Source organism: Lysobacter sp. A421 (genome assembly GCF_054052145.1).
This window is the reverse complement of sequence record NZ_JBSVRL010000001.1, coordinates 1090811-1147731: the sequence shown is the minus strand read 5'-3', so window position 1 is coordinate 1147731 and position 56921 is coordinate 1090811. Positions and strand designations below refer to the sequence as shown.

At 66.6% G+C, this 56921-nt stretch carries 51 protein-coding genes, 2 tRNA genes and 2 pseudogenes (1 of these 55 cut by a window edge); 21 read left to right on the top strand and 34 right to left on the bottom strand.

Features of this window, described 5'->3' with window-relative positions; genetic code table 11:
• Positions 1-395, top strand: the 3' portion of a protein-coding gene (locus ACW7G6_RS05190) for an LTA synthase family protein (protein ID WP_456979779.1). 1543 nt of this gene lie to the left of the window's left edge; only the last 395 of its 1938 coding nucleotides appear in the window; its start codon lies beyond the left edge, outside the window; it ends in the stop codon at positions 393-395.
• 48 nt (positions 396-443) lie between these two features.
• Here ACW7G6_RS05190 and parC read toward each other — a convergent pair whose 3' ends face one another.
• Positions 444-2687 carry a DNA topoisomerase IV subunit A gene (gene parC, locus ACW7G6_RS05185; RefSeq protein WP_456997674.1) on the bottom strand — a complete coding sequence of 748 codons (2244 nt, stop codon included), beginning with the start codon at positions 2685-2687 and terminating at the stop codon, positions 444-446.
• A 14-nt stretch (positions 2688-2701) separates the two neighbouring features.
• Positions 2702-3118: a nucleoside diphosphate kinase regulator gene (gene rnk, locus ACW7G6_RS05180; protein ID WP_456961888.1), complete on the bottom strand. Its 417-nt coding sequence runs from the start codon at positions 3116-3118 to the stop codon at positions 2702-2704.
• A gap of 250 nt (positions 3119-3368) precedes the next feature.
• On the opposite strand from rnk, the gene ACW7G6_RS05175 reads away from it, so the two are divergent.
• From ACW7G6_RS05175 to sugE, 5 genes are all read left to right on the top strand, one after another.
• Positions 3369-3455, top strand: a tRNA-Leu gene (locus tag ACW7G6_RS05175).
• A gap of 150 nt (positions 3456-3605) precedes the next feature.
• The gene (gene rnr, locus ACW7G6_RS05170; protein ID WP_456979777.1) at positions 3606-6059 is read left to right on the top strand and encodes a ribonuclease R; all 2454 of its coding nucleotides are present in this window, start codon (positions 3606-3608) and stop codon (positions 6057-6059) included.
• 196 nt (positions 6060-6255) lie between these two features.
• Positions 6256-7056 carry a hypothetical protein gene (locus tag ACW7G6_RS05165; protein ID WP_456979776.1) on the top strand — a complete coding sequence of 267 codons (801 nt, stop codon included), beginning with the start codon at positions 6256-6258 and terminating at the stop codon, positions 7054-7056.
• A 61-nt stretch (positions 7057-7117) separates the two neighbouring features.
• Positions 7118-7870, top strand: coding sequence for a 23S rRNA (guanosine(2251)-2'-O)-methyltransferase RlmB (gene rlmB, locus ACW7G6_RS05160; RefSeq protein WP_456979775.1), 753 nt, complete (start codon positions 7118-7120; stop codon positions 7868-7870).
• 72 nt (positions 7871-7942) lie between these two features.
• A complete protein-coding gene (gene sugE / locus ACW7G6_RS05155; protein ID WP_456979774.1) occupies positions 7943-8260 on the top strand; it encodes a quaternary ammonium compound efflux SMR transporter SugE in 318 nt (105 codons plus the stop codon).
• A 22-nt stretch (positions 8261-8282) separates the two neighbouring features.
• On the opposite strand, the gene rnt is transcribed toward sugE, so the two are convergent.
• The 24 genes and pseudogenes from rnt to ACW7G6_RS05035 form a co-directional block, all read right to left on the bottom strand.
• Positions 8283-8969 carry a ribonuclease T gene (gene rnt / locus ACW7G6_RS05150; protein ID WP_456979773.1) on the bottom strand — a complete coding sequence of 229 codons (687 nt, stop codon included), beginning with the start codon at positions 8967-8969 and terminating at the stop codon, positions 8283-8285.
• A 94-nt stretch (positions 8970-9063) separates the two neighbouring features.
• Positions 9064-9945 carry an HvfC family RiPP maturation protein gene (locus ACW7G6_RS05145; protein WP_456979772.1) on the bottom strand — a complete coding sequence of 294 codons (882 nt, stop codon included), beginning with the start codon at positions 9943-9945 and terminating at the stop codon, positions 9064-9066.
• On the bottom strand, positions 9920-10804 hold the full coding sequence (locus ACW7G6_RS05140) for an HvfB family MNIO-type RiPP peptide maturase (protein WP_456997673.1): 885 nt from the start codon (positions 10802-10804) through the stop codon (positions 9920-9922). Before ACW7G6_RS05140 ends, ACW7G6_RS05145 begins: the two co-directional genes overlap by 26 nt.
• Before the next feature lie 25 nt (positions 10805-10829).
• The gene (locus ACW7G6_RS05135) at positions 10830-11333 is read right to left on the bottom strand and encodes an HvfA family oxazolone/thioamide-modified RiPP metallophore (protein ID WP_456979770.1); all 504 of its coding nucleotides are present in this window, start codon (positions 11331-11333) and stop codon (positions 10830-10832) included.
• 70 nt (positions 11334-11403) lie between these two features.
• Positions 11404-12135 carry a phosphate signaling complex protein PhoU gene (gene phoU, locus ACW7G6_RS05130; RefSeq protein ID WP_456979769.1) on the bottom strand — a complete coding sequence of 244 codons (732 nt, stop codon included), beginning with the start codon at positions 12133-12135 and terminating at the stop codon, positions 11404-11406.
• A 10-nt stretch (positions 12136-12145) separates the two neighbouring features.
• Complete coding sequence (gene pstB / locus ACW7G6_RS05125) at positions 12146-12937, bottom strand: phosphate ABC transporter ATP-binding protein PstB (RefSeq protein ID WP_456979768.1); 792 nt, start codon at positions 12935-12937, stop codon at positions 12146-12148.
• A gap of 46 nt (positions 12938-12983) precedes the next feature.
• Complete coding sequence (gene pstA, locus ACW7G6_RS05120) at positions 12984-13877, bottom strand: phosphate ABC transporter permease PstA (protein ID WP_456997672.1); 894 nt, start codon at positions 13875-13877, stop codon at positions 12984-12986.
• Positions 13877-14836 carry a phosphate ABC transporter permease subunit PstC gene (gene pstC, locus ACW7G6_RS05115; RefSeq protein WP_456997671.1) on the bottom strand — a complete coding sequence of 320 codons (960 nt, stop codon included), beginning with the start codon at positions 14834-14836 and terminating at the stop codon, positions 13877-13879. The genes pstA and pstC overlap by 1 nt, the downstream gene beginning before the upstream one ends.
• A 112-nt stretch (positions 14837-14948) precedes the next feature.
• Positions 14949-16061 carry a phosphate ABC transporter substrate-binding protein PstS gene (pstS, locus tag ACW7G6_RS05110; RefSeq protein ID WP_456979765.1) on the bottom strand — a complete coding sequence of 371 codons (1113 nt, stop codon included), beginning with the start codon at positions 16059-16061 and terminating at the stop codon, positions 14949-14951.
• 105 nt (positions 16062-16166) lie between these two features.
• Complete coding sequence (locus tag ACW7G6_RS05105) at positions 16167-17318, bottom strand: OprO/OprP family phosphate-selective porin (RefSeq protein ID WP_456979764.1); 1152 nt, start codon at positions 17316-17318, stop codon at positions 16167-16169.
• A 144-nt stretch (positions 17319-17462) separates the two neighbouring features.
• Positions 17463-18179 (bottom strand): type II secretion system protein N, encoded by a 717-nt coding sequence (gene gspN, locus ACW7G6_RS05100; RefSeq protein WP_456979763.1) that lies wholly within the window; start codon positions 18177-18179, stop codon positions 17463-17465.
• The gene (gene gspM, locus ACW7G6_RS05095; protein ID WP_456979762.1) at positions 18176-18664 is read right to left on the bottom strand and encodes a type II secretion system protein GspM; all 489 of its coding nucleotides are present in this window, start codon (positions 18662-18664) and stop codon (positions 18176-18178) included. Before gspM ends, gspN begins: the two co-directional genes overlap by 4 nt.
• The gene (gene gspL / locus ACW7G6_RS05090) at positions 18661-19824 is read right to left on the bottom strand and encodes a type II secretion system protein GspL (RefSeq protein WP_456979761.1); all 1164 of its coding nucleotides are present in this window, start codon (positions 19822-19824) and stop codon (positions 18661-18663) included. The genes gspM and gspL overlap by 4 nt, the downstream gene beginning before the upstream one ends.
• A 1-nt stretch (position 19825) precedes the next feature.
• Positions 19826-20797, bottom strand: a complete 972-nt coding sequence (gene gspK / locus ACW7G6_RS05085) for a type II secretion system minor pseudopilin GspK (protein WP_456979760.1) — start codon at positions 20795-20797, stop codon at positions 19826-19828.
• Positions 20794-21372, bottom strand: a complete 579-nt coding sequence (gspJ, locus tag ACW7G6_RS05080) for a type II secretion system minor pseudopilin GspJ (RefSeq protein ID WP_456979907.1) — start codon at positions 21370-21372, stop codon at positions 20794-20796. Before gspJ ends, gspK begins: the two co-directional genes overlap by 4 nt.
• A gap of 98 nt (positions 21373-21470) precedes the next feature.
• On the bottom strand, positions 21471-21845 hold the full coding sequence (gene gspI / locus ACW7G6_RS05075; RefSeq protein WP_456979759.1) for a type II secretion system minor pseudopilin GspI: 375 nt from the start codon (positions 21843-21845) through the stop codon (positions 21471-21473).
• Complete coding sequence (locus ACW7G6_RS05070) at positions 21832-22311, bottom strand: GspH/FimT family pseudopilin (RefSeq protein WP_456979758.1); 480 nt, start codon at positions 22309-22311, stop codon at positions 21832-21834. The genes gspI and ACW7G6_RS05070 overlap by 14 nt, the downstream gene beginning before the upstream one ends.
• A 3-nt stretch (positions 22312-22314) precedes the next feature.
• Positions 22315-22761, bottom strand: coding sequence for a type II secretion system major pseudopilin GspG (gspG, locus tag ACW7G6_RS05065; RefSeq protein WP_456979757.1), 447 nt, complete (start codon positions 22759-22761; stop codon positions 22315-22317).
• Positions 22762-22770: 9 nt separating this feature from the next.
• Positions 22771-23991, bottom strand: coding sequence for a type II secretion system inner membrane protein GspF (gene gspF / locus ACW7G6_RS05060; protein ID WP_456979756.1), 1221 nt, complete (start codon positions 23989-23991; stop codon positions 22771-22773).
• Positions 23978-25501, bottom strand: a complete 1524-nt coding sequence (gene gspE / locus ACW7G6_RS05055) for a type II secretion system ATPase GspE (RefSeq protein ID WP_456979755.1) — start codon at positions 25499-25501, stop codon at positions 23978-23980. The genes gspF and gspE overlap by 14 nt, the downstream gene beginning before the upstream one ends.
• 174 nt (positions 25502-25675) lie before the next feature.
• Positions 25676-27685: pseudogene (gene gspD, locus ACW7G6_RS05050) on the bottom strand (type II secretion system secretin GspD); the annotation flags it as partial.
• 50 nt (positions 27686-27735) lie between these two features.
• Positions 27736-28569 carry a type II secretion system protein N gene (locus ACW7G6_RS05045; protein ID WP_456979754.1) on the bottom strand — a complete coding sequence of 278 codons (834 nt, stop codon included), beginning with the start codon at positions 28567-28569 and terminating at the stop codon, positions 27736-27738.
• A gap of 207 nt (positions 28570-28776) precedes the next feature.
• Positions 28777-31473: a TonB-dependent receptor domain-containing protein gene (locus ACW7G6_RS05040; protein ID WP_456997670.1), complete on the bottom strand. Its 2697-nt coding sequence runs from the start codon at positions 31471-31473 to the stop codon at positions 28777-28779.
• A 146-nt stretch (positions 31474-31619) separates the two neighbouring features.
• On the bottom strand, positions 31620-33098 hold the full coding sequence (locus ACW7G6_RS05035; RefSeq protein ID WP_456979752.1) for a hypothetical protein: 1479 nt from the start codon (positions 33096-33098) through the stop codon (positions 31620-31622).
• Between the two features lie 216 nt (positions 33099-33314).
• On the opposite strand from ACW7G6_RS05035, the gene ACW7G6_RS05030 reads away from it, so the two are divergent.
• On the top strand, positions 33315-34163 hold the full coding sequence (locus tag ACW7G6_RS05030) for a 2OG-Fe(II) oxygenase (protein ID WP_456997669.1): 849 nt from the start codon (positions 33315-33317) through the stop codon (positions 34161-34163).
• 4 nt (positions 34164-34167) lie between these two features.
• Here the strand turns inward: ACW7G6_RS05030 and nth are convergent, their stop codons facing one another.
• From nth to ACW7G6_RS05015, 3 genes are all read right to left on the bottom strand, one after another.
• Entirely contained in the window at positions 34168-34872 is a 705-nt protein-coding gene (gene nth / locus ACW7G6_RS05025) for an endonuclease III (protein WP_456997668.1), read from the bottom strand.
• Complete coding sequence (locus ACW7G6_RS05020; RefSeq protein WP_456997718.1) at positions 34869-35228, bottom strand: hypothetical protein; 360 nt, start codon at positions 35226-35228, stop codon at positions 34869-34871. The genes nth and ACW7G6_RS05020 overlap by 4 nt, the downstream gene beginning before the upstream one ends.
• 78 nt (positions 35229-35306) lie before the next feature.
• On the bottom strand, positions 35307-36104 hold the full coding sequence (locus ACW7G6_RS05015; protein WP_456979749.1) for an enoyl-CoA hydratase/isomerase family protein: 798 nt from the start codon (positions 36102-36104) through the stop codon (positions 35307-35309).
• A 197-nt stretch (positions 36105-36301) separates the two neighbouring features.
• Here ACW7G6_RS05015 and ACW7G6_RS05010 point away from each other — a divergent pair, with 197 nt between their 5' ends.
• From ACW7G6_RS05010 to ACW7G6_RS05000, 3 genes and pseudogenes are all read left to right on the top strand, one after another.
• A complete protein-coding gene (locus ACW7G6_RS05010; protein WP_456979748.1) occupies positions 36302-37009 on the top strand; it encodes an FKBP-type peptidyl-prolyl cis-trans isomerase N-terminal domain-containing protein in 708 nt (235 codons plus the stop codon).
• Between the two features lie 96 nt (positions 37010-37105).
• A pseudogene (locus ACW7G6_RS05005) lies at positions 37106-37920 on the top strand (NUDIX hydrolase).
• Positions 37920-38801: a sulfurtransferase gene (locus ACW7G6_RS05000; RefSeq protein ID WP_456997667.1), complete on the top strand. Its 882-nt coding sequence runs from the start codon at positions 37920-37922 to the stop codon at positions 38799-38801. The pseudogene ACW7G6_RS05005 and the gene ACW7G6_RS05000 overlap by 1 nt, the downstream one beginning before the upstream one ends.
• A gap of 232 nt (positions 38802-39033) precedes the next feature.
• On the opposite strand, the gene ACW7G6_RS04995 is transcribed toward ACW7G6_RS05000, so the two are convergent.
• Both ACW7G6_RS04995 and ACW7G6_RS04990 read right to left on the bottom strand, forming a co-directional pair.
• The gene (locus ACW7G6_RS04995; protein ID WP_456997666.1) at positions 39034-39831 is read right to left on the bottom strand and encodes an enoyl-CoA hydratase/isomerase family protein; all 798 of its coding nucleotides are present in this window, start codon (positions 39829-39831) and stop codon (positions 39034-39036) included.
• Positions 39807-41366 (bottom strand): DUF4139 domain-containing protein, encoded by a 1560-nt coding sequence (locus ACW7G6_RS04990; protein WP_456997665.1) that lies wholly within the window; start codon positions 41364-41366, stop codon positions 39807-39809. The genes ACW7G6_RS04995 and ACW7G6_RS04990 overlap by 25 nt, the downstream gene beginning before the upstream one ends.
• A gap of 38 nt (positions 41367-41404) precedes the next feature.
• Here ACW7G6_RS04990 and ACW7G6_RS04985 point away from each other — a divergent pair, with 38 nt between their 5' ends.
• Entirely contained in the window at positions 41405-41848 is a 444-nt protein-coding gene (locus ACW7G6_RS04985) for a copper chaperone PCu(A)C (protein ID WP_456997664.1), read from the top strand.
• Positions 41849-41906: 58 nt separating this feature from the next.
• On the opposite strand, the gene ACW7G6_RS04980 is transcribed toward ACW7G6_RS04985, so the two are convergent.
• Both ACW7G6_RS04980 and uvrA read right to left on the bottom strand, forming a co-directional pair.
• Positions 41907-42284, bottom strand: a complete 378-nt coding sequence (locus tag ACW7G6_RS04980) for an acyl-CoA thioesterase (RefSeq protein WP_456979905.1) — start codon at positions 42282-42284, stop codon at positions 41907-41909.
• Positions 42285-42580: 296 nt separating this feature from the next.
• Entirely contained in the window at positions 42581-45562 is a 2982-nt protein-coding gene (gene uvrA / locus ACW7G6_RS04975) for an excinuclease ABC subunit UvrA (RefSeq protein ID WP_456997663.1), read from the bottom strand.
• A 245-nt stretch (positions 45563-45807) separates the two neighbouring features.
• Between uvrA and rplU the strand changes: the two genes are divergently transcribed.
• The 3 genes from rplU (at position 45808) to cgtA (ending at position 47613) form a co-directional block, all read left to right on the top strand.
• On the top strand, positions 45808-46131 hold the full coding sequence (gene rplU, locus ACW7G6_RS04970; RefSeq protein WP_456997662.1) for a 50S ribosomal protein L21: 324 nt from the start codon (positions 45808-45810) through the stop codon (positions 46129-46131).
• Between the two features lie 12 nt (positions 46132-46143).
• Positions 46144-46401, top strand: coding sequence for a 50S ribosomal protein L27 (rpmA, locus tag ACW7G6_RS04965; protein ID WP_456961848.1), 258 nt, complete (start codon positions 46144-46146; stop codon positions 46399-46401).
• Between the two features lie 120 nt (positions 46402-46521).
• Positions 46522-47613: an Obg family GTPase CgtA gene (cgtA, locus tag ACW7G6_RS04960; RefSeq protein WP_456997661.1), complete on the top strand. Its 1092-nt coding sequence runs from the start codon at positions 46522-46524 to the stop codon at positions 47611-47613.
• A gap of 127 nt (positions 47614-47740) precedes the next feature.
• Here the strand turns inward: cgtA and rpsT are convergent, their stop codons facing one another.
• Positions 47741-48013, bottom strand: coding sequence for a 30S ribosomal protein S20 (rpsT, locus tag ACW7G6_RS04955; RefSeq protein WP_456997660.1), 273 nt, complete (start codon positions 48011-48013; stop codon positions 47741-47743).
• 119 nt (positions 48014-48132) lie between these two features.
• Between rpsT and murJ the strand changes: the two genes are divergently transcribed.
• The 7 genes from murJ (at position 48133) to tviB (ending at position 56878) form a co-directional block, all read left to right on the top strand.
• Positions 48133-49713, top strand: coding sequence for a murein biosynthesis integral membrane protein MurJ (murJ, locus tag ACW7G6_RS04950; protein WP_456997717.1), 1581 nt, complete (start codon positions 48133-48135; stop codon positions 49711-49713).
• Positions 49714-49749: 36 nt separating this feature from the next.
• Entirely contained in the window at positions 49750-50715 is a 966-nt protein-coding gene (locus tag ACW7G6_RS04945) for a bifunctional riboflavin kinase/FAD synthetase (protein WP_456997659.1), read from the top strand.
• A 62-nt stretch (positions 50716-50777) separates the two neighbouring features.
• Positions 50778-53591: an isoleucine--tRNA ligase gene (ileS, locus tag ACW7G6_RS04940; RefSeq protein ID WP_456997716.1), complete on the top strand. Its 2814-nt coding sequence runs from the start codon at positions 50778-50780 to the stop codon at positions 53589-53591.
• Positions 53592-53597: 6 nt separating this feature from the next.
• Positions 53598-54110: a signal peptidase II gene (lspA, locus tag ACW7G6_RS04935; protein ID WP_456979738.1), complete on the top strand. Its 513-nt coding sequence runs from the start codon at positions 53598-53600 to the stop codon at positions 54108-54110.
• Between the two features lie 126 nt (positions 54111-54236).
• A complete protein-coding gene (ispH, locus tag ACW7G6_RS04930) occupies positions 54237-55187 on the top strand; it encodes a 4-hydroxy-3-methylbut-2-enyl diphosphate reductase (RefSeq protein ID WP_456979737.1) in 951 nt (316 codons plus the stop codon).
• Positions 55188-55223: 36 nt separating this feature from the next.
• Positions 55224-55299, top strand: a tRNA-Thr gene (locus tag ACW7G6_RS04925).
• A 292-nt stretch (positions 55300-55591) separates the two neighbouring features.
• Positions 55592-56878, top strand: a complete 1287-nt coding sequence (gene tviB, locus ACW7G6_RS04920) for a Vi polysaccharide biosynthesis UDP-N-acetylglucosamine C-6 dehydrogenase TviB (protein ID WP_456979720.1) — start codon at positions 55592-55594, stop codon at positions 56876-56878.
• The last annotated feature ends 43 nt before the right edge of the window (positions 56879-56921 follow it).

The following is a 56921-nucleotide window of genomic DNA, read 5'->3' as shown; positions in this document are numbered from 1 at the left end:
ATTTCCACATCCCCGCGTTGATCCTGGGCGCGGGCATCGCCCCGCGACGCGATGACCGGATTGCCAGCCAGATCGATCTGGGGCCAACCTTGCTGTCACTCATCGGTATCGGTGATGCCACGCCAATGAATGGCCGCGATCTGAGCGACACGGCGCTGCAAGGGCCGGGTCGCGCGCTGATGCAGTACGACGGCAACTTCGCATGGATGCAGGGCGAGAATGTGGTGGTGCTGCAGCCGCAAAAGCCACCGCAGCAGTATCGCTATGACGTGGCGTCAAAACGACTGCGGGCTACACCACTGGACCCGGCGCTGGCCAAAACCGCGCACGCGCAGGCGCTGTGGGGCTCGCTGGCTTACGCCAAGCATTGGTACCGATCTCCTGCAGATAGATGACTGGCGGCTTGATTCCTGCGAGCTGACGTTGCCTGGATCATGGACGCTCTATTCGACCGACAGCCCTTCAACCTTCTGCCACCCACGCGGCAACAACCCGCCGCGCGTCGCGCGTCCACCGAGGTAGGCCTCCAGATCCTTCCAGGTCACCGTCATCGTGCGCGCACCGGACTTCACGCTGAGCGATGCCCCCGGTGCGACCACGGCCACCGCGACCACGTGCTCGGTGCCCAGCTTGGCGCGGGGGATATCAATCAGCTTGTTGCCCTTGCCCTTGTCGAGCTCAGGCAACTCCGAGGCCGGGAAGGCCAGCAGGTGGCCGGCGCTGGTTGCCACGACCACGCGGTCCTGCGCCAGGTCGCTCACCGCGGCCGGTTGCAGCACGTTGGCGTTGGGCGTGAGCGACAGCATCGCCTTGCCGGCCTTGTTGCGGCTGGTGAGGTTCTCGAAGCGGGTCACGAAGCCATAGCCGTGCGAGCTGGCGAGTACGAAACGCTGATCGTTGTCGCCACTGGCGACAGCCTGGAATGACGTCTTCGCGGCGGGGGAGAAACGCGCGGTCAGTGGTTCGCCGTTGCCGCGCGCGGAGGGCAGGCCATGGACCACGGTCGAATAACTGCGGCCGGCGGAATCCAGGAACGCGACTTGCTGGTTGCTGCGGGTGCGGGTGGATGCCAGCAACTGGTCGCCGTCGCGGTAATTCATCGTTGCCGCGTCGACGTCGTGCCCTTTCGCCGCACGCACCCAGCCCTTTTCGCTGAGCACCACGGTCATGGGCTCACTGGGCGCCAGGTCGGTTTCCGACAGCGCCTGTGCGGCACCGCGTGCGACCAGCGGCGAGCGCCGGGCGTCACCAAATTTTTTCGCATCGGCCAGCAATTCATCCTTGACCAGCTTTTTCAGCTTGCGGTTGCTGCCCAGGATCGCCATCAACTGCTCGCGCTCGCGGGCAAGCTCGTCCTGCTCGCCGCGGATCTTCATCTCTTCCAGTCGCGCCAGTTGGCGCAGGCGGGTTTCCAGTATGTAGTCGGTCTGTTCCTCGCTGAGCGAGAAGCGCTGCATCAGCGCCGGCTTGGGCTCGTCCTCGCTGCGGATGATGCGGATCACTTCATCCAGGTTGAGGAACGCGACCAGCAGCCCTTCCAGCAGGTGCAGACGCTGTTCGACCTTCGCCAGCCGGTGGTTGAGCCGGCGGGTCACCGTGTCGGTGCGGAACGTCAGCCATTCGGTCAGGAACGCCTTGAGTCCCTTGACCTGTGGGCGGCCGTCCAGGCCGATCACGTTCATGTTGACCCGGAAGCTTTTCTCCAGATCGGTGGTCGCGAACAGGTGCCCCATCAACTGCTCGGCATCGATCCGGTTGCTGCGCGGGATCAGCACGATCCGGGTCGGGTTGGCGTGGTCGGACTCGTCGCGGATGTCCTCCAGCCACGGCAGCTTCTTGGCCCGCATCTGGGTCGCGATCTGCTCGATGATCTTGCCCGGCGAGGCCTGGTGGGGCAGGCCGGTGATGACGATGTTGGGACCTTCCCTTTCGTACACGGCGCGGGCGCGCACGCTGCCCAGGCCGGTCTCGTACATCTGCAGCAGGTCAGCGCGCGGAGTGATGATCTCGGCGGGAGTCGGGTAATCCGGGCCGAGCACGTGCTCGCACAGGTCGCGGGTGGTCGCGTCCGGATCCTCCAGCAGGCGGATGCAGGCGTTGACCACCTCGTTGAGGTTGTGCGGTGGCACATCGGTGGCCATGCCGACAGCGATGCCGGTGGTGCCGTTGAGCAGCAAATGCGGCAACCGCGCCGGCATCCAGGACGGTTCTTCCAGAGTGCCGTCGAAGTTGGGAACCCAGTCGACCGTGCCCTGGGTCAGCTCGGCCAGCAGGACCTCGGCGATCGGGGTCAGCTTGGACTCGGTATAGCGCATCGCGGCGAACGACTTGGGGTCGTCGCTGGAGCCGAAGTTGCCCTGACCCTCGACCAGCGGATAGCGGTACGAGAACGGCTGCGCCATCAGCACCATCGCCTCGTAGCAGGCGCTGTCGCCGTGCGGATGGTATTTGCCGATCACGTCGCCGATGGTGCGTGCCGACTTCTTCGGCTTGGAACCCGCGTTGAGTCCCAGTTCGCTCATCGAGTAGATGATCCGCCGCTGCACCGGTTTCAGGCCGTCGCCGAGGAATGGCAGCGCGCGGTCCAGCACGACGTACATCGAATAATCGAGGTACGCGCGCTCGGCATATTCACGCAGTGGGACTTGTTCGTAACCGTGGAAAACGGGCCGTACGGAATCAGTCATTGGGTGCGACGGCCTCAGCGGTGCAGTTCGCCTGCAGCCTCGGGCTGGTAGCGGATCGAAAGGACTTCAAGGGTGATCGTGCGGCCACCGGGCACCGGCCAGTCGATGACCGCACCCACGTGCAGGCCAAGCAACGCGCTGCCGACCGGCGCCAGGATCGACACCTTCTCCGGACTGCCGTCGGCGTCCTTCGGGTAGACCAGCGTCAGCTCACGCTCGGCGGCGCTGTTGACGTCGCGGAAACGGGCGGTCGAGTTCATCGTGATCACGTCATCGGGCATCTCGGCCGGCTCGAGCAATTCGGAACGATCGAGCTCGTGGCGCAATGCGTCGGTGTTCAGGCCCTGTGCCAGCGGCTGCTCGAGCAGGGACTCCAGGCGCTCGTAGTCCAAGCGCGAGAGCAACAGCGGCGGGGTAGTGGTAGCGTTCATGCTTCATGGCTCCAAAAGCAATGCGGACGACGCATCGAAAACGCGCGTCGTCCGCGGGAATCTGTCGTGGTGGGTTGAAGTTAGCTCTGAATCGGGCGCGCATCAACTGCGATGGCAGGAGCGGCCCGTCGAGCCCTTCCCGGATGCATTATCCCACTTTTCGGGAATCTTATTCGCACGCGGGGCGTTGACAAGACTTTCCGCGCACCGCAACATACGCGGCCCGCACAGCCAGATTGGCTTGCGGTTTGCCCGGGTGGCGGAATTGGTAGACGCACTAGCTTCAGGTGCTAGCGGGGGCAACTCCGTGGAGGTTCGAGTCCTCTCCCGGGCACCAACATCGTTCGACGACTACCTTGTCGGACAAATCAGAAAACCCCACTTCGGTGGGGTTTTTTGTTGCCGCTTGCCTGTCAAGTCCGCTTGCTCACTGCGCGGCGGCGATTTGCCTACAGCCTGTTGACGCGGCACCTGTAACATCTCGGCGATGAACAAGCCTCCCAGCAAGCGCCGTGGCGCCAAAAAATCGACCGGCAAGGCCGGAACCTCGCAATCTGCCGGTAGCGCCAAGCCCGGGAAAGGTGGTCGAGGGCCGGCCAAGGCTGGCGGCAAGAAGCCTGGTTGGCTGCCCGAGCCGCCACCGAGCGGTACCCGCAAGCCGCCGCTGGCGCCGCTGCACGGTAGTGCCGTGTCAAGCGATGGCAGGCTGCATGATCCCCACGCCGCCCGCGAGGCTGCCCGTTACGAGCAGCCCATCGCCAGCCGCGAGATGATCCTGCAGGTGTTGGTTGACTCAGACGGGCCGATGAACGCCGAGGCGCTGGCGGCCCGGTTGGGCCTGGACGAGCCGGAACGTTTCGAGGCGATGACCGCGCGGTTGCGCGCGATGGTTCGCGACGGCCAATTGCTGCAGAACCGCCGCGACGGTTACGTGCCGGCCGAGCAAGTCGACCTGGTGGCCGGCAGCGTGATCGCCAACCCGGATGGTTTCGGCTTCCTGCGCCCGGAGGCCGGTGGCGACGACCTGTTCCTGCCGCCCTACGAGATGCGCAAGGTGATGCACGGCGACCGCGTGCTGGCCAGCGTGACCGGTGTCGACCGCCGCGGCCGCCAGGAAGGCGCGATCGTGGAGGTGCTGGAGCGTCGGCTCAACCGGTTGATCGGGCGTTTCACCCTGGAAGACGGTGTCTGTTATGTCGAACCCGATGACCGCCGGGTCCAGCGCAACATCCTGATCCCGCCCGAGGCGCGCGGCGACGCCCAGCCCGGGAACCTGGTGGTCTGCGAATTGACCCGCTCCCCGGACGCGCGCCGGCCGCCACTGGGGCGGATCCTGACCGTCCTGGGCGACCGCCTGACCGCGTCGCTGGCGGTGCAGGCGGCGATCCACGGCCACGACATCCCGTATGAATTCCCGCCCGAAGTGCTCGACCAGGCGGCCGCGATCCCCGTGGATGTATTGCCGGCCGAGACCGCCAAGCGCGTCGACCTGCGCGAGCTGCCGTTGGTCACCATCGATGGCGAGGATGCCAAGGACTTCGATGATGCGGTGTGGTGCGAGCCCAACCGCGACGGCTTCCGCGTGGTGGTCGCGATCGCCGACGTGTCCCATTACGTGCGTCCGGGCCAGTCGCTGGACGAGGAGGCGCAGAATCGCGCTACGTCGGTGTATTTCCCCGGCTTCGTGGTGCCGATGCTGCCCGAGGTGCTGTCCAACGGCATCTGCTCGCTGAAGCCCAAGGTCGACCGGCTGTGCTTTGTCTGCGACATGCAGGTCGATCGCAATGGCCAGGTGACCGAGGCGAAATTCTACGAAGCGGTGATGAACTCGCACGCGCGATTGACCTACAACCAGGTCTGGAACGCGATTGGCGACGGCATCGAGGACGACGCCCGGAACGAGGCGCTGGAGCAGGTTGGGTCGCTGCTGCCCAATCTGCAGCGACTGCACCAGCTGTATCAGGTGCTGGCCAAGGCGCGGGCGAAGCGCGGCGCGATCGAGTTCGAGTCCAGCGAAGTGCGCTTCGTGCTGGGCGAGCGTGGCGAAGTGGTGCAGGCCGGCATGCTGGTGCGCAATGACGCGCACAAGCTGATCGAGGAATGCATGATCGCGGCCAACGTGGAGGCGGCGAAGTTCCTGATCGGCGCCGAGGTGGTCGCGCCGTACCGCACCCACGACCGGCCGCCGGAGCAGAAGTACGAAGACCTGCTGGAGTTCCTCAAGGAGTTCCAGCTGCGGATGCCGCCGTGGTCCAAGGTGCAGCCGCGCGATTACACCCAGCTGCTGCGCAACACCCGTGAACGCGCCGATGGGCCGTTGATCGAGTCGGTCCTGCTGCGCAGCCAGAGCCTGGCCGTGTACCAGCCCGAGAACATCGGCCACTTCGGTCTCGCGCTGGAGGCCTACGCCCACTTCACCTCGCCGATCCGGCGCTATCCCGACCTGCTGGTGCACCGCGCGATCAAACACGCACTCACCGGCGCCAAGGCGGAGCATTTCCGCTACTCGCCCAGCGACATGGCGCAGTTGTCGCTGCAGAGTTCCGAGCGTGGCCGCCGTGCCGACGAGGCATCGCGCGAGGTCGATGACCGTTATCGCGCCGCGTGGATGGAGCAGCACGTGGGCAGCCGGTTCGACGGCGTGATCAGCGGCGTGACCAGCTTCGGCTTGTTCGTGGAGCTGGACGATTCCAAGGTCAACGGCCTGGTCCACGTCACCCAATTGCCGAACGACTACTACCGCTTCGATCCCATCCGCAAGACCCTCACCGGTGAGCGCAACGGCCGCGAATTCCGCCTCGGCGACCGCGCCAGCATCATCGTGATGAAGGCCAGCCTGGAGGAGCGCAAGATCGACTTCCGCTTGGCAGAGGAAACGGGCAGTACCAAACCCGAGCCGCCCCGCGCCGAGCCGGCCAAACGCAAGAAGCAGAAGCGCTGAGCGGCCCCGCCGTCATCCCCGCCTCCCGCCGTCATCCCCGCGCAGGCGGGGATCCATGGACGTTCGCGATGACACCGTCAAAGCCATGATGCAGGAAGGACGCCATGGCTCCGGATAATGATCGAATCTGCATGGGGATAGAGATGGCGGTACCTGTATACGACGGCTTGGTTCTGGCGTTAGCTGAGCAAACAATATGCGCATCCTTGCTCTAGCTATTCTGTTCCTCGTTGTCTGCACATCGTGTCGCGCGATGGGCCCACACGAACAGCCAGAACGAGTTCTTTTCGTTGGCAACAGCCTCACGTATGTAGGGAACGTTCCTGCGATCTACTCGGCGCTTGCGGTGGCAAATGGGCACCCCGCCACCAGCGACATGATCGTGCGAGGCGGAGCAACGCTTTCCCAGCGCGTCGCTGATGGTTCAGCGGCGCGTGCGCTCGCAGCGGGAAAATACACAGCCCTTGTTCTTCAAGAGCGCGGCGGCGACCTGATCTGCTCATTCGGGCCTGAGTCCTGCATCGAGTCGCGGGCAGCAATCAAAGCCCTCGCAGATCTCGCCAGGGAACAAGGCGTGACCGTTGTTCTCCTGGGCACTTACCAGTCCAATGCGGTCGTGTCCCTGAACTTGGTGGAGAAGGAGGCCGCGGCGGCTGAGGAGGCGGGGATCAGGTACGTCGAGGTTTCCGAGAAGCTACAACAGTTGCGTAGCGTGGCGCCTGAGCTGACGTGGTTCGCCGCTGACGGCATGCACCCGGGGAAAGACCTGGCGCTGCTGAACGCCATGCTTGTTCATCAGGCGCTCCACGGCACCGCCCCTAGACCAAACCCGCTCACAGTTGTGGCTCCCATTTATGGAACTACAAGCGGCCTCACGGAAGCGCTAAGGCAAGCAGACGATCGGCCGCCGTTGCCAGATACCCCGAGCGAAGTGCGTTACACGTCTGACACGCTTGAAAAGCTGCTTGGCGTCATCAACGGTGCCGGGAGCCGCTAGTCGGCCGTCTGCTCCGCCGAGCCGTACAATGGCCGCCCCCAGACTCCAATTCCCGACCCGCATGAGCCAGAAACAATGGATTGCCGGCATCAATGCCGTTACCGCCGCGATCGAGCACGACGCCGACAATGTGCGCGAGGTGCTGATCGAGGCGGGGGCGAAGAATCCGCGCCTGACCGAGATTGAGACGTCTGCGCGCCGGTTCGGGATCGATGTGCGCCGGGTCAACCAGCAGGCACTGGCCGGCGTGGTCGGCAACCTGCGTCACCAGGGCGTGGTGGCACGTTATGCGGCGGCGAAGACCTGGGGCGAGGACGAGCTGGAAGATCTCGTCGCCGCTGCCGAAGGGCGCGCGCTGATCCTGCTGCTGGATGGCGTGCAGGACCCGCACAACCTGGGCGCCTGCCTGCGCAGCGCGGCGGCGGCGGGTGCGACCGCGGTGATCATCCCCAAGGACAAGTCGGTCCAGGTCAACGCCACCGTGCGCAAGACCTCCGCGGGTGCCGCCGACAGCGTGCCGGTGGTGCCGGTAACCAATCTGGCCCGGACCATGCGGGACCTGCAGAAGCTCGGAGTCTGGCTGTACGGCCTGGCCGGCGATGCGCAGGCGTCGCTGTACTCGATCGATCTGCGTGGAAACGTCGGGTTGGTGCTGGGCGGCGAGGGCGATGGCCTGCGCCGGCTGACGCGCGAGAATTGCGACCAGTTGGTGAACATCCCGATGCCCGGCGGCGACGGCGGCGGTGTCGAGAGCCTCAACGTCTCGGTCGCCACCGGCGTAACCTTGTTCGAAGCGGTGCGCCAGCGGCTTTGAGTTTGCAGGGCGCGGGGACGACCCCGCCGCTCCAGTTCATCCGGGGACGGCCCCATCGATACGGAGAACGTCATGGCCTGGATCATCCTGCTACTCGCCGGCCTGTTTGAAATCGTCTGGGCGATCGGGCTGAAATACACCGAAGGATTCACCCGCCTGTGGCCGACGGTAGGGACGCTGACCGCCATGGCGATCAGCGTCGGCATGCTCGGCATCGCGATGAAGTCGCTGCCGGTTGGGACCGCTTACGCGATCTGGGTGGGCGTGGGCGCAGTGGGCACCGTCATTCTCGGCGTAGTGCTGTTCGACGAACCGGTGAATGCGCTCCGGGTCGGCAGCATCCTGCTGATCATCGCGGGGCTGATCGGCCTGAAGCTGGCCACGCCGTAGCCATGACCGCCGTCATTTACGACTAAGACGGCAGCCGGGCCAGTGGCGCAACGCCGGCCATCGGTCCCGGCCACGCGTTAACGATATTGCAGAACAGCTCGGCGGTGCGCTCGGTGTCGTAGACGGCGGAATGTGCTTCGTTGGCGTCCCACTCGAAGCCGGCTGCCTGCACCGCGCGGGCGAGCACGGTCTGGCCGTACGCCACTCCGGCAAGCGTCACGGTGTCGAATACGCTGAAGGGGTGGAACGGGTTGCGCTTGTGACCGACCCGGGTGACCGCGGCGTTGAGGAAGTTGAGGTCGAAGTGGGCGTTGTGGCCGACCAGGATCGCGCGTTGGCACCCGTGCTTCTTGCACGCCGCGCGCACCGGGGCGAACACGTGGTCCAGCGCCGCGCGTTCTTCCTTGGCGAGCCGGAACGGGTGGTCCAGCACGATGCCGGTGATCTCCAGCGATTTGGGGTCGATGTCCAGGCCGGGCGCGGGCGTCACGTGGGCGTTGGTGGTCTCGCCGAGGATCAACAGCCCGTTTTCATCGATATCCAGCGGCAATACCGCGATTTCGAGCAGGGCATGGCGGTTCCAGTCGAAGCCGCCGGTTTCCACGTCGACTACGACCGGCAGGAAGCCGCGGAAGCGGGTAGCCATTGGCGAGATCGCGGGCACGGAAGGGGAGTCCGGAGTGGACGCAGTAGGTACGGCGTTGGTCATGGCGGGAAGCGTAGCAGAGGACGGCGACGCGTCCGTTGCGGTGGGGACCGTCGCAAGCCTGAAAGGCCTGCACAGCTTGCAGTGGAAGCCGCTACTACCGCCGATGGAAGTCCTCGATGAGGATTCCCGTATCGCACAGCTGTTGCAGCATGGTGCTGCCCTGTTCAATGAAGGCGGCGATCGACGGGGCGGCGGCTTCTTCGGCCAACTCATGCAACAAGGTCCGGGCATGCAGGCCGGGGGTCCGTTCGATGCGGTCCAGCAGCCGGAAGGTGAGTGCGCTGAGTTGCTGGAAATGCACTTCCCCGGCGGCATCGCGCTGCAACAGCAGGAACGTGGGTTCCGCAGGCGGCGATGCGGGCAGGTAGTTGGGAGCCAGACGGTGCACCGGCCAGTGATAGGCAAACGGCCATGCCAGCGGGGACAGGCTCAGCGTGCTCCCGTGCCGGTGTTCACCTGCGGCGATGCCGGCAGGCGTGGATGCAGGTTGGTTCGGCAGGACATTCGGCGGGCTGTCGGCGACGTTCTCGCTGATCTGCAGCGCCAGTTCCACCCACTCGTAATGGGCCAGTTCCGGCAGCCAGGGCGGGTCCCCGCGGGCGCTGTCCGCGCGGTGCTGGAGGTAGCGCAGGAACTCGCGCGCCAGTTCGGTGAACAGCGGCGTGCGCGAGGGGTGATCACGGTAGAAGTCGCGGACCAGGGGCGTCCAGCCGTCACCGTCGGATGACGCCGAGAGGATGCGGTGGATCACCGGGAAGTTGCCGGCCAGCATCGATTGCAGATTGTTGAAGAACAGCTCGCGATAGACCTTCAGTCGACGTGCTTCGATACCGGTGGGCGGCGGCGCGTTGTCGGGATCGCGGATGTAGTCGCTGAGTGCGCGCTGGGCGTTGCTGCCGGTCGCCGCCTCGATGTTGGCGCGGTTGCCTTTACCGTTGGCAATGGAGTCCTCAGGCGACACGGGAGGCCTGGCCATGCGGTAGTTCGCGCTGCTCTGCGCGGTGCGGATCGAGATGCCGACGCACGATATCCAGCTCGCCCAGCAACTCATCCAGCGGCGGCAGGTTGAAGTCGCGCTCCAGCAGCGTCGGGCGTGGGCCGAATGCGCGGTAGGTCTGCGCCAGCAACGCCCATACCGGGTCGCTGACGGCCGCACCGTGGGTGTCGATCTTGAGATCCGCGGCTTCGTCAAAGTGGCCGGCGACGTGGAGGTAGGCGATGCGTTCGCCGGGCAGCGCGTGCAGGAAGTCGAGGGCGTCGTAGCCGTGGTTGGTCGCGTTGACCACGAGGTTGTTGACGTCCAGTAGCAGGTCGCAATCGGCGCGGTCGAGCACGGCGCGGATGAAGTCGATCTCGCGCATGGCATCGGGCGCGGGCAGGGTGGCGTAGTAGGAGATGTTCTCCACCGCGATGCGCCGGCCCAGTGCGTCCTGGACGCGGCGGATACGCGCCGCGACGTGGTCGACGGCGGCATCGGTGAATGGCAACGGCATCAGGTCATAGAGCTGGCCCTGATCGTCGCTGCAGGCGCTGAGGTGCTCGCTGTAGATCGGGCATTGGTGCGCCTCCAGAAACCGGCGCAACTTGCCTAGGAAGGTGTCGTCCAGCGGGCCGGGCCCGCCGAGCGAAAGCGATAGCCCATGGCACACGAGGGGATGGCGCGAGACGAGTTCGCGGAAGGCCTCGCCCAGCGCACCGCCGACGCCGATCCAGTTTTCCGGCGCGGCTTCGAGGAAGTCGAAACTCCCTGCCGGCGCCACCCGCAACTCGGGCAGCAAGCCGCGCCGCAGCCCCAGGCCGACGGCGTGGGGTGCGAGCGTGGCGGTGGAGGTCATTGCGATGAGGCGGTCAAGGCGGGTGTTACATCGAGCCGCACTTGCCCTCGCCGCACTTGCCTTCCGTGTCGGCCTTGGCGGGCATTTCAGCCTTCTTTGCCGCGTGGTGGGCCTTCATTTCATCGGCGTCGATGAAGCCGTCACCATTGCTGTCGTGCGCGGCGAACTTGCTGCTGTCGCCATCATGTGCGGCGGCGAATTCGGCAGGGGACAGCTGGCCGTCCTTGTCGGTATCCATCTTGTCCATGCCGCACATGCCTTCACCGCACTTGCCTTCGTGGGCGGTTTTGTCGGTGTCGCCGCCGGCGTTGCTGCTGCCACACTTGCCTTCTTCGGCGTTTTTATTGGCGCCACACGCGGCTTCGGCGGTCTTCTCGGTGCTCGCCGCGTCCTGCGCGCCGAGCATGTAGCCCTGCGCCAGCGGGGTGGCGGCAAATGCGGAGCCGGCAAGAACGGCGCCAGTGAGGACCAGGCTGCCGGCGAGGGCGGCACTGGCGGCGAAAACAGGCTTGTTCGACTGGTTCGACATGGTGTTGTCCCATCATTGGCGGCCGTGCCGCGGTGGAGGCAATGCTAGCGCGGTTGCAACGTCGATGGCATTAACGCGTGCCAGGGCCCTCCGGTCGGGGTGCCAACGTGTTGCTGTCGTCCGCCTTCGGGCGCGGGGGCAGGTCGTCCTCGCCATGGACCAGGAACCAGACGTTCTCGGCGATGTTGGTGGCGTGGTCGCCGATGCGCTCGATGTTCTTGGCCATGAACAGCAGGTGGGTGCACGGGGTGATCACGCGCGCGTCTTCCATCATGTGGGTCAGCAGTTCGCGGAACAGTGCGGTGTAGGCGGTGTCGATCGCGACATCGCTTTCGCGTACGCGCTTGGCGACTGCAACGTCGCTGTCGCGATAGGCCACCATCACGTCGCGCAGTTGGGTCACCGCCAGCCGTCCGATGACCTGCAACCCGCTGATATGCGGCAGCGGTGGTGCCAGGTTGAGCGCGGTGGAACGTTTGGCGACGTTGGCCGCGTAGTCGCCGATGCGCTCGATATCGGAGGTGATGCGGATCGCGGCCAGGATCTCGCGCAGGTCGCGCGCCATGGGCCCGCGCAGGGCAAGTTTCATGACGTCCTGGCTGATTTCCTGCTCGAGCTGGTCGATCGCCTCGTCGTTGTCGATGATCCGGGTGGCGGCCGCGTCGTCGCGGCGGGATACCACGTCCAGCGCGGCCTCCAGTTGGGCGGCGGCCATCTCACCCATGCGCAGGGTCTCGTCGAGCAGGCGGTGCTGTTCTTCGTCGTAGCTCTTGACGATGTGGTCGCTGGGAGTCGGTGTCATGTCAATGTCCTCAGCCGAAACGGCCGGTGATGTAGTCCTCGGTCTGGCGCTTGGACGGGTTGGAGAAGATGGTGCTGGTCACGTCGTGCTCGATCAGGTCGCCCAGGTACATGAAGGCGGTGTAATCGGACACGCGCGCGGCCTGCTGCATGTTGTGGGTGACCATGACGATGGTGAAGTCGGTCTTGAGTTCGGCCACCAGTTGCTCGATACGGCTGGTCGAGATCGGGTCCAGCGCCGAGGTCGGCTCGTCCAGCAGCAGGACATCCGGGCGCAGAGCGATGGCGCGGGCGATGCACAGACGCTGTTGCTGGCCACCCGACAGACCCAGCGCACTGGCCCCGAGCTTGTCCTTGACCTCGTCCCACAGCGCGGCCTGGTGCAGTGCGTGTTCGACGCGCACGGCCATCTCCGCCTTCGACAACTTCTCGTGGTGGCGGATCGCGTAGGCGACGTTCTCGAAGATCGTCATCGGGAATGGCACCGGTTTCTGGAACACCATCCCGACCTTGCTGCGCAGCCGGTTCATCGGATACTTCGGATCGAGGATGTTCTCCCCGTCCAGCAGCACCTCGCCGCTGGCGTCCTGCTTGGGATACAGCGCATAGATGCGGTTGAACACCCGCAGCAGGGTGGACTTGCCGCAGCCCGACGGGCCGATAAGCGCGGTGACCTGCTTCTCCGGAATCGACAGATTGATCCCCTTGAGCGCATGGAACTTGTCGTAGTGGAAGTCCAACCCGCGCGCAGCGAGCTTGGTCGGCGCATCGGCAGCGACCGCGGGGGAGATTGCATTCATCATGACCGGGGCCTTGTGGGTACGCGAAGGGGCAGGGCGTTGCAGGAGCTCAATCATTGGACACCCGGTGGCGGGAAATGATGGCGCGGGCGACGAGGCTGATCAACAGCACGAACGCGGTCAGCACCAGTGCCCCGCCCCAGGCCAGGTCCTGCCAGCTCTCGTACGGACTGCCGGCGTACTGATACATCACCACCGGCACGCTGGCGATCGGTCCGGTGATGTCGCTGCTCCAGTACTGGTTGCCGAAGGCGGTGAACAGCAGCGGTGCGGTCTCACCGCTGATCCTGGCAAGAGCGAGCAGGATGCCGGTGACGATGCCGGGCATCGCCGAGCGGTACATCACCTGCACGATCACCTTCCACTGTGGCACGCCCAGCGACAGCGCGGCTTCGCGCATCTGACCGGGCACCAGCCGCAGCATCTCGTCGGTGGTGCGCAATACCACCGGCAGCACGATGAAGGCCAGCGAGATCGCGCCGGCGATGGCCGAGAAATTGCCGCCGGCCTGCATCACGATCAGGGTGTAGACGAACAGGCCCAGCACGATCGACGGCGCCGACAACAGGATGTCGTTGACGAAGCGGACCACGGTGCCGATCCGGGTGCTGCGGCCATACTCCGCCAGCCAGGTGCCCGCGGCGATGCCGAGCGGGGTGCCGATCCCGATCGCCATCAGGCACATCACCGCGCTGCCGAAGAACGCATTGCGCAAACCACCATCGGCCATGGGCGGCGGGGTGTCCTGGCTGAACAACGACCACTCGATGGCGCCGATGCCCTTGGCGACCAGTGTCCACAGGATCCAGCCCAGGAACAGCAGGCCGATCGCGGTGGCAACGCAGGACAATCCCAGTGCGACCACATTGCCGATCCGCCGGCGCCGGTACAGCGAGTCGGCGACGCGTGCCGATGCGGGCGTGGCGGCGGTGGAGGCGGCCATCAGTTGCCCTCCTTGCGCGACAGTTGGGCCAGCATCAGGCGCGCGATCGCGAGCACGATGAAGGTAACGATGAACAGCACGAAGCCCAGCAGCAGCAGGGCGGAGCGGTAGGTCTCGGTGGCCTCGCCGAAATCATTGGCGATCAGCGCGGCGATGGTAGTGCCCGGCTCCAGCAACGAGGCGGTGAAGCGGGTGGAATTGCCGATCACGAACGCGACCGCCATGGTCTCGCCAAGCGCCCGGCCCAGGCCGAGGAAGATGCCGCCGATCACCGCCGAACGGGTGTACGGCAACACGATGTCCCAGCTGACCTCCCACTTGGTCGAGCCCAGCGCGTAGGCGGATTCTTTCAAGCGCGTCGGGACCGTCAGGAACACCTCACGCATCACCGAGCAGATGAACGGCACCACCATGATCGCCAGCACGATGCCGGCGGTGAGCATGCCGATGCCGATCGGTGGCCCCTGGAACAGTGGGCCGATGACCGGCAGCGTGCCGAGGTGGTCGTTGGCCCAGGGCGTGACGTACTTCGTCATCACCGGCACCAGCACAAACAGGCCCCACATGCCGTAGATGATCGAGGGGATGCCGGCCAGCAGCTCGATTGCGGTTCCAACCGGCCCGCGCAGCCAGCGCGGCGCGACCTCGGTCAGGTAGAACGCGATGCCGAAACTGATCGGTATCGCAAACAGCATCGCGATCGCCGCAGTGACGATGGTCCCGTAGATCGGTACCAGCGCGCCGTAGCGGTTTTCCACCGGGTTCCAGTCGGCCGAGAAGAAGAAGTCCAGGCCTGTGACCTGCAACGCCTGGCGGCCGCCCCACAGCATCGACAGAGCGGCGCCGAGCAGCGCCAGCAGCACGAACACGACGGTCGCAACCAGCGCGTAGCGGAACCAGCGATCGTTGCGCGCATCCTTGAAATCACGCGTGTTGGTGGGCAAGGCAACGGTATTCATCAGTCCAGGAAAACTCCAAGTGGTCGTAGGGCGCATTGTTAATGCGCCCTACGTTCCGATGTCGTGCGTAGGGCGTATTAGGCGAAGCCGTAATACGCCGAACCCCAACCAATCACGGGGTCTTGAACTCCGCCGCCCAATACGCCTCGACCTGCGCCACCAGCTCCGGCGGCAACGGCACGTAATGCAATTGCGATGCCTGCGGTTGGCCGTTCTCCAGCGCCCACTTGAAGAACGCCATCGCGTCCGCGCTGCGCTTGGCATCCTTGGGCTGTTTGTACATCAGGATGAAGTTGGTCGCGGTGATCGGCCATGCCTCGGCGCCCGGGGCGTTGGTGATGACCAGGTTGAAGTCTTTCGCGCCAGCCCAGTCCGCGGTTGCGGCGGCGGCCTGGAACGACTCGGCGTGGGGGGCGACGAAGTTGCCCGCGGCGTTTTGCAGCAAGGTATGGGACATCTGGTTCTGGATCGCGTAGGCGAGCTCGACGTAACCGATGGAGCCATCGATCTGCTGCACGTACGACGCCACGCCCTCGTTGCCCTTGCCACCGACGCCATCGGGCCACTGCACCGACTTGCCTTCGCCGACCGCATCCTTCCATGCCGGGCTGACCTTGGTCAGATAGTTGGTGAAGTTGAACGTGGTGCCCGAGCCGTCCGAGCGCTGGACCAGGTTGATCTTCGCCGCCGGCAGTTCTACGCCCGGATTGAGCGAAGCGATCGCGGCATCGTTCCAGGTCTTGACCTTGCCCAGGTAGATGTCGGCCAGCAGTGCACCGGTCAGGCGCAGTTCGCCCGGCTCGATGCCTTCAACGTTGACCACCGGTACCACGCCGCCGATGGCCGAAGGGAACTGGCCAAGGCCGGCCTCGGCCAGCTCCGCGCTGTCCAGCGGCGCATCGGAGGAGCCGAAGTCCACCGTGCCGGCCTTGATCTGGGCGATGCCGCCGCCCGAGCCGATCGACTGGTAATTGACCATGTTGCCGGTCGCGGTGTGGTAGTCGGCCGACCACTTGGAGATCAGCGGGAAGATGAAGGTCGCACCGGCGCCGGTGATCTGCGCGGCAACCCGGTCGGTGGTGTCTGCCGAGGCCGTCGAGCCGGCGGTGGTGCCGGTATCGGTGGTCGGAGCTGAATCGTTGCCCGAGCAGGCGCTCAGAGCGACCGCAAGGGCGAGGGACAGGGCAGCGGTGCGGACAACAAATCGGGCCGGTGTCGGGTTCATGGGGTACTCCGTAACGGAAGAGGCCGGCTTGATGCCAGCGGGTTGAGTCTATGAAATGATATTTTTGTTACACGCATATGACAGTCGTGCGGTTTTGTTACTGCGCTACCAGTAAAACTGCGCGCGCGCCTCGACGATATTCGGGTCATCGCTGACACCAAGACGCTCGCTGTCGACCTGCACATAGTTCAGGGCGAACTTGAAGTTCTTGCGCCAGTACCAGTTGACGCCGGCGGTCAGCGCATCCATTTGCCCGCCTTCGACCGTGCCGTCGTCGAGGTCGATGGTGTCGTAGCGCAGGCCGAGCTGCCACATGCCGCGGGCCGGGTCGATCGGCTTGGCGGTGCCGGGCGTGCCGCCCTTGTAGCTCCAGCTCTCGCCAGTCAGGTTGTAGAGCGCGCTGAGGTAGGCGCCGCTGGTGCTGTAGTCGGTGTTGTCGTGGCGGCTGACCTCGCCCTGCATGTATTCGCCCTGCAGCTTGAGCGGGCCGCGCACCCAGAACGCCTCGACGCCAGTGGTGGCAAGGCGGTCGGTATCGGTGAGTGTGCCGCTGTCGACCAGCCGCACGCCGGCCAGGTCGGCCTGCGGACGGGTACGCAGGCGCAGGGTGTCGGCGTCGGTGTCCTGGTCCACGTACGACAGGCCGAGGTGGAGGATGTTGCCGTCCTGGTTGATCGGCGCGAAGGTGGCGCGCAGGCCGTAGCCGCTGCCGTGGGCGCCGCCGCTGGTCAGCTCGCGGCCGAAGCTGCTGGCGGTGATGCTCCAGTCGTCCTGGCTGTAGCCATAACCCACGCCAAGCCGGCGCGACACCGCAAAGGTGTTGGTCGTCATCGCCTTGGAGATGAAGTCGTTGTTCTTGGTCGACGACAGCTCTTCCAGCCCGTGGGGCTGCTTGAACTGGCCGGCCTGCAGCATGTGGCCATCGCCGAAGCCATATTCGACGTTGACGTCGAGCCACTTGTCGGCCTTGGCGTCGTAACCGACCACCCAGTCGAGGTTGCCCGGGCCCTTGCCCTTTAGCACCAGCTCGGCGCGGCGCATTTCGTAATCGTGGTCGCTGCCGTCGCCGGCATCGCCATCAAGGTTGGTCAGGTCGTTGTCGTACCAGCTGCCGTCGGCCTGGATCAGGCCTTCGAACGTGATCTCGGAGCCGCCGATGGTGTCGATCGGCACGCCGGCAAAAGACAGCGGCGCCAGCGCGGCAAGTGACAGGCCGGCAAGGACCTGCGTTGTGAGGCGGTTTTGTTGAAGTTTCATTGCGGTTTGATGTCACGACTGGGGAAGTACGCGCAGGGTAGGCGCGACAAGTTGCAGAAATGTGACATTCCTGCAGTTGCGTGACGTTTTCATTGCATTTTCGTTTAGCTTCGCGTCGGTCCCGGTGGCAGGCCGGCCGTGCGGTCAATCCATCCATTGCCCGCTGTCGGTACGGACCAGCCCGGCCGGGGTATCCCTGAATCCGGCGACCTGCAACGCGAGCCCGGTGAGTGCGCCAGCGGGCTGGACGCGCGACTGCAACCGGTAGTGGCCGTTGCTCTCGATGTCGAGGACGGCTTCGACGCGGGGAGCATCGGGCGCCGGGATCGCGGCGAGTGCGATCGAACCGGCATCGCCATCGCAGCGTACGGGTCCCTGCAACCGGATCGGCTCGGCCAGGCCTGGAACGACCAGTTCCGCCTTGAGCGCGCCGGCGGCCTTCTGGCATCGGCCGCCGGCGAACACCAGGCTGGCGTTTTCGAAGGAAAGGCGCGCGACCAGCCCCGGTAGCGGCCGGTCGATGTCCAGCTGCAGTGGTCCGTCGATGTGGTCGATGCCGATGCGGCGACCACGCAGCAGGTCGACGGAAAGGTCGGACGTTGCCAGCTCGAGCCGTTGCACCCCCAGCAGGAGCGACAGCGGCTCCAGCGCGAGCGTGGCATCACCCAGCGTCTGCCCGCGCCATTCGACCGAACGCAGGCGGCCGGACCAGATCGAGCCCGATGCGCCGTCCGCCGACAGGCCCAGCGCATCCGGGTCGATGCCGGAGCCTGCCGCCAAACCCAGGCGCAGCGGCAACGTCGCCAGCAGCATCAGCGCCAGGGCCAGCAGGAACGACAACGCCAGTGCCCGCCGGCTCATGGCGATGGCGACCGGAAGCGGGCCTGCACCTGCAGGCGACCGTTGCGTTCGGCGATGTCGACGGCCATCGGCGCGATGCCGTGCTGCTCGACCAGTCCGTCGAGCCAGCCCAACAGCGCCGGTGCGTCGACTGCGTCGATGCCCACTTCGAGCACGCCGGCCTCGTCGATGCGCTGGCGGCTGACCGGCACCTGCGCGGCCGCGGCTGCGTCGAGGATGGCGCTGGCAAAATCGTCGGGCGCGGATGCGGCGGGCCGCTGGGCCTGCAGGGTGCGGATCGCAGTGACCCCACGCGTGACCTCGCGGAGGTCGGCGGTGGCGCGGTCAACGCGGTCGCGCGCCGCATCGCGCACGTGCCGCAGCGGCGCGACCACGCCGAACCACAGCGCGAACGCGGCGATCGCGACGAACATCACCGCCAGCATCCGCTGCTCGCGGAGTTCGCGCGATTGCCACCCATGCCGGAGCTTGTCGAAGGTGCTCATACCGATGGCCTCACGGTGATGGCGTACTGGTTGCGGCCGCCGGCATCGCGGCGACCGGTCTCGTCCAGCTCCAGCCCGGCCTCGGCCAGCGCGGTGCGGATGCGTTCCAGTGCGGCCGGCGCGGGTAGCACGAGGGCGGCCTGCAGTTCGCCGTCGGCGTAGGCGAGGGCATCGAGTTCAGCGCCGTCGGTCGCCGCGACCGCCGCCAGCAGCGCGGCGGCGGCGCGGGCAAAGCCGTCGCCGGCCTGCAGTTCGGCCAGCCGTGCGCGCACCGGCGGCAGCGGGTCGGCGTCCTTGCCCAGCGCGGGCAACACCTCGCGGGCTCGGGTGTTGGCCTGGGCTTGCAGGTCGCGCGCGGCGACCTCGTGGCGGATCGCCTGCGCGGCCAGCAACACCAAGGGTGACACTGCCACTACGGCGGCCAGGATTGCCGCGCGGCGCCAGGCCGGCCAACCCTCGCGGCGGGTGGTCTTGCGGGCGAAGGCGTATTGCAGCAGGTCGATCGGCGGCACCAGCGCATTGACGGCGAACGCGGCTTGGGCTTCCGTTTCAGTCAGGACGCGGCGCGGCCGTTCGCCGATGACCTGGTCGGCCAGTGCAGGCTCGGCGGCGAAGGCCAGCCGTTGGCCGCGGACCAGCCAATGACCGTCCATGTCGGCGATGACGACATCGCCGGCGTCGCCCGCGGACGCGTCCTCGGTCGAAGGCAACAGCATCGGCAGCGGCACCACGAGGTCGGGAGTCATGCCGAGCGCCGCGGCACGGTCGAGCCAGACCTGCATCGTCGCCGACTCGACCGCGACCACCTGGTGGCTGCCGTCGTCCGCGGCCGGCGCGATCGCGAGATGCAGGGTGTCGACCGGGCCGGCGACATGCTCCGCGACCAGCACCCGCGCCGCCGCCACTGCCTGCACCGGATTGCGCGCCGGCAGCTCCAACCATGTCGACAGGCATTCGATGCCGGGCACGGCCAGCACCTGCCGGGCAGGGGACTGGGTCGCAGTGGTGGTCAGGGGCGCATCAGTGTCGACCGTGCGCCGCGCGAGCACGCGGCCGCCGCCATCGACCTGAAGGCAGGTGGCCGCGGCTGCGGGCCTTGCCGGGAGCAACAGCAAGAGGGTGGTGGGGTTCATCGCGATGGGCTCACGCGGGTTCTTCATGTCATTCCAGTGGCGCCAGACGGCGCTCGACCAGCCGGGTGCGGCCGGCATCGTGTTCGAACAACGCGCTCGGCACGACCTGCGCGCCGGCGTACTCGATCTGCGACTGCAGGGCGAAGAACCGGGTCCGCAGCGCGACCTGATCCCGCGCCGACGTCAGCGGTTCGATCCCGTCCAGCAGCCGGTGCGACCAGAAGGCGTCAAGGTCCGGCCAGCCAACGGGTGGCCGCGCGCGGATCAGCCGGCGCGCCGCATCCGGACTGAGCGCGCCGTCGGTCAGCATCGACAGCAGCACGGCGTCGGTTTCGTCGAGGGTGTTGAGGTTGATCGGCGACAACATGTCGGTTGGCAACGCGCACACGTGCGGTCGCAGTCGGGTGTACATGTCGTCGTCGAAGCCGGCGATCGCGCGCAGCTCGCTGGGTTCGGCCAGCAGCGCGCCGCTGGTGCGGTGGGCCGGGGTACGCGACAGGTAGGTCGCGTCCTCGGCGCCGAGCGCACCGGGCACGCTGTCGGAATCGATCCAGTCGACCAGCGCGTCGACCAGCGCGTCAGCCTGATGCGCGGGGACGTCGAGCGCGCGCAGCAACGCGCCGAATTGCCGGCTACCCGCTTCGCGTTGCTGCCACAGCTCGGGCGCGCCCTCGACCACGCTGTTGAGGTTGAAGCAGGTGGTGGCGTCGGACAGCCGCGCGCTGATCGCGCCGTGCTCGACCGGGAACACGAACGGCCGGTCGTTCCAGTCACCGACCAGGGTGGTGCGGCCAGGGTCACGCGTCGACAGACGGTCGATCTGCGCCATCGCCAGCGTTTCCGCGCCGTGTGCGTACCACTGTGCCTGCGCCATCGATTGCGCGTTGGACGCCCGGCGCAGGCCGAAGCGGATGTCGTCCAGCACGCTCATCACCAGCACCGACATCACCGCGACCAGCAGCAATACGGTCAGCAGTGCGACGCCCGACTGGCGCTTCACGAACCGGCCCCCGGCAGCAGGAACAGTTGCTCGATCCGGCCCAGTCCCTCCAGTTGCAGTTGCAGCCGCACGGCATCGGGCATCGCCGTTGCGCCGCCGGGCCAGCCGTCGATCCATTGGCCGCGGTAGTGGTAGCCGATCGTCGCCGACTCGATGCCTGCCAGCATCACCTGCGGCACGCCCGGCGCGGCACCGTCGAGCGCGGTGCGGACGCTGCGTTCGAGCTGGCCGTCGACCAGCCGGTATTCGACGTATTGCATCGATGCGCGCGGTTCGGCGTCGGGATTGGTCCAGCCGCGACGGACCATCGCCAGCAGCGGCGCCGCGCCGGACATCGCCCGGCCTTCGCCCGCGGTGCTGCCGATGAAGGCGTTGCGCGCGGGCGTGCCGTCGCGTTCGCGCACCCGGCGCACGGCCGCCTGGGCGAGGTCGGCCTTGAGCAGGGCGCGGGCGCGCTGGAACTCGCCGAGCCGATCCATCCGCGCCTGCACCACGCCCTGGTTGTCGGCGGCATACGCCATCACCGAGACCCCGACCGCCGACAACAGGGCGAACACCAGCAGGGCGACCAGCATTTCAACCAGGGTGAAGCCGGCTGCCCTGGTGGCACTGTCGTCAAGACGGCTGAACGCCGCGCCGCTGTGCTGCGTGGCCGGACTGAAGCCGCGTACGTTCATTGCACGCTCCGGAACACGCTGGCTTCCGCGGCGATGCGGTCCTCGCCGGCGGGCATCACGGTGACGTCGATCCGGACGATCGCGGCCATGTCGGTCGGGCTGACGGTGCGGGTCCAGCGCCAGTCGCGGTCGCCGGCGGACTCGGTGCCGGCGGACTGTGCGGCCAGTTGCGAGGGCGTCGCCAGCATCGCCTCGACCGCGCGGTTGTCGGCGACCACGCCGGCCAGCACGCGCTCCTCGATCACCACGGCGGTGCGGGTGTTCTCGCCGGCCAGGTTCAACAACGCCATCGCGATCAGGCTGAACACCGCCATCGCGACCAGCATCTCGATCAGCGAGAAGCCCGGCGCGGGCCGATCAGCGCGGCGCATCGACCTTGACCTCGCCGGCGGCGTCCACGCCGACCCGGAGCTGCTGCCCGTTACGCGCCAGTCGGACCTGTTCCTCGCGCCCGCCACCGGTCGGTTCGAAGCGGAAGCTGACCTGTTCGCGATCGCCATCGAGCACGGCGGTGGTGCCCTCGGCCCACGCCACCGGCTCGAATGGACCCTCGTCCAGCGACTGCCATTGACCGAAGCTTTGCCGTGCGAATGCATAGCCCCCTGCATCGACGACCACCTGCACCGCGCGGGTGGTCATGATCGCCTCCTCCTGCGCGCGCACCAGCCGCGCGGCGAGGGCGTCGGCTTCCCGCGAGAGGGTGTTGGCGTCACCCGGCGCGGTCAGCAACACCGCCACGCCCATCAGCCCGACGATCACCAGCACCACCGTCAGCTCCACCAACGTGAAGCCGCGCAGGCGCGCAGGGAGCCGCGAACAGGTGGGCTGGCGCGACAACGGTCAGTTCCAGTTGCCGATGTCGGTGTTGTCGGCTTCGCCACCGGCCGCGCCATCGGCGCCGAACGAATAGATGTCGAACGCGCCGCGCTCGCCGGGCTGGCGGTACTGGTACGGGTTGCCCCACGGGTCGGTCGGCAGGCGGCGGATGTAACCGCCGCGGCGGTAGCGTTCGGGACGCGCCAACCCGGCCGGCGCGCGCAGCAGGGCGTCGAGCCCGTGCTCGGTGCGCGGGTAGACCAGGTTCTCCAGCCGATACGTCTCGACCGCCTGCTCCAGCACCGACACGTCGGCGCGGGCCTTCTCGACCATCGCGCGGTCCTGGCTGGGCATCACGTTGATCATCACCACGGTGGCGAGCAGGCCGATGATGACGATCACCACCATCAGTTCGACCAGAGTGAAGCCGGCATTTTTGTAGCGGCGGCGCAGGGTGCGTGTGGCGTGCATGGGGTTTCCTCAACCAAGGACCAGGGAATTGAACTGCAGGATCGGCAGCAGGATCGCGAGCACGATCACCGCGACCACGCCGCCCAGGACGACGATGATGATCGGCTCCAACAGGCTCATCGCGACCGAGGTGAAGGTGTTGAATTCACGTTCGAGGTAGTCGGCGGCGCGCTCCAGCATCGGCGCCAGGCGGCCGCTGTTCTCGCCGCTGCCGGTCATGTACAGCAGCGTCGGCGGGAACACCCCGGCGCGCCGCATCGCGCTCGACAGGCTGCCGCCTTCGCGGATCGAGGCGACCATGGTGTCGGCCGCCGCGCGCAGTACCCGGTTGTGCACGGTGCGCGCGGTGATGACCAGGCCCTCCATCATCGGCAGGCCGCTGGCGAGCATGATCGACAGCGTGCGCGCCATCTGCGCGGCATGGACGTCGCGGACCAGGCGGCCGAGCAATGGCGTCTTCAACACCAGCGCGTCGAAGCGCAGGCGGAACGCCGGGCGTTGCATCATTCGCGTGAACGCCACCGCGCCCAGGCCGAGCAGCACCAGTGCCAGCAGGCCCCAGTCGGTCATCAGGTCGGAGATGCCAATCACGACTTTGGTCAGCATCGGCAGCTCGCGGCCCATCGAGTCGAACTGCTCGACCACCTTGGGCACCACGAACGCCATCAGCGCGATCACCACCGCGACCGCGGTCAGCGCCAGCGCCGCCGGGTAGACCAGCGCGGTGACCAGCTTGCCGCGGACCTGCTGCTCGCGTTCGAGCAGGTCGGCGAGGCGCTCGAGGATGTCGGGCAGCGCGCCCGAGCCTTCGCCGGCGGCGACCATCGCCCGGTACAGCGGCGGGAACGCCTTGCCCTGGCGCGCCATCGCGTCGGACAGGCGGAAGCCTTCCAGCACCTGCGCGTGGGTGGCCATCAGTACCCGTCGCACCGCGCGCTTCTCGGCCTGCGCGCCGATCGTGCGCAGCGCCTCTTCCAGTGGCGCGGCGGAGACCAGCGTCGCGAGCTGGCGGGTGACCAGGGCGACGTCCTTGGTGGTGAAGCGGTCGAAGGCGCCCGCGAGCGACCCGCCCGGCGTCGGATCGCCGCCGGCGCGGGCCGGCTCCAGCCGGACCGGCACCAGGCGCCGGCGTTGCAGCCGCGCGCGAGCGTCGTTCGGGTCGGCCGCATCGAGCCGGCCACTGCGGTTGCGACCGCGCTCGTCGAGGGCGTCGAAGTCAAACGCCGGCATGGCTGGCGCCCCCGGCCTGCGTCGTGTGGTTGTCGTCGTCGCGGGTCACCCGCAGCGCTTCCTCCAGCGTGGTCGCGCCACTGGCGACCGCGGCGCGCGCCGATCCCGCAAGCCGGTCGGCGCGGGCGAATGCGGCGCGGGCGAGGGTGTCTTCGGCGGCGTTGTCGCCGATCAGTCGGCGCATTTCGTCGTCGATGGTGATGGCCTCGTACACGCCCATCCGTCCGGCGTAGCCGGTGTGGTTGCAGCGCGGGCAGCCGACGGCCTGGTAGAGGATGCCGTCGAAGTCGCGGCCCATCAGCCGGTGGCCCAGTGCATCGGCCGGACGCGGTGCGCGGCAGTGCGTGCACAACCGCCGCACCAGCCGCTGCGCCAGGACCAGGCGCATGGTCGAGGCGAGCAGGAACGGTTCCATCCCCATGTCCCTGAGCCGGGTGATCGCGCCGACCGCGTCGTTGGTGTGCACGGTCGACAGCACCAGGTGGCCGGTCAGGCTGGCCTGCACCGCGATCTGCGCGGTCTCGGGGTCGCGGATCTCGCCAACCATTACCACGTCCGGATCCTGTCGCAGGATCGCGCGCAGGCCGGCGGCGAAGGTCATGCCGACCTTGGTGTTGACCTGGGTCTGGCCGATGCCGTCCATCGCGTACTCGACCGGGTCCTCCACGGTCAGGATGTTGCGGCTGCCGTCGTTGAGCAGCGCCAGCCCGGCATACAGGGTGGTGGTCTTGCCGGAGCCGGTCGGGCCGGTCACCAGCACGATGCCGTTGGGCACGTGCAAGGCCTTGTTGAACGCGGCCTCGACCGCGGCCGGCATGCCGAGCTGTTCCAGTGTCAGCGTGCCCTGGTCCCTGTCGAGGATGCGCAGCACCACCCGCTCGCCGCCGCGTGCGGGCAGGGTGGAGACGCGCACGTCGAGCGCCTTGGCGCCCATCGCCACCGAGATGCGGCCGTCCTGCGGGATGCGCTTCTCGGCGATGTCGAGCCGCGCCATCACCTTGACCCGCGATACCAGCAGCGGCGCGATCCGGCTCGACAGGCTGACTGCCTCGCGCATCACGCCGTCGATCCGGAAGCGCACCCGCAGCGCGGCCTCGGACGGCTCGATATGGATGTCGGAGGCGCCCAGCCGCGCGCCCTCGGCGATGAGGCCGTTGATCAGGCGGATGATCGGCGCGTCGTCCTGGCTTTCCAGCAGGTCGGCGGTGGCCGGGATGTCCTCGACCAGCGAATCCAGGCTGCCGTGCATGTCGAGCTGGTCGACCGCCTCGGTGGTGCCAAGGCCGGCGTCGGCGTAGACCTCCGACAGCTTGCGGTCGAACGCGGCGCGCGGCAGCCGCGCAACCTGCAGTGGTCGTCCGAGCGTGCGACGGACCTCGATCAGCGCCGTCGCCGTGGCGTCCTCGCGCAGGCCGACATGGATCGATTCCGCATCGGCCGCGCCGTCGAGCACGACCACGCCGTGCCGCTTGGCGAATGCGTAGGGCAGCGACGGCGCGGGCTTTGTCACCGGGTGTGACCCAAGGTGTTGTTATTCATGGGGCGGCCCGGCCTCGGTGTCGCGTTGCTCTTGTTCGTCATTCCCGCGAACGCGGGAATCCAGCGACCTGGTGGCTGCCTCTCCGTCACTGGATCCCCGCTTTCGCGGGGATGACGGCGGGAGGGATGACGGTTGGAGGGATGACGGTTGGGGGGGTGACGGTTGAAGGGATGACGGTTGGAGGGACGCTGCCGGCGCCGATGCCGGCGCTACCGGCGGGTGGGTGCGCAGGTAGTCGCGCACCAGTACGTCGAGTGCCGCCTCGCGCTGTCCCGAATCGTCCAGCTGCAGTTGCGAGTTGCGCATGTAGTCGTAGCGCGGCGCGGTCACGCGCTGGGCATCCTCCGGCCCGCCGACGATGGTCGGGCGGATGAAGACCATCAGGTTGGTCTTGTCCTTCGACCGGGCGGTGGAGCGGAACAGGCTGCCGAGGATCGGGATGTCGCCCAGCAGCGGCACCTTTTCAACCGAACTGCGCTCGGCCTGGTCGAGCAGACCGCCGAGCACGACGATCGCGCCGTCGTCGACCAGCACCCGGGTCTCGATCTCGCGTTTGTTGAGGATCAGCTCGTTGAAGTCGGCCGAGACCGGCCCGGCGACCGACGACACTTCCTGCCGCAGCTGCAGGGTGATGCCGCCGCCGGCGTTGATCTGCGGGGTGACTTCCAACTGGATGCCGACGTCCTGACGCTCGATGGTGCGGAACGGGTTGGAGTTGCCGTCGCCAAGCACTTCGCCCGAGGTGATCGGCACTTCCTGGCCAACCAGGATCCGCGCCGGCTCGTTGTCCAGGGTCATGATCGACGGCGTCGACAGCAGGTTGGAACCGTTGTCGCTCTTGACCGCGTTGATGATCAGCCCGAACAGGGTGTCGCCGGCGCTGCCCGCGATCCCCGCCAGCCCACCGGTCAGCCCGAGCAACGATTGCATTGCGGCGTTGCGCGCGGTCTTGGCGAGGGCGGAATCGTCGTCCTTCAGCAGCGCCGCGCCGGCGAGCTCGGTAATACCCGGGCCGGAGTTGCGGAACTGGCTGATCCCGAACGGCACGCCGTCCTTGTTGGCCACGGCGATCTGCGCGCCGAGTTCGCGGGCGGCATCGTCGGAGATCTCGACCACGATCGCCTCGACCAACACCTGCTGGCGCCGCACGTCGAGTTGCTTGATCACGCCCAGCAGGGTGCGCTGGGTTTCCGGATCGGCGTTGATGATCAGTGCGTTCTGGCCGGGCGCGCGGACCAGGGTCGGGCGCTTGCCCGGCACCGCCGAGATCAGCTGGCCCTGGCTGGTATCGATGCTGGTGCCCGATGGGCCGGCGCTGATCCGGGTTTGCGCACCGGTGTCGCCCGTTGCTTCGGTGGGCTGCCCCACCAGTTGCTGCAATACCGGCAACAACTGTTCCGCGCTGGCGTGCTGCAGCTGGACCACGTGCAGGTCGCCGGTGCTTTCGGCGCGGCGGTCGAGCTCCAGCACCATCTGCACCACCCGCTGGATCACCGCCGGACTGCCGCGGACCACGATCGAGTTGCTGCTCGGCACCGGCAGGATCGACATCGCCGCGTTGCCGCCTTCGGCCCCGCCCATGCCGAACAACTGGTTGACTGTGGCGGCGATCTCGCGCGCCGAACTGTTACGCAGGGTGACGGTGTCGATCGAGGCGCGGTCGCTGTCGATCTGCGCGATCAACCCGCGGATCCGGCGCAGGTTGTCGGCGTAGTCAGCCACCAGCAAGCTGTTGCCCTGGGTGGTGGCGATGACCACGCCGCCGCGGCCGACCAGCGGCTTGATGGTCTCCGCGGCGATGCGCGCGTCGACCCGCTGCAGGGGAATGATGTCGGTCGCGAAACCGGTCGCGCCGCCGCCGGCCGAACGCGGCTGCTGCGCGGCGGTGTCGTCGGGGACGACTCGGTAGGTGTCGGCGCCCGCCGGCACCGCGATCAGGCCGTTGGCGCGCAGGATCGTCAGCAGCACGCCGAGCAGCTCCGACTCGCTCATGGGCTGGTCGTTGGAGAAGTTGACCGTGCCCTGCACGCGCGGATCGACGATGAAGTTGGTGCCGGTCGCGCGGGCCACGTCCTGGATGAAGGCGCGGATGTCCGCGTTGCGCACGTTGAACGCGTCCGGCTCGGCGCCCGACTGGGCGACCGCCGGATGCATCGGTTGCAGCGCCAACGCGAGGGCGAGCAAGACGGCGGGGAAGAGACGGCTCACCGGGGTGCCTGCATGCTGGTGGTGTGGGTCTTGCCGTCGCGTTGGTACTGGATGGTCAATTGAGTCTGGCCTTTCAGTTCATCCTGCAGTCCCGCCAATCGGGCAGGGTCGAGCGGGCGTCCGTTGACCGACAGCACCACGTCGCCGGGCCGAAGGCCGGCGGGTCGTAGCAGTGACGCGCTGGCGCCTGCGGTGATTTCGTAGCCGCCACCCGGGTTCTCGGTGAGGCCGGTCGGGGACGGTGATTGGGGCGGCAAGGCCGGGGCACTGGTCGATGTGGTCGGGGCGGCGGGCTTGGCTGGCGGTGCCGTCGGCTTGGGATTGCCGACCGGCAGCGTCTTCGCTGCGGGCGCGGCGCCCGTGGTAGCAAGTGGCGGCAACTCCAACCGGTGCCGGGCACCGTTGGCGGCCAGCACCGCGTGCTCGGCGCCGACCGATTCCAGCACGATGCCCGGGGCAATCTCGCGGCCGACCGCGTACGACACCTGTTCGCCATCCTTGCCGAGGATCGCCGAGCCGGGCGTTGCCGAAGCAGGGCCACCCTCGCTGCGCACGCCGAACAGGGTGTAGCCGAGTGCTTCGCCGCTTGCGCTGGCGGGAGTGCGCGCGGAGCGGAAGAACACATCGGTCAGAGGCAGGGATGGGGACGTTTCAATGGCAATCGCCGGCCCGGCCATCGCGCTGCCGATCGGCCCGGTGGGGATCAACGCCACCCAGACCAGCCGGGCCACCTGCAGTGCCAGCAGCGTCACCAGCACCAGTTCCACCGCGACCGGAAGCCGGGTGCGCCGCTGGGTGATCTGGTCGTAGGAAAACCGGTTGAGGAGCAAGAGCTTGGGTCCTGTGGAGGCCGGGACACCGATATGTCAGGCGTGCGCACAGGATGAGATGGTTTGGTTACGGTTTGATTGCAGTTGACACATAAGGTTGCGGTGACTGTCATGTTTCGCGGCGGCATTAAAAAGCCCGGCAGGTTTCCCCGCCGGGCCGCTGCGTCCGGCCACTTCCCCAAGCGCCGGCCACTGCACTCGGGTGCCTCAGAACGAGGCGCTGATCTCGAACGAATAGCTGGTGCCCAGGTCGTAGCGCATCACGTCGGCGCGACCGCCGCCGAACTCCTGGTACTCGCTGTACTCCTCCCCCAACAGGTTGCGGGCCTCGAAGCCCACGGTCATGTCGGTGTCCCAGAGCCGGAAGCCCTTCTTCAGCACCAGGTCGACCGTGGTGCCCGGCTCCTGGATGTAGTCGGGCTGGACCACCACGATGCCGTCGGGCGAGTAGCCGTTGATGCCGCGGGCGTTGATGCGCTCGCTGGCGTAGCCGAACAGCAGCGTGGCCTGGCTACCGGTTTCCGGGTTCTCGATGCCCAGCTGCAAGTTGGCCAGATGCTCCGACTGGCCCTGCAGGCGGCTGCCATCGAGCACCAGCTCGGAGGCGGCCTGTGGGCGGCCGTTGCCGGCAAGGGTGTAGGCGACGTCGCCGTCCTCGACCTGTACTTCCGAATCCGACCAGGTGTAGTTGGTGCCCAGGAACAGGCGGCTGTCACCGGCCCAGTCGAACGGGCTGCCGAAGTACTTGCGGAAGTCCAGCTCCACGCCATACACCAGCGCCGATGGGGCGTTGATGAAGCTCTGCTGCCAGCTCGATCCCGAGCGGCCGTTGAGCACCATTTCCACCGGCTTGTCGATGTCCTTGTAGAACAGACCGGCGCTGAAGTACTCGCCCTGGTCGAAGTACCACTCGTAGCGCAGGTCGAGGTTGAGCAGCTCGCTGTCGACCAGGAACGGGTTGCCGATGACGAGACGGTCGCTGTCGAGGTCGAGGTACTGCTGCGGCGCCAGCTCGCGGAACTGCGGCCGGGCGATGGTTTGCGACGCGGCAAACCGCAATTGCTGGTTCTCGGCGAAGTTCCAGGTGAGCGCGAACGCCGGCAGGAAGTAGTCGTTCTCCAGCGGTGCCGCGGTCGGCAGTGGCTGGCCTTCGTTGAACAGGTCGATTGGCCGCACCTGCTGGGTCGCGTCCTCGTAGCGCACGCCGACGGTGGCGCGCACGGTGCCGGTCAGCTGCGACTCGGCCTCGATGTACACCGCGCTGGTTTCAAGCGAGGCGTCATACGCGGCCGCGCCGGTGCCACCGGTGGTCTCGCGCAGGGTCAGGTAGCCCTGGCTGATGTTGTAGTCCGACAGGAGGTAGTCGGGCCGCTGGTAGCGCTCGTAGAACGGCAGGTTGCCGAGCGACAGCAAGCGGAACTCGCGCGAGACCGCATCACGCTCGGTTTCGGACCAGGCACCGCCGAAGTTCACGGTGATATCGCGCTCGGTCGGCAGGCGCCAGCTGACGTCCACGCCGGCGTTGTCGACGCGCTCGTTGACCTGGCTGAAGCGGGTGTAGTTCTGCGCCTGCGAGGCGTCGTGCTGCCAGAAGCCGTCGGCGTCCTCGCGGTAGCGGAAGCCCTTCTCGTACGGCGCGTCGCGGCTGGCCCGCGAGTGGCTGGCGCGCCAGTCGATCTCCAGGTCGCGGTACTCGCCGAACGCGTGCTTGCCGGTCAGCTGGGTGTTGATCATCTCGCGCTCGAACCAGTGGCTGGTGTCGTCACGAACGTTGTCGCCGGTCAGCAGGCTGTAGCCCTCGCTGCTGCGGGTCTCCTTGTCGGTGTCGTGGACGTACATCGTCATCAGGCCGATCCGATGACCGTCCCAGTCGACCGCCGCGCCGAACAGGCCGTTGATGGTGGCGTTGTTGGTGGTCGACATGAACTCGTAGTCGCTCTGCACCGTCATCGCGCCATTCTCGACCGCGCCGTCCTGCTGCACGCCGAGCTGGGTTTGCCAGCTGTTCTTCATTGCAGCGGTGGCGACCAGGCCGAGCCGCGCGCCGCCGCCGACGTCATAGGCGTTGCCCATGCTGATCTCGGCGTTGAAGTCCGGGTCGATGCTGTCGGTCGCCTGCAGCAGGTTGAGCGGGGCATTGGTGAAGCTGCGCGCGATCTTCTTGACCTCGTCGCTGCTGAAGTCGCGCCCCGGGGTGATGCGGTTGCCGGTGGCGATCGCGTCCTTCAGCTCAGCAGTCATCTTGCGGGTGCCGTCGTCATAACCGAAGTAGTCGGAGTCGCCGCCGCCGTAATGGGTCAGGCCGGCCTGGAAGGTGGTCTCGCTGTTGCCACCGGTACCGATCTTGAGATCGAGGAATGCCTCCTCGGGGATCACCGCACTCGACAGGTTGATGGTGCCGCCGCCGAACTCGCCCGGCATGCTCGCCGAGTAGGTCTTCACCACCTCGATGGTCTGCAGTACGTTGGTCGGGAACAGGTCCAGCGGCACCACGCGCTTCAGCGGTTCGGGGCTGGGCAGCGGCGAGTTGTTGAGCAGGGCGGAGGAGTAGCGCTCGTTGAGGCCGCGCACGTAGACGTAGCGGCCATGGTTGAGGCTGATGCCCGCCACGCGCCGGAGCGCATCGGCTGCGGTGCTGTCGCCCTGGCGCTCGAGGTCTTCCCTGGAGACGTGGGTCATGACCGCCGAGCTGAGCAGCATCGGCTCCGGGATGTATTCGCCCTGGACCTGGACGGCGTCCAGGCTGGTCGCCTGCATCGGCGCAGCCGCGGCGGCGGTGGCTGCGGAGACTGGGGTGGACTGCGATTGCGGAGCGGTCTGGACGGACTGGGCCAACGCGATGGTGGGCATCAGCAGGGCCGAGATCGCCAGGAACAGGCCCGTACGGGCGGGTGTGAGCTTCATGAGTGGCAGCCTTTCAATGGGTTCGGTGCGTCCGAATAAGTCGATGCCGCGGCACTGCCGCGGCATCGATGGGGGCCCGGGGTCGCGGACACCGACCCCGTTTCCCGTGGTGTGGTGGCCGCGGCCACCACACCCGTTGTCGCCGCTCAGCAGTCGTCGGCGGTCAGGCCGCAGGTCCAGCCCTGCCACCAGGTGTCATTCGCATCCTTGACCGCGCCGATGTAGTCGACGTCGACGAAGGACGCGTTGATCGAGGCGAGGCCGGCATAGGCCGGGACCGCCGCCTCGTTGGCGCCGTTGATGAAGCCGGCGGTCAGGGTCGAGGTGCCGGTGGCGTTGTTGGTGTCGGCGGCGAAGGCCGCCTCGACATTGGCGTTGAATGCCGACGAGCCGGGCGTGCCGTCGCTGTTCGGAACGCCGCCGGCGAGTTCGGCGCAGGAGGCGTAAACCGAATTGAACGTGCCTTCGCTGGTGGCCGACTGGAACTCGATGCAGCCCGGCGCGCCGGTGAATACGGCGTTGTAGTAGCCCACAAGGGTGCCCTGGTTCAGCACCACCGCGTTGTCATGGCCGGCGCCGACGAAGGTGACGTTGGCGAAGTTGGACTCCGAGCGGTACGGCAGGTCCTGCGAGCTCATCTCGTTCATGCGGTCGCCGCCGCCGGCACGCTGCACGATCAGGCCGAACTGGATGCCGCCGCGGAAGCCGGAATCGGTATCGAAGGTGTCGTCGTCGTTGCCGGTGCCGACCAGGTGGGTGGCATTGACCGTGCCGCCGAACCACTCGAAGCCGTCGTCGGAGCTGTTGTGCACCTGCACGTGGTCGATCGTGGTGCCGTTGCCCAGACCGGCCAGTGTGATGCCGTTGAGTTCGACGTCCGGCAGGACCTCGAAGCCGGAGTGCATCACGCGGACGTACTTCAGCACGCCGGTGTTGTCGGCGTCGTCGTTGCCGCCGTAGTAGCCGTTGGCGCCTTCGACCTGCGCCTCGCAGGTGGCCGTGCCCGGCTGCGCGGTGCCCGGGCAGGTGCTGATCGCGGCACGGCCGAGCAGCACGAGGCCGCCCCACTGGCCGATCGAGTCGATGTCTGTGCTGCCTTCGACGCTCTGGCGACTGGTGAATACCACCGGCTCGGTCGCGGTGCCTTCGGCGAAGATCTGCGAGCCGCGGTTGACCATCAGGAAGTCGGCGCCGGCGGAGCCGAACACGGTCACGCCCGGCTCGAGGGTCAGGGTGCCCTTGTTCGCGCCCGGTGCCGGGTTGGCGGCGTCACCGCCCATGTCCATGCCGACATCGGTGCGGCCGTTGACCGAGTACACCACACCGTCGATCTTCGGGACCAGCAACTCGCCGACGATGCGTGAGGGCAGCTGGCAGTTGAGCAGGCCGGCGACTTCGCCGACATCGGTGGTGCCGGTCGGGCACTCGGCCGCCGTCGGCGGCGGGGTGGTCGGCGGCGGCGTGGTCGGGGGTGGGGTGGTCGGCGGAGGCGTGGTGGCCGGCGGCGGCGGGAACGCGCCTTCGCCCGGCGAGGCCACGTTGTCGGAACCACCACCACACGCGCTGAGCGCGAAGGCCGCGGCCAGGGTCATCAACAGGGTCTTGGAATTGCTGGAAGCAGCCATTTGCACGATCTCTCCGGTCACGGGTTGGGTCAATCCACGGGAAACAGATCGGTCAACCGGCACTTTCCATTGCGACCGGGTCTCTCCGCGTCCCGTAGCGAAGTTTCAGGAAATCTTTATAGGCCCGGTTTGTGACAGCCCGGCTTCAGCAACCGCGGCTTTTTGATCCAGCCGATGCGTAAAGAAGCTGCAATCAAGCTCGGTCACACTGGCGTCATGAAGCGAGAACTCGCCCCCGACACCGTCGAATGGATCCTTGGCCAGGCACGTGCGGGACAGCCGCCCGACATGCTGCTGCAACCCTTGTTGGAGGACGGCTGGGAGCAGGGCGAGGCGAGCGAGGCGGTCGAATCGGTGGTGCGCGAATGGCTCGATTCGCACGCGCGTGACAGCGGGTTGCCGCCGTCGGTGCCGGTGCCGTCGCCGATCGAACTCAACGGTCCGTCGGCATTGCAGGTGGGCGACCACGAGGTGTGCGTCCTGGCGAGCCTGCTGCTGCCGCGGGTGATCGTGTTCGGCGGCCTGCTGGGTGACGACGAATGCGACGAACTGGTGGAGATGTCGCGACCAAAGCTGAAGCGTTCGACCGTCCTCGACCCGGACAGTGGCGGCGACGAGGTGCACGTGGATCGCACCAGCGCCGGCACGTTCTTCCCGCGCGGCGGCAACCCCCTGTGCAAGCGGATCGAGGCACGCATCGCGGCGTTGCTCGACTGGCCACTGGAGAACGGCGAAGCGCTGCAGATCCTGCGCTACGGGCCGGGCGCGCAGTACCGGCCGCACCACGACTACTTAGATCCGGCCTGGCCGGGTTCGGCGGCATCGCTGGCGCGCGGCGGGCAGCGGGTCGGCTCGCTGGTGATGTACCTCAACACCCCGCAGCGCGGTGGCGCGACCACGTTCCCCGAGGCCAATCTCGAAGTCGCTGCGGTCAAGGGCAACGCGGTGTTCTTCAGCTACGACCGCCCGCATCCGATGACGCGCTCGCTGCATGCGGGCGCGCCGGTGGTCGAGGGTGAGAAGTGGATCGCGACCAAGTGGCTGCGCGAACGCCGCCACGATTGATGCGTCAGGTGCCCGTGGTTGCCGGGACCGGTTCGCCCGGGGTCTTGTCCTTGTAACGGCAGATGTCGCGGATCGCGCAATGGGGGCAGTCCGGCGTGCGCGCCTTGCAGACATAACGGCCGTGCAGGATCAGCCAGTGGTGGGCGTCGCGCAGATACTCTGGCGGGATCACGCGCACCAGGATGTCCTCGACCGCGCGCACGGTCTTGCCGGGCGCCAGACCGGTGCGGTTGGAGACCCGGAAGATATGCGTATCGACCGCCATCGTCGGCTCCCCGAATGCCGTGTTCAAGACCACGTTGGCGGTCTTGCGGCCCACGCCGGGTAGCGCCTCCAGCGCGGTGCGGTCATGCGGAACCTCGCCGCCGTGATGGTCCAGCAACAACCGCGCCATCGCCACCACGTTGGCGGCCTTGGTGTTGTACAGGCCGATGGTGGCGATGTACGGCTTCAACCCGTCCACCCCAAGAGCCGCGATCTGCTCCGGCGTGTTGGCGACCGCATACAACTTGCGGGTGGCCTTGTTGACGCCCACATCGGTGGCTTGCGCCGACAGCGTCACGGCCACCAGCAGTTCATAGGGTGTGGTGAATTCCAGCTCGGTGGTCGGGTGTGGATTGAGCTGTCGCAAGCGTGCGAACACCGCATCGATTTCGACCCCGGTCAGCCGTGATCGCGCCGGTCGCTTGCGGGGGGCCGGGCGGGTCAACGGCCGGCCCTGCCGGTTCCCGGGCTGCCGGCGGCTTTGGCTTTCGCCCGCGCCAGGGCAGCGGCAACCGCAACCGGCAGGGCCGGCTGCCGGGACGGGTCCACGCCGGTGGTTCCGCCTGTCGCGGCCACTTCGGTCTCCGCCGGTCGCGCCGGCGCGCTGCGTTGCGCCGCGCGCTCGGCGCGGCGACGCTCAAGACGCGCATCGCGGGCGCGGAAACGTTCGCGGGCGGCCAGGGCACGGATGCGGTCCGCGCGCGCAGCCACCAGGCGCGTATGGCAGTCCACGCTGCAGCCGGGGCACGGCATCGCCTTGAGCAGTCCGAGCTGCAAGGCGCCGTCCACATCGCCATCCATCAACGCAATGGCGACCGGGTGCACGCTGGCCCCGCGTGGATCCTCACAGCCGCAGATGCAGGCCCCGGCCACGAGCTGTCAGCTGCCCTGGAAAGCCGGTTTGCGGCGTTCAAGGAACGCGCTGGTGCCCTCGCGCATGTCGTCGGTGGAGAACATCAATCCAAATTGCGCAGTCTCGTACTCCAGGCCTTCTTCAATCCCGCATTCGCCGCCGACATTGATGCAGTCGATCACCCCACGCAGTGCCAGCGGCGCCGACGCAGCCAGTTGTGCGGCCAGCTTCATTGTTTCGGCCAGCAAGTCGGCGGCGGCCACCGTGCGATTGACGATGCCCAGTTCACGTGCCCGCGTCGCGTCGATCGGCGCGCCCACCAGGCACAACTCCATGGTCGCGGCCCGTCCGGCCAGCCGCAGCAGTCGCTGGGTGCCACCGAAGCCGGGAATGAGGCCAAGGTTGACCTCGGGTTGACCGATCTTGGCGGTATCGGCGGCGATGCGCAGGTGGCAGCACATCGCCAGTTCCAGGCCGCCGCCGAGCGCGAAGCCATTGATCATCGCGATCACCGGCTTGGGCATTTTTTCTACCCGTCGCATCAGGCGCTGTCCCCGCAGCGAGAAATCACGGCCCTGAACCGGCGTCAGTCCGTTCATCTCGGCAATGTCGGCGCCGGCGACGAACGCCTTGCTGCCAGCGCCGGTCAGCACCACGCAGCGCACGCCGGCATCGTCTGCGGCCGCATCAAACGCCACATGCAGCGCGTCCAGCGTCGCCGCGTTCAACGCATTCAGTTTGTCCGGGCGATTGACGGTGATGGTACGGACCGCGCCGTGGTCGGCGGTGGTGACAATGGAATCGGGTGCAGGGGCATTTGACATGAATGGCGTTTTCCGGCGAATGGTCGTTTACAGTGTTGAGTGGAACTTGCAAATCAGCATGTTGTCTGAATTGGTCGTCAGTGGCGGTTAAGCGCTGGCGTCGTTATCCTAGCGCGTCCTATCGGGGCTGTTGACCGATACGGGCATCCTATCGGGGCGGTGTCGCCGCTTCGCGCCATCACCGGAGGTTTTACCGAATGAAGTTGCGTTTGATTGCGGTCGCCGTAGCGGCCCTGACCCTGACCGCGGGCCAAGCCTTCGCGCAGGACATCTCATCCGAGAAAGGTAAATTGAGCTACGCGTTGGGCTATGACGCGGGCAATGATTTTGCCCAACTGGTAGCGTCGGGAGAGCAACTGGACTCTGCGTCCGTGGCCAAGGGCCTGCAGGACGCCATGGCAAAGACCCAGCCGGCCGTTTCCGCCGACCAGTTGCGCCCGGTGTTCGAGAATTTCCAGAAACGCCAGCAAGCGCGCGCGCAGCAGGCGCAGGCGGAATGGAACAAGCTCGCCGGTGAGAACAAGACCAAGAGCGATACCTTCATCGCCCAGAACAAGGCCAAGTCCGGCGTCAAGTCCTTGGCCAGCGGCGTGCAGTACCGTGTGGTCGAGAGCGGCAACGGCGCCAAGCCGACCGACGCGAGCAGCGTGGAACTGCTGGTCGCCGGTCCGTTCCCCTGGGGCGAGCGTCCGCAGGGCGAAGCCGCCCAGGCCCGTGCCATGCCGGCGATGAAGCTCAGCGAGGTCGAAATGCCGGCCATGCGTGAAGTGCTGCAGCAGATGCCGGCTGGCTCCAAATGGGAAGTCACTGTCCCGTCAGACAAGGCCTACGGTGCGGACCCACGTAGCGGGATTCCGCCGAACATGGCCGTGCAGTTCGAGATCAAGCTGGTCAGTGTCAAGTAATACGCTCTGGAGCAGTACGTCCAGGTGCTTCTGCAAGTCGTAGTTTCCGTCGCGCCGGCTTGTCCGGCGCGATTTTTTTATGAGTGGTGAGCTGCCATGGTTGTCCCTTTCCCCGTCATGCTCAGTCCCTGCACCGGGGTGTGCTGCCTGGACCAGCATGGCCGGTGCGAAGGCTGCTACCGCACCGGCGACGAGATCGCACGCTGGTCGACCATGGGCGATGACGAGCGGCTGCGCCTGATCGAGGACGTGCTGCCGCTACGCGAAGCCGGGCAGGGATGAACCGATCGTCCCTGATAGACCGCCTGCCTGAGGCGTCTCGCCTGGAGCGCGCGCTGTACCCGCTGGCCGCGCCACCGACCGGTCCTTGCTGGAACCAGGAAGGGTTGTCCGACCTGTTTCCGCCCTCGGCTGTGCATGCGGATGCCGCGGTGCTGGTGGGCCTGGTACCAAGACCCGACGCAACCCAGGTCATCCTGACCCTGCGCACGGATATCTTGCGTCATCACGGTGGCGAGGTTGCCTTTCCCGGCGGACGAGTGGAGGCCGGGGACCAGGACGGCATTGCAGCGGCGATCCGGGAGACCGGCGAGGAGATCGGTGTTGGCGCCGACCAGATCGCACCACTGGGCCTGCTGGATCCTTTGTTGACCATCACCGGCTTCCGGGTATTGCCGGTGGTGGCGGTGATCGACCCGGCCCACGTGATTGTTCCGGACCCGGGCGAGGTCGCCGAGGTGTTCGAGGTGCCACTGGAGTTCCTGCTCGATCCGGCCAATCTGCTGGATGTGGAGGTCAGCTATCGAGGGCGGACCCGTCTGCTGCACGAATATCGTTACCCGGATCGGCGGATCTGGGGTGCGACCGCGCTTATCCTGTTGAACTTGCGGCAACGGCTGGAGAACGTGTAATGACCGGGCATTCGGAACCGCGCACAAGCGCACCCAGGTGGCAGACGCTGGTGACTGCCGAGACGTTATCGGCGGCACTGGGCCGGGACGATGTGATCGTGCTCGACGCGAGCTCGTCATTGGCCGACCCGGCCAGTTGCGAGGCGGCATACCGGCAGGCCCACATCCCGGGCGCGCGATTCGCCGACCTGGATCGCGACCTGTCCGACCATCGAAAGTCCGGTGGCCGCCACCCGTGGCCGGATGCTGCGGATTTCACCGCACGACTGGGCACGTGGGGTATCGACCCGACCGATCAGGTCGTGATCTACGACGCTGGCGACGGCGCGCTGTCGGCGGCACGCGCCTGGTTCCTGCTGCGTGTGCTGGGTCACCGCGACGTGGCTGTGCTCGACGGCGGCTGGTCAGGCTGGGCCACGCTGGGACTGCCGACCGCGTCCGGCCTGCCCGGGATACAACCGGGCCGCTACGTCGCGCAGTTCGACCGCAACCGCCTGCTCGATGCCCCGCAGCTACAGGTGCATCTGGCGAAGGGCGGGATGCTGCTCGACGCGCGCGCGCCAGAGCGCTTTCGCGGCGAGGTGGAGCCGATCGACAAGGTCGCCGGCCACGTGCCCGGAGCGATCAATCGCCCCTACAGTGCGAACCTGCGCGATGGTCGCTTCAAGCCGGCCGCGGAACTGGCAACCGAGTTCGCCGGCTTGCTGGGCGACAGGACGCCGCAGGACGTGGTGGCGATGTGCGGCTCCGGCGTCACCGCCTGCCACCACCTGCTCGCGATGGAGCACGCCGGCTTTCCCGGTGCACGGTTGTTCACCGGTTCGTGGAGCGGCTGGATCGAAGATCCAAAACGCCCGATTGCCCAGGGCGAAACCGGCTAGGAAAACCTCGGGGGGCAACTCGTAATCCCCGAAAACCCCCGGACCCCGAAAACCCCGGGCAACCCGTCATCCCCGAAAATCCCGGACCCCGCAAACCCCGGGCAACCCGTCATCCCCGCGAAGGCGGGGATCCATGGACTTTGGTTTTCCCGCACGTAACAGCCATGGATGACCAGCCCATTGGGCTGTTGTGGAGCGCTTCCCGCCTTCGCGGGAATGACGGTGATGGGTGTTACTTCTTGAGCTTGGCGACCATGGCGTGCAATGCCGCCTGGGTGCCGGGCTCCATCCATGCGTTGACGAAGCGCTCCAGCTCGATGTGTTCGGGCTGCAGCGCTTCGATCACCGCGGCGCGTGCGATCTGGCGGGTGTGTCGCATCGCTTCGGGCGGCAGCACCAGCAGCGTCTGCAACCATTCGCGGGCGCGTCGGCTGACGGCATCGGGATCGTCGACCGGGTCCATTTCGACCAGCTCGTCCACCAGCCCGATCTGCAGCGCGCGCGCCGCGTCGACCATCTCGCCGGCGACCAGCATCCGCTCGGCGCGGTGTGGGCCGACCACGCGTCGCAGCAATCGCTGGACACCTTCCGGAGCGGTCAGGCCGACCTGGGTCTCGTTGAGGCCGATGCGGTAATCGCCGGCGGCCATGACCCGGTAATCGCAGCACAGCGCGTACACGCAGCCACCGGCAGGCGCATGGCCGGAGATCGCCGCCACCACCGGCACCGGGCACGAGGCCAGCGCCCGGGCGACGCCGAAGAACGCCTGCCACGCATCGGTCAATGCGCCCCGGTCATCGCCCAATGTGAGCAGGTAGGGCACGTCCAGGCCGGCCGAGAATATCTTCGGCTGGCCGGACAGCACGATGCCGTGGATGCCGGCGCTGACGGCGGCATTCAGCTCGTGAAGCAGTTCGCGGCACAGACCCGGCTCCAGCGCATTGACCGGCGGCCGGGCGAGCTTCAACTCGATGATGCTGCCGTGTTTGACGCGCTCGATAAGACTCAAGGGTTGTCCCCGGCGCTCCATCGATAGCGGACGGTATACGTCAGTCGGCTCTCGCCGCCTGCTGCAACCGGTACCTGGAACTCGACGTGGTTGGCGTCCTTTTTTGTCGCGGGTACGCTGCTGGCAACAATCTCCCAATCGCTCCAACGCGGCAGTTGCTCCACCACTTCGATGGTCGCGTCGGACTTCTTGGCGTTGCCCAGGACTATGGCGAACGACTCGGTGATCGTGCGGCCGGCCCGGTCGAGCTTGAAGTCGGTGGCCTCACGCTCGGCGCTCAGGTCGAACACCTTGCCGACCTCGAGCCGGATGTCGGCCCCGGCGGGCGTGTGTTGCAGCATCGACTCGCCAAGAAAATCCGCGCCATCGAACACCCGGATCCGCCCGGCGGGCAGGGGCTGGCCCAGCCCGGCCGCCTCGGTGTTGTCCACCGATACCGTGGCGTTGACCGGCAGTGTGCCGGTCCGACCCTGGCGATTGGGTTGGATCAACGGTTTTGGTGGCTGCCCTTGCTGCCCACCGGCATCGACCACGTAAGCACGCTCGCACTCGATCGCGGCGCGGTGGGCGAACAACGGGAAGCGCTCGGTGCCGCCGTCGCTCAGGCTGACGGTATCGGGCAGTTGGTAGGCGTGGTATTCGGCCGAGGTCCGCTGATCGGGCATTGGAGGTGCCGCCGCGAAGGCCATGGTGTCCGCAGCGCTGCTGCGTCGCGCATAGTGCTGAGTCTGCAGCGGCGCCCGGTTGGGTTCACCCGCGATCAGGGTCAACCGGGCATCGGCGAAACCCACGCCGGCACGATTGATGACCATCGCGGCGCCATCCAGCTCCAGCTTGCAACCCGGGGCGTCGGCAGGGTCCAGCGTCGCCACGTACTCGGCGCGCCACGCCATCCCGCCCATCGGATAGCTGAGCAGGAAGTCGGCGTCGCCGGCGTTCTGCGCCCGCACCGTCCATCGAAGTTCCGCCTGCCGTGGAAACAGCCGGGTGCCGTCGAGGACACTGAAGTTGTCGTAGTCGCTGATGACCTTGACCCGGCCATCGCCCATTGCCAGCGTCAGTCCCGCATTGGCGGCCAGCAACACGCCGGTATCGGTCTGCTTGGCGTTGCCGGCGGTGTGCTCGACCACGATACGGTGGCCGACCATCTGGGCGATGACATCCTGCGTGCTTTGCAGGCCGGCAATGTAGCGTTGTGACGTTACCGAGACGCCGTTCGATTTGGGGCGCAACAATGCAGCTTCCACGTCCATCGACGGTGGCACGCTGGTGGCGGAAATCGAATTCAATCCCTCGGTGAGCGTGTAATGCAGCGGCCGCTCCACCAAGGCGTAGCCGGGCATCCCGGCCTGGGCTTGGCCGGTCCCGGCGAGGGCGTCATAAGCACCGCTGTAGATGCTCAGTTGGGTGACGCCGGTTTCCGCGGCGGCGGCGTCCTTGTCGGCGGGCACGACCGGTGGCGCCACCGGCAACGCATCAGCACCACGGGGCGCGGGATCCTGGGAGCAGGCGGCAAGCGCGCAGGCGGCGACGAGCAACGATAGGGTGCGGTGCATCGGGAACTCCGGAATCAGCCTGTTGGTATCATAAGCTGATGAAGCCCTTCCGCGTCCCCCTCGCCGCCGTCCTGTTGGCAACTGCGTTCAGCACGCCGCCGGTTATCGCCGCCGATTGCAGCCCGGTGGTAACCGCAGGATGGGTGCGTCTGCCACCCATTTCGATGCCGATGCTGGCCGGGTTTGGCACCATCGATAACGCTTGCGACGCGCCAGTAACCGTCATTGCCGCCAGCAGTCCGGCGTTTGCGGATGTATCGCTGCACGAGACGCGCATCGTGGACGGGATCAGCAAGATGCGCGCGGTGCCGGAGCTGGTAATTCCCGCGCATGGCCATGCCAGCCTCGAGCCCGGTGGCCTGCATCTGATGCTGATGGATCCGCACGCGCCGTTGCAGGCCGACGATACGGTCGTGATCGACTTCCGGCTGGAAGATGGCACCCAGGTGCGCGGCCTGTTCCTAGTAAGCAAGTCCAGGTAAGCAAGTCCAGGTAAGCGAGTCCCGGTTGCGCCAGCCGGGCGACTGACGCGCCTGGAACCTACTGGGCCTGGCAGGCCTCACGCACGGTCGATGGCAGCGCGGCGGCCTGGCCACTGTCGCGGTCGATCCACACCATCACCACGTTGCCGTCGCAATACAGGATCTGCGGGTCCTGGGCGTCCACGATGCGATGGCCGACGGTCACGCTGGTATTGCCCAGCCGCTCGACAAATAATTCGATCGACACCTGTGCCGGCCAGGTGATCGGGCGACGGTAGTTGAGCTGGGCTGCAGCAACCACCGGGGCGACATGGTCGTCCATGCCCTGGCCGGGTACGCCGAGCATCCACTGCAATCGCGCTTCCTCCAGGTAGCTGAGGTACTTGGAGTTGTTGACGTGGTTGAACGCGTCCAGGTCGCGCCAGCGCACCGGCATCGGTACCTGGATCAGCTTGCGGGGCGAGGGCGCGGGCGCGGCGCTGGTTTCGATTGCGCTCGTCGCAGCCGGTTCCAGCTCGGCACGGGGCTTTTTTGCCGCCGGCCTGACGGGCTTTTTTGACGTCGTGGTTTTCGCCGGTTCGCGTTTGCCCGATGCCGGCTTTGCCGCCGCCGCTTCTGAAGCGGACTTCGCCGCAGCCGATTTTGCCGCGGCTTTGCGCGGCTTGGCCGGTTTAACCGGCTGCTCAATCTTGCCCGGCTTTCCGGGGGTGCTTCTGGATCCGTCGTTGTCGCTCATGCGGCAGTCTTCTTCCTGCGGGTCTTGGGCCCGGTCGAGGTGACCTTGGGCTGGTTGCCGGCCGCCTCGTCATTGGCCAGTGACCGCTCCAGCATCGGGGCCAGGAAGCGGCCGGTGTAGGAGTGTTCCAGCGAGGCGATGTGCTCGGGCGTGCCGGTAGCCAGGATGGTACCTCCGCGATGGCCTCCCTCGGGTCCCAGGTCGATGATCCAGTCCGCGGTCTTGATCACGTCCAGGTTGTGTTCGATCACCACCACCGTGTTGCCGTCATCGCGCAGGCGGTGCAGCACCGCCAGCAGATGCTCGATGTCGTGGAAGTGCAGGCCGGTGGTCGGCTCGTCGAGGATGTACAGCGTCTGTCCGGTATCGCGCCGCGACAGCTCCTTGGACAGCTTGACGCGCTGCGCCTCGCCGCCGGACAACGTGGTCGCCGACTGGCCCAGCTTGATGTAGCTCAGGCCGACGTCGATCAGGGTTTCCAGCTTGCGCGATATCGACGGGATAGCGTCGAACAGTTCCAGCGCGTCCTCCACCGTCATCGCGAGCACGTCGCTGATGCTGTAGCCCTTGTAGAGGATCTCCAGCGTCTCGCGGTTGTAGCGCTTGCCCTTGCACACATCGCAGGACACATAGACGTCGGGCAGGAAATGCATCTCGACCTTGATCAGTCCGTCGCCCTGGCAGGCCTCGCAGCGCCCACCGCGCACGTTGAAACTGAAACGTCCCGGCGCGTAACCGCGTGCGCGTGACTCGGGAACTTGCGCAAACAATTCCCGCAGCGGCGTGAACAAGCCGGTGTAGGTTGCCGGGTTGCTGCGCGGGGTACGGCCGATCGGTGACTGGTCGATATCGACGACCTTGTCGAACAGGTCCATGTTCTCCACCGACCGGTAGGGCGCGACCGTGCGTGAGGCGCCGTTGAGCTGGGTGGCGGCCAGTTCGTACAGGGTGCTGTTGATCAGGGTCGACTTGCCCGAGCCGGACACTCCGGTGACGCAGGTCAGCAGGCCGGCCGGAATCGCCAGGTCGACATCCTTCAGGTTGTGCCCGGTGGCCCCGCGCAGGTGCAGGATCTGCTTCGGGTTCGGCTTATGCCGCTTGGCCGGGATCTCGATGCGTTTGCGACCGCTCAGGTATTGCCCGGTCAGCGAGCGTGGCGCGGCCATGATGTCGTCGAACGAGCCCTTCGCCACTACCTCGCCGCCATGCACGCCGGCGCCCGGGCCGATGTCGACGATGTAATCGGCCAGCCGCATCGCGTCCTCGTCGTGTTCCACCACGATCACCGTGTTGCCCAGGTCGCGCAGGCGGGTGAGGGTGCCCAGCAGACGCTCGTTGTCGCGTTGGTGCAGGCCGATCGATGGCTCGTCGAGCACGTACATCACCCCGACCAGGCCGGCGCCGATCTGCGAGGCCAGGCGGATCCGCTGCGCCTCGCCGCCGGACAGCGAATCGGCCTTGCGCTCAAGGGTCAGGTAATCCAGGCCGACATCGACCAGGAACTTCAGCCGGTCGCCGATTTCCTTGACGATCCTGACCGCGATCTCGCCGCGCCAGCCTGGCAGGTGCAGGCGCTTGAAGAAGGCCAGGGTCTCGTCGATGGGTAAGACCACGATCTCGGGCAGGGCGTGGCCGTCGACGAACACATTGCGCGCCGCGCGGTTCAGCCGTTGGCCACCGCAATCGGTGCAGGCGCGCTCGCTGATGTACTTGCTCAACTCATCGCGCACCGCCGACGATTCGGTTTCCTTGTAGCGCCGTTCCAGGTTCGGGACGATGCCCTCGAAGCGATGCTTGCGCTGGTGGCGGCTGCCGGCCTGGGTCAGATAGGTGAACGAAATCGTCGTCTCGCCACTGCCAAACAACACCGCCTGGCGGACTTTCTCGCTTAGCTGGTTCCAGGGCGTCTCGACGTCAAACTGGTAGTGCTTCGCCAGCGACTGGATCAGCTGGAAGTAGTACGCATTGCGGCGGTCCCAGCCGCGCACCGCGCCGGCCGACAACGCCAGCTCGGGATGTACCACCACCCGCGCCGGGTCGAAATATTCGGCCATGCCCAGGCCATCGCAGGTCGGGCAGGCGCCGACCGGCGAGTTGAACGAGAACAGTCGTGGCTCCAGTTCCTGCAACGAGTAGTCGCAGACCGGGCAGCTGTATTTGGACGAGAACAGCAGCGGTGTGGCATCGGCGTTGGCCGCTCCCGGCGTCCTGCCTCCCGCGGCACTTGCGCTGTCCTGCGCGGCGTCCAGCGACATCACCTGGGCCATGCCGTCACCCAGCTTCAGCGCGGTCTCGAAGGACTCGGCCAGGCGCTGCTTCATGTCCTCGCGGGGGCGGAAGCGGTCGATCACCGCTTCGATGGTGTGCTTGCCGCGCAACGCCAGCGGCGGCACCGCATCGATCTCGTGCAACTGGCCATCGACCCGGACCCGGACATAACCCTGCGCGCGCAGGTGCTCGAACACCTGGGCATGCTCGCCCTTGCGCTCGCGGATCACCGGCGCCAGCAGCATGTAGCGTTGTTCGGCAGTGGCGGGGTCCGCACCCAGCGCGATCACCTGGTCGACCATCTGGCTGACGGTCTGCGCGGCCAGCGGGTAGCCGTGGTCGGGGCATCGCGGCGTGCCCACGCGCGCATACAGCAGCCTCAGGTAGTCGTAGATCTCGGTGATCGTGCCCACGGTGGAACGCGGGTTGTGCGAGGTCGACTTCTGCTCGATCGAAATCGCCGGGCTCAGGCCCTCGATCAGGTCGACATCGGGTTTTTCCATGATCGACAGGAACTGCCGCGCGTAGGCGGACAGCGACTCGACATAGCGACGCTGGCCCTCTGCATAGATGGTGTCGAACGCGAGCGAGGACTTGCCCGAGCCGGACAGGCCGGTGATCACGATCAGCTTGTCGCGCGGCAGGTCGAGATCGACATTCTTGAGGTTGTGCGTCCGCGCACCGCGGATGCTGATGAATTCCATCGCCATCGAAAGACCTGCAAAGTGGGGGAAGGCCGTCGGCGCAGCCGGCGAACCGTTAAGCGTAGCCAGTGCATGAAATGGGGGCAAATCGCGGAAACCGAAGAACCGCGGTGGATTTGGCCCTGTCCGGTTCATCCGGCACGCCGGTGTCGGTACTGGTTGCCGCAACCCCCTGAAGGGCCTACAATTCCGCTTCTGTCTGCCCTCGACGGCACGACAAGGACCAAAAATAACTACAGAGGAAACTGGTCATGTACGCAGTAGTAGTCACCGGCGGTAAGCAATACCGCGTCATGCAGGGCGAGACCCTGCGCGTGGAACTGCTCGAAGCCGAAGCCGGCAGCGAGATCAAGTTCGACAACATCCTGATGCTGGGCGATGGCGAGGGCGAAACCACACTTGGCGACGCGCTCAAGGGTGCCACCGTCAGCGCCAAGGTCATCGGCCACGGCCGTGCGGACAAGATCCGCATCGTCAAGTTCCGTCGCCGCAAGCACCACCGCAAGCAGATGGGTCACCGTCAGCATTACACCGAAATCGAGATCACCGGCATTGCCGGTGGCGACAAGAAGTAAGGAGCAGCAGCCATGGCACATAAAAAGTCCGGAGGCTCGACCCGCAACGGCCGCGACTCCAACCCGAAATATCTCGGCGTCAAGATCTATGGTGGCCAGGCGATCGATGCCGGCAACATCATCATTCGCCAGCGCGGCACCCAGTTCCACCCGGGTCCGGGCGTCGGCCTGGGCCGCGACCACACGCTGTTTGCGCTGGTCGATGGCAAGGTTGATTTCTCGGTGAAGGGGCTGAAGAAGCGCCGCACCGTGAGCGTCATCTCGGCGTGACCCACGCCGGTCAGGCCACGGCTTGACCTGGTGACGAGTCACCCGTGAAAGGCCCCGCTGCGGCGGGGCTTTTCGTTTCCGGGATATCTTGTTGTCCAGCTATTTTTACCGAGGTCTTGCATGAAACTCGTCGACGAAGCCGAAATCCAGGTCTCAGCAGGCAACGGCGGCAACGGCTGCGTTGGTTTCCGCCGTGAGAAGTACATCCCGCTCGGCGGCCCCGATGGTGGTGACGGCGGTGCCGGCGGCAGCGTCTGGGTCGTTGCCGACGAGAACCTCAACACCCTGGTCGATTTTCGCCACCAGCGCCGGTTCCAGGCCCCGCGCGGCGAAGATGGCCGCGGCAGGCAGATGTATGGCAAAGGCGGCGAGGATCTGGTCATCACCGTCCCGGTCGGGACCGTGGTGATGAACGTGGAGACCGACGAGTCCATCGGCGACCTGGTCAGCCACGGCGATCGCCTGCTGGTCGCCAAGGGCGGGCAGGGCGGCTTGGGCAACATGCATTTCAAGAGCTCGGTCAATCGCGCCCCGCGCAAGGCGCTGCCGGGGCTGCCGGGCGAGGAGCGGGTGCTCAAGCTGGAGTTGAAGCTGCTGGCCGATGTCGGCCTGCTGGGCTTCCCCAATGCCGGCAAGAGCACCTTGATCCGTGCCGTCTCGGCGGCGACGCCCAAGGTCGCCGACTACCCGTTCACCACCCTGTATCCCAACCTTGGCGTGGTCAGCGTGGAGCAGTACCGCAGCTTCGTGATCGCCGACATCCCCGGCCTGATCGAGGGCGCCGCGGATGGTGCCGGCTTGGGCGCGCAGTTCCTGCGCCACCTGCAGCGCACCAGCCTGTTGCTGCACCTGGTCGACGTTGCGCCAATGGAAGGCGGAGTGGAGATCAGTCCCGCTGAGCAGGTGCGCGCGATCGAGCGCGAGCTCGAAAAGCACGACCCGCAGCTGCTGGCCAAGCCGCGCTGGCTGGTGTTCAACAAGTCCGACCTGCTGCTGGAGGAGGAGCGCGACGCCACCGTCAAGGCGATTGTCGACGAGCTCGGCTGGAAGGACCGCTGGTTCCTGGCATCGGCCATTGGCCGCGACGGCACCTGGCCGATCATGCTCGACATCATGGCGTTCTTCGACCGTCAGAAAGCCGATGCGCTGGAGGCCGCCGCCGAAGCCGCCGCCGTGGCGGAAGCCAATGTCAACAATGATGCCGCCGGTTGAAGCGCCGGGCTTTCGTGGCAACGACCTGCGCGTCCGCCTGCTCGCCGTATCTCGATCGCCCAAGAAAAAACCCGGCCTGGGCCGGGCTTCTTCATGCGGCTTGATTGCCCCGGAAGGGCAACCCGACTCAGGCAGCGGTCTTGATCGCCTTGATGCGGGCGGTCAGGCGGCTCTTGTGACGGGCAGCCTTGTTCTTGTGGATCAGGCCACGCGAGCTGAATCGATCGAGGATTGGCTGGGCAACCTTGTAGGCGGCCTCGGCGGCAGCGGCGTCGTTCTCGCCGAGGGCCTTCAGCACCTTCTTCACGGAGGTGCGCAGCATCGAGCGCTGGCTCGCGTTGCGGGCGTTGCGCACGATGGTCTGCTTGGCGCGCTTCTTGGCGGACTTGATGTTTGCCACTGTGTATTCCTGAAAAATTGATTGCTGCGGGTAAGAGAGAATATGGTACGGCGGAAAATCAGACCTGAAAGTATGGGGGATTCAGTGGCTTGCGTCAACAAAAGGAGCCGGCATTGAACATGCCTGCGCCCGGCCGCGGCAGCCGGCAAAGCGGCATGTTGCGCTCCACCGCCGTATTCAGTGCGATGACGTTCATCTCGCGCATTGCCGGCTACCTGCGCGACTGGCTCCAGGCCAGCCTGTTCGGTGCCGGGCCGGCGGTCAGCGCGTTCGTGGTGGCCTACCGGATCCCCAACTACCTGCGCCGGATCTTTGCCGAGGGCTCGTTTGCGTCCGCCTTCGTGCCGTTGCTGTCGGAGCTCAAGCAGCAAGGCGACGGTGAGGCGTTGCAGGACTTCCTTGATCACGTCGCCGGCGCGCTGCTGGCGGTGGTGGTGGTGGTCAGCGGCCTGGGCATCCTGGCCGCGCCGTGGGTGGCCAGGTTGTTCCTCGCCTTCGCCGATTCGAGCGAATCGGAGCTGATTCCACTGACCGCGCAGATGCTGCGGATCACCTTCCCGTACCTGGTGTTCATCTCGATGACGGCGCTGGCCGGCTCGGTACTCAACAGTTTCAAGCAATTCGGCTTGCCGGCGTTGACCCCGGTGCTGCACAACCTGGCGATGATCGGCGCGATGTTGTTTCTGGCTGGCTACCTGGACGTGCCGGAGAAGGCGCTGGCCTGGGGGGTGCTGATCGCCGGCATCCTGCAGATGCTGGTGTTGTGGCCGGCGATGGGGCGGTTGGGGCTGCGGCCACGGTTCAAGTTCAACCTGCGCCACGAAGGCGTGCGGCGGGTGATGAAACTGATGCTGCCGACGATTTTTTCCTCGTCGGTATCCCAGGTGAACCTGCTCGTCGGTACCGTGTTCGCGTCGCTGCTGGTGCCCGCCGCGCAGTCGTGGCTGTATTACTCCGACCGGCTGACCGAGCTGCCGCTGGGCTTGTTCGGGGTCGCGATCGGTACCGTGATCCTGCCGCAGCTGTCACGCCATCATGCCGACAAGGACACCGATGGCTATACGCGTTCGCTCGACTGGGGCCTGCGGATGGTGCTGCTGGTCGGCCTGCCTGCCGCCCTGGGCCTGGCTTTGCTGGCCGAGCCGCTGACCGCCTCGTTGTTCCGCTATGGCGCGTTCACCCCACAAGACACGCGGATGGTCAGCTACGCGCTGACCGCGATGAGCATCGGCATCCCCGCCTTCATGCTCAGCAAGGTCCTGTTGCCTGCGTTCTACTCCCGCCAGGACACCCGCACGCCGATGCGCGCCGCGATCATCACCGTGGTCGCCAACGTCGTGTTGACGATCGCGCTGGTGACCCCGCTGTGGTGGATGGGAGTGCCGTTCGCCCACGCCGGCATCGCCGCTGCGACCGCGATCGCCGGCATCCTCAACGCCGCCTTGCTGTGGCGTTATCTGCGCCGCGACGGCATCTACCAGGGACAGCCGGGCTGGGGGCGCTGGTTGCTGCGGATCGTCCTGGGACTGGTGGCGATGGCGGTGGTGGTGGTGCTGATGCGCGAGTGGATTGGCGATTGGACCGCGATGCGCGGGTTGTGGCGCTGGATCTGGCTGCTGGCCGTGATCGCCGCCGGCGCCGGTGCGTATGGCGTGGTGCTGTTGATCGCCGGGCTGCGCCCGAGGCACCTGCGGCAATAGGGAAGGTATCGCCGCGTGCCGGCTATACTTGCGCCGATGAGCAGGCTGTTTAGAGACGTCGACGGCGGGCCCCGATGCCCGCACGGCAGTGTGGTCTGCATCGGCGCCTTCGATGGCCTGCATTTGGGGCATCGGGCACTGGTGCGCCACGCGGTGGCACGGGCGCGCGCGCTGGGCGTGGCGTCGGTCGCGCTGAGCTTCGAGCCGCTGCCGCGCGAACTGTTCGCCCGGGGCGACCCGCCGCCGCGCTTGTTGTCACCGCGGGCCAAGGCCGAGGGGTTGTTCTGCCTCGGTGTGGACCAGGTCGGCCTGCTGCGCTTCAAGTCCAGGCTGGCGGCGATGAGCGCCGAGGACTTCGTGCGTGAAGTGCTGGTCAAGCTGCTGGCGGTGGACGAGGTCTGGGTTGGCCCGGGCTTCCATTTCGGCAAGGGTCGCGCCGGTGATCTCGCCCTGCTGCAACGGATGGGCGCCGAACTTGCCCGGACCGGGCAGGGGTTCGTTGCCGGCCAGATCGAGCCGGTCCTGCTGGATGGCGAACGGGTCTCCAGCACCCGCATCCGCGAAGCGTTGCAGGCCGGCGATTTCACCACCGCCACGCGCCTGCTCGGACGGCCTTATTCGATTGGTGGCCGGGTGGTGCGCGGTGCCCGGCTGGGACGCACGCTGGGCTACCCGACCGCCAACCTCCGTTTCGCCGGCAAGACCCCGGCGTTGTCGGGGATCTACGCGACCCGGGTGCACGGCATCGATGAGGCGCCGCTGCCGGCTGTGTCCAGCCTCGGTACCCGGCCGACGGTGGATGGCATCGAGCCGCTGCTGGAAACCCACCTGTTCGATTTCGACCGCGACCTGTACGGTCACCGGATCGAGGTCGAATTCGTCGCCAAGCTTCGCGACGAGGAAAAGTTCGATGACCTGCCGGCGCTGACCGCGCAAATGCACCGTGACGCCGAGCAGGCGCGCGCACTTCTAACGCAACAACAACCTCGAGCCACCGCGTGAGCGATAACAAAGCCCCCAATCCCTACAAATCCACTCTGAATCTGCCATCGACGCAGTTCCCGATGCGTGGCGACCTGCCCAGGCGCGAGCCGGTCACGCTCGCGCGCTGGGAGGACGAGGGCCTGTATGCCCGCATCCGCGAGAAGGTCGGCGGCCGCGAAAAAAGCTTTGTCCTGCACGACGGCCCGCCGTACGCCAATGGCGTGATCCACATCGGCCACGCGGTCAACAAGGTGCTCAAGGACATGGTGGTGAAGTCGAAGCTGCTGTCCGGCTTCGACGCGCCCTACGTGCCGGGCTGGGATTGCCACGGCCTGCCGATCGAGATCGCGATCGAGAAGAAGTACGGCAAGGTCGGGGTAAAGCTTGACGCCGCGCAGTTCCGCGAGAAATGTCGCGAGTACGCCGCCGAGCAGGTCGACCTGCAGCGCACCGATTTCAAGCGCCTGGGCGTGATTGGCGACTGGGACAACCCTTATCTGTCGATGGCTCCGCGTTACGAGGCGGACATGCTGCGCTCGCTGGCCAGGATCATCGATCGTGGTCATTTGCTGCGCGGCGCCAAGCCGGTGCATTGGTGTTTTGATTGCGGCTCGGCGCTGGCAGAGGCGGAGATCGAGTACGCCGACAAGGTGTCGCCCGCGGTGGATGTCGCGTACCCGGCCAAGTCAGACAAGAAGGTGGCTAGCGCGTTCGGCGTGGTCCCCGATCCGGGGATCCAGGTATCGGTGCCGATCTGGACCACAACCCCGTGGACCCTGCCGGCCAGCCTCGCTGTCAGCGTCGGTCCGCAGTTGGATTACGTGCTGGTCGAAGGCCCGGTACGCGCGGACGGAGGCCGTCGCTGGCTGGTGCTGGCCGAGGCGCTGGCGGCGTCGTCGCTGGCCCGGTACGGGGTGGATGAAGTCGTCATCCACGGCCACGCGAGCGGAGCCGACCTGGACGGCCTGGTCGTCCAGCACCCGTTCTACGCCGACCGTGATCTACCGATCCTGCTCGGCGACCACGTCTCCGACGAGGACGGCACCGGCAACGTACACACCGCCCCCGGGCATGGTCAGGAAGATTTCGCGGTCGCCCAGCAGTACGGTCTGGTCGACCAGTACACCGCCGCCCAGCTCAACCCGGTCGACGCACGCGGCGTGTACCTGCCGGGGACGCCGCCGATCGGCGATGCCGCGCTGGAAGGCCTGCACATCTGGAAGGCCAATGACGTGATCGTTGACGGCCTGCGCGTCAACGACACCCTGCTCGCGTTCGCCAAAATCGAGCACAGCTACCCGCATTGCTGGCGCCACAAAACCCCGGTGGTCTTCCGGGCCACGCCGCAATGGTTTATCTCGATGGGGCAGGCCGGATTGCGCGATGACGCGTTGGCGGCAATCGGGGACGTGCAGTGGTACCCCGAGTGGGGCCAGGCGCGCATCGCCGGCATGGTCGAAGGCCGGCCGGACTGGTGCATCAGCCGCCAGCGCACCTGGGGCGTGCCGATCGCGTTGTTCATCCATCGCATCACCGGCGAGCCGCACCCGCGCTCGGTCGAACTGATGAACCGAGTGGCTGAACTGGTCGAGACCGGCGGCATCGATGCGTGGCATGCGCTCGACCCGGCCAGCCTGCTGGACGGCGAGGCGGTGGACTATGAAAAGGTCACCGATATCCTGGATGTCTGGTTTGATTCGGGCGTGACCCACGAATGCGTGCTCGCCCAGCGCCCGCAAGATGGCCTGCGCAAGCCGGCCGACCTGTACCTGGAAGGCTCCGACCAGCATCGCGGCTGGTTCCAGTCGTCCCTGCTGACCGGGGTCGCGATGGATGGCGTTGCGCCGTTCAAACAGGTGCTGACGCACGGGTTCGCGGTCGATGCGACCGGGCGCAAGATGTCCAAATCGCTGGGCAACGTGATTGCCCCGCAGAAGGTCATCGATGCGATGGGCGCCGACGTGCTGCGGCTGTGGATCGCCTCGGCCGACTACAGCAACGAGATGTCGGTCTCCGACGAGATCCTAAAGCGCAGCGGCGACGGCTACCGACGCATCCGCAACACCGCGCGCTTCCTGCTCGGCAACCTGCATGGCTTTGATCCGGCCAAGCACCTGTTGCCGCTGGAGCAGATGGTCGAGCTGGACCGTTGGGCCGTGCATCGCGCGCACGAGCTGCAGGTCCGGATCATCGAAGCCTGTGAGGCGTACGACTTCCCCGCGATCGCGCAGATCCTCGCCAATTTCTGCAGCGTCGACCTGGGCTCGCTGTACCTGGATGTCACCAAGGACCGCCTGTACACGATGCAGGAGGACTCGCCCGGGCGCCGCTCGGCGCAAAGCGCGATGTACCGCATCGCCGAGGCGTTCGTGCGCTGGATCGCCCCGATCCTGAGCTTCACCGCCGAGGAGATGTGGGACCAACTGCCGCCGGTCACCGCCGACGGCCCGCGCGAAGGCAACGTGCTGTTCTCCACCTGGTACGACGGCCTGGCACCACTGCCCGACGACGCCCCGCTGACGGCCGAAGACTTCAAACGCCTGCTTGCCCTGCGCGAGCAGGTCAGCAAGATCCTCGAGCCAATGCGCGCCGCCGGCAAGATCGGCGCCGCACTGGACGCCGAGATCGGCCTGCGCTGCGGCGTCACGGACCAGAACTGGCTATCGCCGTTCATCGACGAACTGCGTTTCCTGTTCATCAGCGGCGACGTCAGCATGATCGCCGACGACCAGGCCAAGGAACTCGAAGTGCACGCGACGCCCAGCACCAAGCCCAAGTGTGGCCGCTGCTGGCACCACCGCGCCGACGTCGGTAGCCACGACTCGCACCCAACCTTGTGCAGCCGCTGCATCGACAACGTCGATGGCAACGGCGAACACCGGAAGTGGTTCTAAGACGCAATGCCAACTCCCAAACCCAACGCCCTCATCTGGCTGGCCCTTTCGGCCGTCGTGATCGTCCTGGACCAACTGACCAAGTACTGGGTCCTGACCTCACTGCCCGAATACACCGCCATCCCCGTCATCGACGGCATCTGGAACTGGTACCGCACCTACAACACCGGTGCGGCCTTCAGCTTCCTCAGTGATGCCGGCGGCTGGCAGAAGTATTTCTTCGTGGTGCTCGCCGTGGGCATCTGCGGCCTGCTTGGCTACTGGCTGGCCAGGACCCGACGCGGCGACTGGAAGACAGCACTGCCCTACGCACTGGTGATCGGTGGTGCAATCGGCAACGTCATCGACCGCCTCATCCACGGCCACGTCGTCGACTTCATCCAATGGCACTGGCAAGACTGGTACTGGCCCGCCTTCAACATCGCCGACGCCTCCATAGTCGGCGGCGCGATCGGCATCGCCCTGTTCGGCCTCTTGGGGGCACAGCCAGGCAAGGGTGCCGGTAGCCCAACCCGGTAGACGGCGCATCGCGCCGTTGGGTGATGGAGGGCGTGGGGACGCGCATTGTCAATGCGCCTTACGGGCGTTTTGCGGAGCCTTGGCGGCTTGCGCCCAAGGGTGGTGGTTACGGCGTAAAATGACGGCATGGATCTGATTCTTGCCAATCCCCGTGGTTTCTGCGCTGGCGTCGACCGGGCGATCGAGATCGTCAACCGCTCGCTGGAGTTGTACGGTGCGCCGATCTATGTGCGCCACGAGGTGGTGCACAACAAGTTCGTGGTCGATGACCTCAAGCAGCGCGGTGCGATCTTTGTCGAGGAGCTCGATGAGGTACCCGATGGGAGCACCGTCATTTTCAGTGCCCATGGCGTATCGCGCGCGGTCCGTGCCGAGGCCGAGCGTCGCGAGCTTAAAGTGTTCGACGCCACCTGCCCGTTGGTGACCAAGGTCCACCTGGAGGTCTCGCGCGAGTGCAAGGCGGGCCGCGACATGGTGTTGATCGGCCACGAAGGCCATCCCGAGGTCGAAGGCACGATGGGCCAATGGCGGCGGGAGGAGGGCAGCGGCCAGATTTATCTGGTCGAAGACCTTGCAGACGTTGCCGAACTGGTCGTAACCCAGCCCGAGCACGTCTCCTACACCACCCAGACGACGCTGTCGGTGGACGACACCCGCGCGATCATCAATGCGCTGCGGGCGCGCTTTCCGTCGATCCAGGGGCCGAAAAAGGACGACATCTGCTATGCCACCCAGAACCGCCAGGACGCGGTACGCGAACTCGCGGCGCGATGCGACCTGATGCTGGTGGTCGGCTCGGTCAACAGCTCCAACTCCAACCGGCTGCGCGAGCTGGCCGAGCGCGAGGGCGTCCAGTCCCACCTGATCGATGGCGCCGATGAGATCGACCCGGCCTGGCTGGTCGGTCGCCAGCAGATCGGCATCACCGCTGGCGCCTCCGCCCCGGAAATCCTGGTGCAGGGCGTCATCGACCGCCTGCGCGAGTTGGGTGCCGGCAACCTCAGCGCTTTGCGGGGCGAGCCGGAGAACATGGTATTCGCCCTGCCCAAGGAGCTGCGGCTCAAACCTGCCGATTGACCCTGCAACCCCGGCAACACTACAATCCAGCCCCTTGCCGGAATAGCTCAGTTGGTAGAGCGGCGCATTCGTAATGCGTAGGTCGTAGGTTCGATTCCTATTTCCGGCACCATGTTGTTGCCGCGGCTTTTTCGGCCGTCGGTGAACGATCCGAAGGCTGCGGCCTTGCCGGATCCCAAGACCCGCTGCGGCGGGTCTTTTCGTCGAGGGCGTGCTTGGCGCCCACTGGAAAATGTCCCTGCCATCATCGGCCTGACGCCGAGCCGACAGTCGAATCAAGATGCGTTGCTTTCTTGGCGGTGCCAGGTTGGCCGGGGTCGGGACGATCATGCCGTTTGTGAAGTAACGCATAATCGATCGTGGCGCAGCCTGCGTCACGGCATGCGGCCGAACGGGGACAGACCATGCAGCACCGCTTCGCGCTGGACACAGCGAACATCGCCATCGTCGGCCTGGGCTACGTCGGCCTGCCGCTTGCGGTGGAGTTCGGCAAGCAGTACGACACGGTTGGGTTCGACACCAACGGGGCGCGGGTGGATGCGTTGGCTGCTGGTCACGACAGCACGCTGGAGGTGGAGCCGGAGCTGCTGGCATCGGCCACGCGGCTGGGCTTTACGTCGCAACTTGACGGTATTGCGCGCTGCAGCGTCTACATCGTCACCGTGCCGACCCCGATCGACGCGGCCAAGCGACCGGACCTGACGCCGCTGATCAAGGCCAGCGAGGCGATCGGCAGCGTGCTGCGCGACGGCGATACCGTCATTTACGAGTCCACCGTCTTCCCCGGCTGCACCGAGGAAGTCTGCGTGCCGATCCTGGAACGGGTGTCGGGGCTGAAGTTCAACCAGGGCTTCTACTGCGGCTACTCCCCCGAGCGTATCAACCCCGGCGACAAGGCCCACCGCGTCACCAACATCCTCAAGGTGACCTCCGGTTCCACGCCCGAAGTCGCCAGCTTCGTCGACAGCCTGTATGCCAGCATCATCACCGCCGGCACCCACAAGGCCAGCAGCATCAAGGTCGCCGAGGCCGCCAAGGTCATCGAGAACACCCAGCGCGACCTCAACATCGCGCTGGTCAACGATCTCGCGATCCTGTTCAACAAGCTCGGCATCGACACGCTGGAGGTGCTGGAGGCGGCCGGCACCAAGTGGAACTTCCTGCCGTTCCGGCCCGGCCTGGTCGGCGGCCACTGCATCAGCGTCGACCCGTATTACCTGACCCACAAGGCGCAGGAGGTCGGCCACCATCCGCAGGTGATCCTGGCCGGTCGCCGCACCAATGACGGCATGGGCGGCTACGTGGCCGACCAGGTGATCAAGTTGATGGTGCGCAAGGGCATCAACCCGGTGCGCGCGCGGGTGCTGGTGCTGGGGTTGGCGTTCAAGGAGAACTGCCCGGACCTGCGCAACACCCGGGTGGTCGACATCGTGGCGGCGCTGCAGGACTACAGCGCGCAGGTCGACGTGTTCGATCCGTGGGTGGATGCCGCCCAGGCGCAGCACGAATACGGCCTGACGCCGGTCGCCACCCCAGAGCAGGGTGCCTATGACGCGGTGGTGCTGGCGGTCGCCCATGATGAGTTCCGCGCGCTCGGAGCCGACGGCATCCGCGCACTCGGGAAACCCGGTTCCGTCGTCTACGACGTCAAATACGTGTTGCCGCGCGAATCGGTCGACGGCCGTCTTTAAGGACCCGCACCGGTAACCGGGATGCCGGGGCGGTAAACAAACC

Bases quoted from the DNA above. Each gene is read 5' to 3' on its own strand.
- gspM (WP_456979762.1), bottom strand. From the start codon at position 18,664: ATGAGCACCTTCGACAAGCTCCGGCATGGGTGGCAATCGCGCGAACTC.
- ACW7G6_RS05030 (WP_456997669.1), top strand. From the start codon at position 33,315: ATGAAGCGAGAACTCGCCCCCGACACCGTCGAATGGATCCTTGGCCAG.
- ileS (WP_456997716.1), top strand. From the start codon at position 50,778: ATGCGTGGCGACCTGCCCAGGCGCGAGCCGGTCACGCTCGCGCGCTGG.
- ACW7G6_RS04985 (WP_456997664.1), top strand. From the start codon at position 41,405: ATGAAGCCCTTCCGCGTCCCCCTCGCCGCCGTCCTGTTGGCAACTGCG.
- gspF (WP_456979756.1), bottom strand. From the start codon at position 23,991: ATGCCGGCGTTTGACTTCGACGCCCTCGACGAGCGCGGTCGCAACCGC.
- ACW7G6_RS04995 (WP_456997666.1), bottom strand. From the start codon at position 39,831: ATGGAGCGCCGGGGACAACCCTTGAGTCTTATCGAGCGCGTCAAACAC.
- ACW7G6_RS05140 (WP_456997673.1), bottom strand. From the start codon at position 10,804: ATGACCTCCACCGCCACGCTCGCACCCCACGCCGTCGGCCTGGGGCTG.
- ACW7G6_RS05035 (WP_456979752.1), bottom strand. From the start codon at position 33,098: ATGGCTGCTTCCAGCAATTCCAAGACCCTGTTGATGACCCTGGCCGCG.
- gspL (WP_456979761.1), bottom strand. From the start codon at position 19,824: ATGAAGAACCCGCGTGAGCCCATCGCGATGAACCCCACCACCCTCTTG.
- ACW7G6_RS05040 (WP_456997670.1), bottom strand. From the start codon at position 31,473: ATGAAGCTCACACCCGCCCGTACGGGCCTGTTCCTGGCGATCTCGGCC.
- ACW7G6_RS04980 (WP_456979905.1), bottom strand. From the start codon at position 42,284: ATGCCGGTGCGCTGGCGCGACCTGGACGCGTTCAACCACGTCAACAAC.
- pstB (WP_456979768.1), bottom strand. From the start codon at position 12,937: ATGATGAATGCAATCTCCCCCGCGGTCGCTGCCGATGCGCCGACCAAG.
- ACW7G6_RS05010 (WP_456979748.1), top strand. From the start codon at position 36,302: ATGAAGTTGCGTTTGATTGCGGTCGCCGTAGCGGCCCTGACCCTGACC.
- gspJ (WP_456979907.1), bottom strand. From the start codon at position 21,372: ATGCTGGTCGCCCTGCTGGTGTTCGCCCTGTTGTCGGCGGTCGGGGTC.
- pstA (WP_456997672.1), bottom strand. From the start codon at position 13,877: ATGGCCGCCTCCACCGCCGCCACGCCCGCATCGGCACGCGTCGCCGAC.
- parC (WP_456997674.1), bottom strand. From the start codon at position 2,687: ATGACTGATTCCGTACGGCCCGTTTTCCACGGTTACGAACAAGTCCCA.
- cgtA (WP_456997661.1), top strand. From the start codon at position 46,522: ATGAAACTCGTCGACGAAGCCGAAATCCAGGTCTCAGCAGGCAACGGC.
- ACW7G6_RS04945 (WP_456997659.1), top strand. From the start codon at position 49,750: ATGAGCAGGCTGTTTAGAGACGTCGACGGCGGGCCCCGATGCCCGCAC.
- ACW7G6_RS05015 (WP_456979749.1), bottom strand. From the start codon at position 36,104: ATGTCAAATGCCCCTGCACCCGATTCCATTGTCACCACCGCCGACCAC.
- rpmA (WP_456961848.1), top strand. From the start codon at position 46,144: ATGGCACATAAAAAGTCCGGAGGCTCGACCCGCAACGGCCGCGACTCC.
- pstC (WP_456997671.1), bottom strand. From the start codon at position 14,836: ATGAATACCGTTGCCTTGCCCACCAACACGCGTGATTTCAAGGATGCG.
- rnr (WP_456979777.1), top strand. From the start codon at position 3,606: ATGAACAAGCCTCCCAGCAAGCGCCGTGGCGCCAAAAAATCGACCGGC.
- pstS (WP_456979765.1), bottom strand. From the start codon at position 16,061: ATGAACCCGACACCGGCCCGATTTGTTGTCCGCACCGCTGCCCTGTCC.
- sugE (WP_456979774.1), top strand. From the start codon at position 7,943: ATGGCCTGGATCATCCTGCTACTCGCCGGCCTGTTTGAAATCGTCTGG.
- gspI (WP_456979759.1), bottom strand. From the start codon at position 21,845: ATGCGCCGCGCTGATCGGCCCGCGCCGGGCTTCTCGCTGATCGAGATG.
- murJ (WP_456997717.1), top strand. From the start codon at position 48,133: ATGCCTGCGCCCGGCCGCGGCAGCCGGCAAAGCGGCATGTTGCGCTCC.
- rnk (WP_456961888.1), bottom strand. From the start codon at position 3,118: ATGAACGCTACCACTACCCCGCCGCTGTTGCTCTCGCGCTTGGACTAC.
- phoU (WP_456979769.1), bottom strand. From the start codon at position 12,135: ATGACACCGACTCCCAGCGACCACATCGTCAAGAGCTACGACGAAGAA.
- ACW7G6_RS04990 (WP_456997665.1), bottom strand. From the start codon at position 41,366: ATGCACCGCACCCTATCGTTGCTCGTCGCCGCCTGCGCGCTTGCCGCC.
- uvrA (WP_456997663.1), bottom strand. From the start codon at position 45,562: ATGGCGATGGAATTCATCAGCATCCGCGGTGCGCGGACGCACAACCTC.
- lspA (WP_456979738.1), top strand. From the start codon at position 53,598: ATGCCAACTCCCAAACCCAACGCCCTCATCTGGCTGGCCCTTTCGGCC.
- gspG (WP_456979757.1), bottom strand. From the start codon at position 22,761: ATGCACGCCACACGCACCCTGCGCCGCCGCTACAAAAATGCCGGCTTC.
- ACW7G6_RS05020 (WP_456997718.1), bottom strand. From the start codon at position 35,228: ATGGATGGCGATGTGGACGGCGCCTTGCAGCTCGGACTGCTCAAGGCG.
- rplU (WP_456997662.1), top strand. From the start codon at position 45,808: ATGTACGCAGTAGTAGTCACCGGCGGTAAGCAATACCGCGTCATGCAG.
- ACW7G6_RS05145 (WP_456979772.1), bottom strand. From the start codon at position 9,945: ATGGCCAGGCCTCCCGTGTCGCCTGAGGACTCCATTGCCAACGGTAAA.
- rlmB (WP_456979775.1), top strand. From the start codon at position 7,118: ATGAGCCAGAAACAATGGATTGCCGGCATCAATGCCGTTACCGCCGCG.
- ACW7G6_RS05135 (WP_456979770.1), bottom strand. From the start codon at position 11,333: ATGTCGAACCAGTCGAACAAGCCTGTTTTCGCCGCCAGTGCCGCCCTC.
- gspN (WP_456979763.1), bottom strand. From the start codon at position 18,179: ATGAGCCGGCGGGCACTGGCGTTGTCGTTCCTGCTGGCCCTGGCGCTG.
- ACW7G6_RS05165 (WP_456979776.1), top strand. From the start codon at position 6,256: ATGCGCATCCTTGCTCTAGCTATTCTGTTCCTCGTTGTCTGCACATCG.
- ispH (WP_456979737.1), top strand. From the start codon at position 54,237: ATGGATCTGATTCTTGCCAATCCCCGTGGTTTCTGCGCTGGCGTCGAC.
- tviB (WP_456979720.1), top strand. From the start codon at position 55,592: ATGCAGCACCGCTTCGCGCTGGACACAGCGAACATCGCCATCGTCGGC.
- ACW7G6_RS05000 (WP_456997667.1), top strand. From the start codon at position 37,920: ATGACCGGGCATTCGGAACCGCGCACAAGCGCACCCAGGTGGCAGACG.
- ACW7G6_RS05105 (WP_456979764.1), bottom strand. From the start codon at position 17,318: ATGAAACTTCAACAAAACCGCCTCACAACGCAGGTCCTTGCCGGCCTG.
- rnt (WP_456979773.1), bottom strand. From the start codon at position 8,969: ATGACCAACGCCGTACCTACTGCGTCCACTCCGGACTCCCCTTCCGTG.